This window comes from Mumia sp. Pv4-285, assembly GCF_041320275.1.
GTDB lineage: Bacteria > Actinomycetota > Actinomycetes > Propionibacteriales > Nocardioidaceae > Mumia > Mumia qirimensis.
The window spans coordinates 4,305,330-4,363,000 of record NZ_CP162023.1 but is presented as its reverse complement, the minus strand read 5'-3'; the positions used below and the strand labels follow the sequence as shown (position 1 = coordinate 4,363,000).

The 57,671-nt window shown below is 71.0% G+C and carries 42 protein-coding genes (2 of these 42 cut by a window edge); 24 read left to right on the top strand and 18 right to left on the bottom strand.

Annotation, left to right across the window (positions count from 1 at the left end; genetic code table 11):
- The 3 genes from mctP to AB3M34_RS20800 form a co-directional block, all read right to left on the bottom strand.
- A protein-coding gene (gene mctP, locus AB3M34_RS20810; RefSeq protein ID WP_370616767.1) for a monocarboxylate uptake permease MctP crosses the window boundary here: on the bottom strand, positions 1-329 show its 5' portion. The gene continues 1,381 nt to the left of window position 1, outside the view; the window shows 329 of its 1,710 coding nt (coding positions 1-329); the start codon lies at positions 327-329; the stop codon falls past the left edge of the window.
- A complete protein-coding gene (locus AB3M34_RS20805; protein ID WP_370616766.1) occupies positions 326-688 on the bottom strand; it encodes a DUF3311 domain-containing protein in 363 nt (120 codons plus the stop codon). Before AB3M34_RS20805 ends, mctP begins: the two co-directional genes overlap by 4 nt.
- A gap of 245 nt (positions 689-933) precedes the next feature.
- On the bottom strand, positions 934-1,746 hold the full coding sequence (locus AB3M34_RS20800; RefSeq protein ID WP_370616765.1) for an MOSC domain-containing protein: 813 nt from the start codon (positions 1,744-1,746) through the stop codon (positions 934-936).
- A gap of 117 nt (positions 1,747-1,863) precedes the next feature.
- On the opposite strand from AB3M34_RS20800, the gene AB3M34_RS20795 reads away from it, so the two are divergent.
- The 9 genes from AB3M34_RS20795 to AB3M34_RS20755 are packed head-to-tail and all read left to right on the top strand — an operon-like array spanning position 1,864 to position 13,179.
- Positions 1,864-2,463 carry a TetR/AcrR family transcriptional regulator gene (locus AB3M34_RS20795; protein WP_370616764.1) on the top strand — a complete coding sequence of 200 codons (600 nt, stop codon included), beginning with the start codon at positions 1,864-1,866 and terminating at the stop codon, positions 2,461-2,463.
- Positions 2,464-3,306 (top strand): TIGR03084 family metal-binding protein, encoded by an 843-nt coding sequence (locus AB3M34_RS20790; RefSeq protein WP_370616763.1) that lies wholly within the window; start codon positions 2,464-2,466, stop codon positions 3,304-3,306. It begins immediately after the preceding gene.
- A complete protein-coding gene (locus AB3M34_RS20785; RefSeq protein ID WP_370616762.1) occupies positions 3,303-5,099 on the top strand; it encodes an acyclic terpene utilization AtuA family protein in 1,797 nt (598 codons plus the stop codon). Before AB3M34_RS20790 ends, AB3M34_RS20785 begins: the two co-directional genes overlap by 4 nt.
- Positions 5,096-6,349: an acyl-CoA dehydrogenase family protein gene (locus AB3M34_RS20780; protein ID WP_370616761.1), complete on the top strand. Its 1,254-nt coding sequence runs from the start codon at positions 5,096-5,098 to the stop codon at positions 6,347-6,349. The genes AB3M34_RS20785 and AB3M34_RS20780 overlap by 4 nt, the downstream gene beginning before the upstream one ends.
- Complete coding sequence (locus AB3M34_RS20775) at positions 6,349-7,503, top strand: winged helix DNA-binding domain-containing protein (protein ID WP_370616760.1); 1,155 nt, start codon at positions 6,349-6,351, stop codon at positions 7,501-7,503. The genes AB3M34_RS20780 and AB3M34_RS20775 overlap by 1 nt, the downstream gene beginning before the upstream one ends.
- A complete protein-coding gene (locus AB3M34_RS20770) occupies positions 7,500-9,116 on the top strand; it encodes an acyl-CoA carboxylase subunit beta (RefSeq protein WP_370616759.1) in 1,617 nt (538 codons plus the stop codon). Before AB3M34_RS20775 ends, AB3M34_RS20770 begins: the two co-directional genes overlap by 4 nt.
- Before the next feature lie 23 nt (positions 9,117-9,139).
- Entirely contained in the window at positions 9,140-11,227 is a 2,088-nt protein-coding gene (locus AB3M34_RS20765) for a biotin carboxylase N-terminal domain-containing protein (RefSeq protein ID WP_370616758.1), read from the top strand.
- Entirely contained in the window at positions 11,224-12,390 is a 1,167-nt protein-coding gene (locus AB3M34_RS20760; protein ID WP_370616757.1) for an acyl-CoA dehydrogenase family protein, read from the top strand. Before AB3M34_RS20765 ends, AB3M34_RS20760 begins: the two co-directional genes overlap by 4 nt.
- Positions 12,391-12,429: 39 nt before the next feature.
- Positions 12,430-13,179 carry an enoyl-CoA hydratase-related protein gene (locus AB3M34_RS20755; RefSeq protein WP_370616756.1) on the top strand — a complete coding sequence of 250 codons (750 nt, stop codon included), beginning with the start codon at positions 12,430-12,432 and terminating at the stop codon, positions 13,177-13,179.
- A 98-nt stretch (positions 13,180-13,277) separates the two neighbouring features.
- Here the strand turns inward: AB3M34_RS20755 and AB3M34_RS20750 are convergent, their stop codons facing one another.
- The gene (locus tag AB3M34_RS20750) at positions 13,278-14,615 is read right to left on the bottom strand and encodes an HNH endonuclease signature motif containing protein (RefSeq protein ID WP_370616755.1); all 1,338 of its coding nucleotides are present in this window, start codon (positions 14,613-14,615) and stop codon (positions 13,278-13,280) included.
- Positions 14,616-14,700: 85 nt separating this feature from the next.
- Between AB3M34_RS20750 and AB3M34_RS20745 the strand changes: the two genes are divergently transcribed.
- Positions 14,701-15,651: a TAXI family TRAP transporter solute-binding subunit gene (locus AB3M34_RS20745; protein ID WP_370616754.1), complete on the top strand. Its 951-nt coding sequence runs from the start codon at positions 14,701-14,703 to the stop codon at positions 15,649-15,651.
- Here AB3M34_RS20745 and AB3M34_RS20740 read toward each other — a convergent pair.
- Positions 15,590-16,987, bottom strand: coding sequence for a sensor histidine kinase (locus tag AB3M34_RS20740; protein WP_370616753.1), 1,398 nt, complete (start codon positions 16,985-16,987; stop codon positions 15,590-15,592). The genes AB3M34_RS20745 and AB3M34_RS20740 overlap by 62 nt on opposite strands.
- A gap of 4 nt (positions 16,988-16,991) precedes the next feature.
- The gene (locus AB3M34_RS20735; RefSeq protein WP_370616752.1) at positions 16,992-17,654 is read right to left on the bottom strand and encodes a response regulator transcription factor; all 663 of its coding nucleotides are present in this window, start codon (positions 17,652-17,654) and stop codon (positions 16,992-16,994) included.
- 110 nt (positions 17,655-17,764) lie between these two features.
- Here AB3M34_RS20735 and AB3M34_RS20730 point away from each other — a divergent pair, with 110 nt between their 5' ends.
- Both AB3M34_RS20730 and AB3M34_RS20725 read left to right on the top strand, forming a co-directional pair.
- Positions 17,765-19,882, top strand: a complete 2,118-nt coding sequence (locus AB3M34_RS20730; RefSeq protein ID WP_370616751.1) for a TRAP transporter permease — start codon at positions 17,765-17,767, stop codon at positions 19,880-19,882.
- Between the two features lie 7 nt (positions 19,883-19,889).
- The gene (locus AB3M34_RS20725; RefSeq protein ID WP_370616750.1) at positions 19,890-20,876 is read left to right on the top strand and encodes a TAXI family TRAP transporter solute-binding subunit; all 987 of its coding nucleotides are present in this window, start codon (positions 19,890-19,892) and stop codon (positions 20,874-20,876) included.
- A gap of 57 nt (positions 20,877-20,933) precedes the next feature.
- On the opposite strand, the gene AB3M34_RS20720 is transcribed toward AB3M34_RS20725, so the two are convergent.
- The gene (locus AB3M34_RS20720; protein ID WP_370616749.1) at positions 20,934-21,272 is read right to left on the bottom strand and encodes a winged helix-turn-helix transcriptional regulator; all 339 of its coding nucleotides are present in this window, start codon (positions 21,270-21,272) and stop codon (positions 20,934-20,936) included.
- A 121-nt stretch (positions 21,273-21,393) separates the two neighbouring features.
- Between AB3M34_RS20720 and AB3M34_RS20715 the strand changes: the two genes are divergently transcribed.
- The 5 genes from AB3M34_RS20715 to AB3M34_RS20695 all read left to right on the top strand — a co-directional run bounded on the left by AB3M34_RS20715 (position 21,394) and on the right by AB3M34_RS20695 (position 26,773).
- Complete coding sequence (locus AB3M34_RS20715; RefSeq protein ID WP_370616748.1) at positions 21,394-23,181, top strand: NAD(P)-dependent oxidoreductase; 1,788 nt, start codon at positions 21,394-21,396, stop codon at positions 23,179-23,181.
- A gap of 22 nt (positions 23,182-23,203) precedes the next feature.
- Positions 23,204-23,947 carry a GNAT family N-acetyltransferase gene (locus tag AB3M34_RS20710; RefSeq protein ID WP_370616747.1) on the top strand — a complete coding sequence of 248 codons (744 nt, stop codon included), beginning with the start codon at positions 23,204-23,206 and terminating at the stop codon, positions 23,945-23,947.
- A 184-nt stretch (positions 23,948-24,131) separates the two neighbouring features.
- Complete coding sequence (locus AB3M34_RS20705; RefSeq protein WP_370616746.1) at positions 24,132-25,055, top strand: MetQ/NlpA family ABC transporter substrate-binding protein; 924 nt, start codon at positions 24,132-24,134, stop codon at positions 25,053-25,055.
- 3 nt (positions 25,056-25,058) lie between these two features.
- Positions 25,059-26,087: a methionine ABC transporter ATP-binding protein gene (locus AB3M34_RS20700; RefSeq protein WP_370616745.1), complete on the top strand. Its 1,029-nt coding sequence runs from the start codon at positions 25,059-25,061 to the stop codon at positions 26,085-26,087.
- 35 nt (positions 26,088-26,122) lie between these two features.
- Complete coding sequence (locus AB3M34_RS20695; RefSeq protein ID WP_370620085.1) at positions 26,123-26,773, top strand: methionine ABC transporter permease; 651 nt, start codon at positions 26,123-26,125, stop codon at positions 26,771-26,773.
- A 66-nt stretch (positions 26,774-26,839) separates the two neighbouring features.
- On the opposite strand, the gene AB3M34_RS20690 is transcribed toward AB3M34_RS20695, so the two are convergent.
- The 4 genes from AB3M34_RS20690 to AB3M34_RS20675 form a co-directional block, all read right to left on the bottom strand.
- Positions 26,840-27,067: a hypothetical protein gene (locus AB3M34_RS20690; RefSeq protein ID WP_370616744.1), complete on the bottom strand. Its 228-nt coding sequence runs from the start codon at positions 27,065-27,067 to the stop codon at positions 26,840-26,842.
- An 85-nt stretch (positions 27,068-27,152) separates the two neighbouring features.
- The gene (locus AB3M34_RS20685) at positions 27,153-28,379 is read right to left on the bottom strand and encodes a FlgD immunoglobulin-like domain containing protein (protein ID WP_370616743.1); all 1,227 of its coding nucleotides are present in this window, start codon (positions 28,377-28,379) and stop codon (positions 27,153-27,155) included.
- A gap of 160 nt (positions 28,380-28,539) precedes the next feature.
- Complete coding sequence (locus tag AB3M34_RS20680) at positions 28,540-32,238, bottom strand: Ig-like domain repeat protein (RefSeq protein ID WP_370616742.1); 3,699 nt, start codon at positions 32,236-32,238, stop codon at positions 28,540-28,542.
- 171 nt (positions 32,239-32,409) lie between these two features.
- A complete protein-coding gene (locus tag AB3M34_RS20675; protein WP_370616741.1) occupies positions 32,410-33,321 on the bottom strand; it encodes an ornithine cyclodeaminase family protein in 912 nt (303 codons plus the stop codon).
- A gap of 130 nt (positions 33,322-33,451) precedes the next feature.
- Here AB3M34_RS20675 and AB3M34_RS20670 point away from each other — a divergent pair, with 130 nt between their 5' ends.
- Positions 33,452-35,584 carry a HelD family protein gene (locus AB3M34_RS20670; RefSeq protein WP_370616740.1) on the top strand — a complete coding sequence of 711 codons (2,133 nt, stop codon included), beginning with the start codon at positions 33,452-33,454 and terminating at the stop codon, positions 35,582-35,584.
- Between the two features lie 58 nt (positions 35,585-35,642).
- Here the strand turns inward: AB3M34_RS20670 and AB3M34_RS20665 are convergent, their stop codons facing one another.
- Entirely contained in the window at positions 35,643-37,724 is a 2,082-nt protein-coding gene (locus AB3M34_RS20665) for a discoidin domain-containing protein (protein WP_370616739.1), read from the bottom strand.
- 130 nt (positions 37,725-37,854) lie between these two features.
- Here AB3M34_RS20665 and AB3M34_RS20660 point away from each other — a divergent pair, with 130 nt between their 5' ends.
- The 4 genes from AB3M34_RS20660 (at position 37,855) to AB3M34_RS20645 (ending at position 43,378) form a co-directional block, all read left to right on the top strand.
- On the top strand, positions 37,855-39,492 hold the full coding sequence (locus tag AB3M34_RS20660) for a metallophosphoesterase family protein (protein ID WP_370616738.1): 1,638 nt from the start codon (positions 37,855-37,857) through the stop codon (positions 39,490-39,492).
- A 67-nt stretch (positions 39,493-39,559) separates the two neighbouring features.
- Positions 39,560-40,204: a nicotinamide riboside transporter PnuC gene (gene pnuC / locus AB3M34_RS20655; RefSeq protein WP_370616737.1), complete on the top strand. Its 645-nt coding sequence runs from the start codon at positions 39,560-39,562 to the stop codon at positions 40,202-40,204.
- Positions 40,201-41,331, top strand: coding sequence for an AAA family ATPase (locus AB3M34_RS20650; protein WP_370616736.1), 1,131 nt, complete (start codon positions 40,201-40,203; stop codon positions 41,329-41,331). Before pnuC ends, AB3M34_RS20650 begins: the two co-directional genes overlap by 4 nt.
- A 154-nt stretch (positions 41,332-41,485) precedes the next feature.
- Positions 41,486-43,378: an anthranilate synthase family protein gene (locus AB3M34_RS20645; protein WP_370616735.1), complete on the top strand. Its 1,893-nt coding sequence runs from the start codon at positions 41,486-41,488 to the stop codon at positions 43,376-43,378.
- A gap of 28 nt (positions 43,379-43,406) precedes the next feature.
- Here the strand turns inward: AB3M34_RS20645 and AB3M34_RS20640 are convergent, their stop codons facing one another.
- The 4 genes from AB3M34_RS20640 to AB3M34_RS20625 form a co-directional block, all read right to left on the bottom strand.
- Positions 43,407-44,369, bottom strand: coding sequence for an endonuclease/exonuclease/phosphatase family protein (locus tag AB3M34_RS20640; protein ID WP_370616734.1), 963 nt, complete (start codon positions 44,367-44,369; stop codon positions 43,407-43,409).
- Between the two features lie 118 nt (positions 44,370-44,487).
- Complete coding sequence (locus AB3M34_RS20635; RefSeq protein ID WP_370616733.1) at positions 44,488-45,849, bottom strand: S1C family serine protease; 1,362 nt, start codon at positions 45,847-45,849, stop codon at positions 44,488-44,490.
- A 63-nt stretch (positions 45,850-45,912) separates the two neighbouring features.
- Positions 45,913-47,328 (bottom strand): sensor histidine kinase, encoded by a 1,416-nt coding sequence (locus tag AB3M34_RS20630; protein WP_370616732.1) that lies wholly within the window; start codon positions 47,326-47,328, stop codon positions 45,913-45,915.
- A 13-nt stretch (positions 47,329-47,341) separates the two neighbouring features.
- Positions 47,342-48,034 carry a response regulator transcription factor gene (locus tag AB3M34_RS20625; RefSeq protein WP_370616731.1) on the bottom strand — a complete coding sequence of 231 codons (693 nt, stop codon included), beginning with the start codon at positions 48,032-48,034 and terminating at the stop codon, positions 47,342-47,344.
- Between AB3M34_RS20625 and AB3M34_RS20620 the strand changes: the two genes are divergently transcribed.
- A complete protein-coding gene (locus AB3M34_RS20620) occupies positions 48,033-48,470 on the top strand; it encodes a VOC family protein (protein ID WP_370616730.1) in 438 nt (145 codons plus the stop codon). The two genes, AB3M34_RS20625 and AB3M34_RS20620, sit on opposite strands and share 2 nt — an antisense overlap.
- A gap of 21 nt (positions 48,471-48,491) precedes the next feature.
- Here AB3M34_RS20620 and AB3M34_RS20615 read toward each other — a convergent pair whose 3' ends face one another.
- Both AB3M34_RS20615 and AB3M34_RS20610 read right to left on the bottom strand, forming a co-directional pair.
- Positions 48,492-49,385, bottom strand: a complete 894-nt coding sequence (locus AB3M34_RS20615; RefSeq protein ID WP_370616729.1) for a fructosamine kinase family protein — start codon at positions 49,383-49,385, stop codon at positions 48,492-48,494.
- A gap of 58 nt (positions 49,386-49,443) precedes the next feature.
- Entirely contained in the window at positions 49,444-49,962 is a 519-nt protein-coding gene (locus AB3M34_RS20610; protein WP_370616728.1) for a low molecular weight protein-tyrosine-phosphatase, read from the bottom strand.
- A gap of 79 nt (positions 49,963-50,041) precedes the next feature.
- Here AB3M34_RS20610 and AB3M34_RS20605 point away from each other — a divergent pair, with 79 nt between their 5' ends.
- Positions 50,042-57,671, top strand: the 5' portion of a protein-coding gene (locus AB3M34_RS20605; RefSeq protein ID WP_370616727.1) for a DUF5979 domain-containing protein. Its footprint extends 767 nt past the window's final position; only the first 7,630 of its 8,397 coding nucleotides appear in the window; it begins with the start codon at positions 50,042-50,044; its stop codon lies beyond the right edge, outside the window.

Here is a 57,671-nt window from a genome sequence, read left to right as displayed (position 1 = left end):
ATGATCGGGTAGAGCACGATCGTGTACGGCACCGCGAAGAAGCCTGCGACCGCACCCGTCGCGAACATCGCGGCAGGGACGGCCACGAAGGTGTACGCGGTGTAGAGGTCGCCACCGAGCAGGAACCAGGTCACCCAGGTGCCGAACTTGCGGCCGCCGAGGCCCCACTCGTCGAGCGACTCCATCGACGGTGGGCGGCGCCAGCGTGAGGCGTAGAACCCCATCACCGTGACCAGCGCGAACAGCAGGATGAGGACGGTCACGCCGACCCCGTTGATCTGGTCTGAGGAGCCCGAGCTCGCAAGGGCGTCCCGAAGGGATTCGCTCATCGGTCGCCCTCCTCGGTGCCGCGGTGCCTCGCCTGTCCGTCCGGCCCCGGATCTTCGGCGTCCCAGGGGTCGCCGTCGAAGAGGTCGGCGTCCTGCACGTCACCGATGTGCTGACCCGGAGCGTTGGTCATCGGACGGTGCGGGCGGGCGACGAGAACGATCCGGTACGAGGTGTACGTCAGCGCGGCGGTGATGAATACCCACAGGAACTGGTACCAGAAGAAGAACGGCCACGGTCCGAGCTTCGGGTCCTCACGGGCGTACGAGTCGACCCACAGCAGCGCGATCACCGGGATCGCGAGGAGGACCGAGGCGAGCGCCAGCAGCGGCTTGTTCGCCGGTGGCGGTGTCTCGTGCACGGTCGGATCCTCGACCGTGGGAGGAGGTTCAGAGGTCATCTGACTGCCTTTCGGTCTCGGCCCTCGCGGGGGCGCGCGGCGTGCGGTCGCACGCGACGCACCAGACCCGTACCCGTGTGACTGCGGTCACACACGCTGCCAGCGCGCGTCGTCGTGGGTCCACGACGACACCGGGCGTGTCGACGAACGGTCGCGGGGACGCGACAGACGGTCGCCTCCGTCGCCAGGCGGTGCGGAAGGTGACGTCAGGACGTCGCGACGACCTCGACCGGATCGCCGACGCGGAGCGTGCCGCGTCCGATCGGGAGCAGGCGGACGCCGAACCACGTCTGGCCGTCCCACCTGCGGTGCGCGGCGAGGGTGCGGACCGGCTCCTTGCCGCGCCGCAGCGTCTGCATGTCGATCGTCGTGATCGCGCACCGGTCACAGAGCTCGGTGAACCGGAGCTCGACCTCGCCCAGCCGGACCGAACGCCACCGGTCCTCGACGAACGGCGCGAGGTCGCCGTCGACGACCACGTTCGGACGGAAGCGGTCCATCGGCAGCGGCGTGGGCTCGGGCCCGTCCGCGATGAGCGCGTTGAGGCGGTCGAGCGACGACGTGGTCGTCAGCAGGATCGGGGCCGCGTCGGCCAACGAGAGAACGTCACCAGGTGCGCCGCCGTGCTTGCTGGAGACGCTGCGTGCGCGCGGGTCGTCCTGCCACGCGAGGCGGAGGTCGGCGCCGACGACCGCGGAGAGCCAGGTCGCCGCCGTCGGGCCGGCGTACCGGAGCTCGGACTGGCGTGAGAGCCCGATCCGGATGCGGGGGCCGGTCACGGGTGCTTCGACATCGAGGTCGGGGTGGCCGGAGGAGGACAGGCGGAGACCGCCGTCGATCGGCGTCGGGCGCACGGTGAGGATCCGCGGGTGCCGGAGGGGGTCGACCTTGTTGCCGAGCGGGTCGACGACCAGCCAGCGGCGGTCGCCGGCCAGGCCCCACGGCTCCATGGACGCCTCCGCGACGTCCAGGACGGCCGCGGACTTGACGGGGTAGAGGTGCAACGACGTGATGCGCACCGGCACAGCGTAGGGGCGCCGAGCGGGCGGCGGCGAACCGATTCGGGGGCGTGGCACGAGTGCTCGGACAAAAAGACAGGGTTGACTGTTTGTTAGTTGCGGGGTGATGATTCAGGGGTGACCTCGACCATCCGCACCCCCCAGGGGGAACGCAGCAGGCTGATGCGCCAGCGCCTGCTGGAAGCCACCGTCGACTCGCTGGTCGAGCTCGGCTGGTCCGGCACCAGCACCACCGTCGTCTCGCACCGCGCCGGCGTCTCGCGTGGCGCGCAGCTGCACCACTTCCCGAGCAAGCAGGCGCTCGTGATCGCCGCCGTCGAGCACCTCACCGAGCTCCGTCGCGACGAGATGGCGCAGTCGGTCGCCAACCTCCCGGAGGAGGGACGCACCCGCGCCGTCCTCGAGGCGCTGACCGCCCAGTTCGTCTCCCCGGTGTTCTTCGCCGCGCTCGAGCTGTGGGTCGCCGCCCGCACCGACGACGAGCTCCGCGAGGCCGTCGCGCCGCTCGAGCGACGGATCGGGCGCGAGACGCACGCCTATGCGGTCGAGCTCTTGGGCATCGACGACTCCCGCGGCCGCAACCGGCAGCTCGTCCAAGCCACGCTCGACCTCGCCCGAGGCCTCGGTCTCGCGGCGTCCCTCACCGACGACACCGCACGTCGGGCCTCGATCCTCGACACCTGGGCCGACACCCTCGACACCGAGCTGGAGCGCTGAATGACCACCGCATCACCCGACCCCACGTCCGACCGCAACGCGGTGCTCGAGTCGGTCCTCGCCGACCTCGCCGCGGAGTCGGCCCAGCTCGACGCGCTCGTCGCCGCCCTCGACGAGGCTGGCTGGGCGCGCCCGACGCCGGCCGAGGGGTGGACGATCGCGCACCAGGTCGCGCACCTGCACTGGACCGACGACGCGTCGCTCGCCGCCATCGAGGGCGGGGAGGCGTTCGGACAGCTGATGAAGAACGCCGCCGCCAACCCGACCGGCTTCGTCGACGCCGAGGCCGAGCGCCTCGCCGCGCTCGGGCCCGTCGTTCTGCTCGCGGCCTGGCGCGACGGACGTACGCGTCTGGCCGACGCGCTCCGAGCCGTGCCCCGCGGCGAGAAGATCGCCTGGTTCGGGCCGCCGATGAGTCCGGCATCGATGGCTACCGCCCGCCTGATGGAGACGTGGGCGCACAGCCGCGACGTCGCCGAGGCGCTCGGGACCGACCTCCCGAGGGACGCGCGCGCGAAGCACGTCGCCAACCTCGGATACCGCACGCGCGGGTTCGCGTACCTCGTCCGTGGGCGCGACGTCCCGACGACGCCGATCCGCGTCGAGCTGCTCGGGCCCGACGGTGACGTGTGGGCCTTCGGCCCGGAGGACGCGGCCGACAAGGTGACCGGCGACGGCTACGACTTCGCGCTCCTCGCGACCCGCCGCCGGGTCCGTGCCGACGTCGACGTGACGGCGCACGGCGCCGCCGCCGACGAGTACCTCGACCTCGTTCAGGCCTTCGCCGGTCTGCCCGGCCCAGACCCCAAGCCGGTCGCGTCCCGACAGGGCGGTGCCGCATGATCCGCATCGGCAACTGCTCCGGGTTCTACGGCGACCGTCTCGCCGCCATGCGCGAGATGCTGGCCGAAGGAGACCTCGACTACCTCACGGGCGACTACCTCGCCGAGCTCACGATGCTGATCCTCGGGCGTGACCGGATGAAGGACCCGTCGCTCGGCTATGCGAAGACGTTCGTCAAGCAGATGACCGAGTGCATGGGATTCGCCAAGGAGCGCGGAGTCCGCATCGTCACCAACGCGGGCGGCCTCAACCCCGCAGGTCTCGCGGCGAAGCTCCGCGAGATCGCCGCCGAGCAGGGCGTGGACGTCGTGGTCGCCCACGTGGAGGGGGACGACCTCCGTCCGCGCGCCGCGGAGCTCGGTCTGGTCGGTCACGCCGGTCAGCAGCCCCTGACCGCCAACGCGTACCTCGGGGCGTTCGGCATCGCCGCCGCCCTGGACGCCGGTGCCGACATCGTCGTCACCGGGCGCGTCACCGATGCGTCCGTCGTGGTCGGTCCCGCGATCCACGCCTACGGATGGGGGCGCGAGGACTTCGACCAGCTGGCCGGCGCCGTCGTCGCCGGGCACGTGATCGAGTGCGGGACGCAAGCCACCGGTGGCAACTTCGCCGGCTTCGCCGAGATCGACCCCAAGGTGATGCTGCACCCCGGCTTCCCGATCGCGGAGGTCGGCGCGGACGGCGGCAGCGTCATCACCAAGCACGACGGCACCGGCGGCGTGGTCACGGTCGACACCGTCACCGCCCAGCTCGTCTACGAGATCGCCGGACCTGCGTACGCCGGGCCCGACGTCGTCGCACACCTCGACTCGGTAGCCCTCGAGCAGGTCGGACCCGACCGCGTGGCCGTCTCCGGGGTCCGCGGGTCCGCCCCGCCGGCGACCACCAAGGTCGCGCTCAACGCGTTCGGAGGCTTCCGCAACAGCGTCGAGCTCGTCCTCACCGGTCTCGACATCGAGGCGAAGGCAGCGCTCGTACGCGCCCAGGTCGAGGACGCCCTCGCCGACTCGCCCGCCGGGGTGCCGGCCGAGGTGGAGTGGCAGCTCGACCGCACCGACGTGCCCGACCCTGACACGCAGGGCCGCGCGACCGCCCTGCTGCGGTGCCACGTCAAGGACCCGTCGCCCGATCCCGTCGGGCGCTCGTTCTCGTCGGCGGCGATCGAGCTTGCGCTTGCCTCGTACCCGGGCTTCACCGTCACCCGACCGCCGGCGGCCGGCACGCCGTACGGGGTCTACACGCCGGGATACGTCGCGCAGGAGCTGGTGCCGCACACCGTCGTCCTCGCCGACGGCACGCGCACCGAGATCGCACCCCCTCCCACGCTCGCGAGCCACTCTGCGGGCGTTCGCGAGCCGGTTCGCGCGGGTGCGCGAGACGCATCGGCACAGGAAATGGCTCGCGAGCCCTCAGAAAGTGGCGCGCGAAGGGTTCCGATCGGGCGGCTCGTGCACGCCCGCAGCGGCGACAAGGGTGGTGACGCGAACGTCGGCGTGTGGGTGCGCAGCGACGCGGCCGATCCCGGCGCCGCCTACGCGTGGCTGGTCGACCTCCTCGACGACGCCGGCGTACGCACGCTGCTGCCCGAGGCCGCCGACCTGGACCTCGAGATCCATCCGCTGCCGAACCTCCGCGCGGTCAACGTCGTGCTGCACGGGTTCCTCGGCGACGGCGTGGCCGCGTCGACCCGGTTCGACCCGCAGGCGAAGGCGCTCGGCGAGTGGCTCCGCGCACGCGTCGCCGACGTCCCCGCGGCGATCGTTCCGGCTGAGCTGGTCGAGGAGTCGCGATGACGGCACCGTACGACGCGTGGTCGACCCCGGAGCGTACGGCGCTGCGCGAGTCCGTGACGCGCTTCGTCCGCACGGAGGTCCTCGACAACCTCCCGCGCTGGGAGGACGAGGGCGAGATCCCCCGCACGCTGCACAAGGCGGCGGCCGCGGCAGGACTGCTCGGGATCGGCTTCCCCGAGGACGTCGGCGGCGAGGGCGGTGACGTCGTCGACATCTCCGTCGTGACCGAGGCGATCATCGAGTCCGGCGGATCGTCGGGCCTCATCGCCGCCCTCTACACGCACGGCATCGCGCTGCCCCACATCGTGGCGGCAGCCCGAAATGAGCAGAGCGTGGAGGCGCACGGCGCGAACCCCACCGAGCAGAGCGCGTCGTTGGTCGAGCGGTACGTCCGCCCGACCCTCGCCGGCGAGAAGATCGGCTCGCTCGGGGTCACCGAGCCCGGTGGCGGCTCCGACGTCGCGAACCTGCGGACCCGTGCGGTGCGCGACGGCGACACGTACGTCGTCAACGGCGCCAAGACCTTCATCACGTCCGGGGTGCGCGCCGACTTCGTGACGACGGCGGTGCGTACCGGCGGTGACGGCTACGGCGGGATCTCCCTCCTCGTCGTCGACAAGGGAACGCCCGGCTTCACCGTCGCGAGCCCGCTGCGCAAGATGGGCTGGCACTGCTCCGACACCGCCGAGCTGGCGTTCGACGACGCACGCGTGCCCGTCGCCAACCTCGTGGGCGAGGAGAACGGCGGCTTCGTCCTCGTCATGCAGCAGTTCGTCAACGAGCGCCTGAGCCTCGCGGTCCAGGCGTACGCGACGGCGCAGCGCTCGCTCGACCTCACGGTGGCGTACGCCCGGGAGCGGGAGACGTTCGGCCGGCCCCTCGCGGGACGTCAGGTCATCCGGCACAAGCTGGTGGAGATGCACCGCGCGACCGTGACGGCGCGGGCGTACACCCGCCAGGTTGTCGAGCGCGCCGCGCTCGCATCGGAACAAGCGCGCGCCGCCGCAGCCACCGCGGGGGAGAGCGGCATCGATCCGATGCGGCTCGCCGCCGACGCCGCGGTCGCGAAGAACGACGCCGTGGCTGCGTGCGACTTCGTCGTGGACGAGGCCGTGCAGATCCACGGCGGGATGGGCTACATGCGGGAGTCCGAGGTCGAGCGCCACTACCGCGACTCCCGCATCCTCGGCATCGGCGGCGGCGCCACCGAGGTCATGAACGATCTGATCGCGAAGATCCTGGGGTTCTGATGGTCGCGACCTACACCGAACCCTCCGACGGCGACTGGGCGCCGCTGCGCGTCGAGCGCATGAGACGGCAGCGCCTGGTCGGCGAGCCGTTCGCGAGCCCGGTCGACGTGGTCGCGAAGTTGGGCGCGGTGCAGGCGCAGGAGTACGTCGACGCCGGCTGGGCGCTCGCCCAGCGCTCCGCCGGGGAGGTCACGGCGGCCGACGTCGAGAGCCTCGTCGCGTCCGGCGAGATCCTTCGGACGCACGTCCTGCGTCCGACGTGGCACTTCGTCCGTCCCGCCGATGCGCGCTGGATGCTCGAGCTGACCGGGCCGCGGATCATCCGCACGATGGCGTCGGCGTGGCGTGCGACAGGGCTCGACGAGCCCGCGGAGCGTGCGCGGGTCAACGACGCGGTGGCGGAGGCGCTCGGTGACGGCGAGCACCTCACCCGCAAGGACCTCGCCGAGCGGCTGGAGCAGCGCGGGATCGACGCGGCAAAGCGGATCGGGTTCATCACCCTCAGCGCCGAGCTCGACCGGGTCGCGATCAGCGGAGCCCCGCAGGGCAAGCAGCAGACCTTCGCCGCGTTCGACGACCGCGTTCCCGCCTCGGACCCGCTGGACCACGACGAGGCCGTGGCGCGACTGGCTGAGCGCTATCTGCAGGGCCACGGTCCTGCGACGCCGCACGACCTCTCCTGGTGGGGCGGCATCACCGTCGGTGACGCCCGGAGGGGATACGAGGCGTGCGGTGCGGAGTCGTACGAGCGGGAAGGGCTGACGTACTGGGGGGTCTCGATCGACTCCGTCGCCTCGACCAGCGGGGGTGGGGCGGACGCCTCGACCAGCGGGGGGCTGGGCAGCCACCTGCTGCCGCCGTACGACGAGTACCTCATCGCCTACAAGAACCGCCAGGCCGTCGACGCCAGCGCCGAGTACGCCCGTGAACCCATCGAGGGCATCTTCTTCTGGGGCCTCGCCGTCGAGGACGGTCGCGTCGTCGGTGGGTGGAAGTGGCCGAAGCCCCAGCGCAGGGCCGACCCGGTCCGGCTCACCCTCACCATGCTCGTCCGCACACCGGCCGACGTACGCGACCGGTTCGCGTACGCGGCCGACCGATTCTCGCGCTACCTCGGCCGGCCGGTCGAGCTCACCTTGGAGGAACCCGCATGACCACGACCGCGGCAGACGCCGCTCCGACCACCGGCGACGCACCGCCGACCAACCGGGAGGCGATGCTGGCGAAGATCGCCGACCTCGCCGAGCAGCACGCGAAGGCGCTGGCGGGCGGAGGGCAGCGCTACATCGATCGCCACCACGCCCGCGGCAAGCTGCTCGCGCGTGAGCGGATCGAGCTCCTGCTCGACGAGGGTGCACCGTTCCTCGAGCTCTCCACGCTCGCGGCGTGGGGGACCGACTTCCCCGTCGGCGGGTCGCTCGTCACCGGCATCGGCGTCGTCGAAGGCGTCGAGTGCATGATCATCGCCAACGACCCGACCGTGAAGGGCGGGTCGAGCAATCCCCTCACGGTGAAGAAGGGCCTGCGCGCGGCGCAGATCGCTGCCGAGAACCGGCTGCCCACGATCAACCTGGTCGAGTCCGGCGGCGCCGATCTCCCGACGCAGAAGGACATCTTCATCCCTGGCGGCGCGACGTTCCGCAACATCACGCGCTCGAGCGCGGCCCGCGTGCCGACGGTGGCGCTGGTGTTCGGCAACTCGACCGCCGGCGGTGCGTACGTGCCCGGCATGAGCGACTACGTCGTCATGGTGAAGGAAGGCGCGAAGGTCTTCCTCGGTGGTCCGCCGCTGGTGAAGATGGCGACCGGCGAGGAGTCCGACGACGAGTCGCTCGGCGGCGCCGAGATGCACGCCCGGACGTCGGGCCTCGCCGACTACCTCGCCGTCGACGAGTACGACGCGATCCGCCTCGGTCGCCAGATCGTGCGACGCCTCAACTGGCGTAAGCACGGTCCCGACGCGGCTGCCTCGTACGACGAGCCCGGCTTCGACGCCGACGAGCTGCTCGACCTGGTGCCGTCGGACCTCAAGGTCCCCTTCGACCCGCGGGAGGTGATCCTGCGCATCGTCGACGGCGGTCCGGACGGCACGTCGGGCTTCGACGAGTTCAAGCCGCTGTACGGCTCCTCGCTGGTCACCGGGTTCGCCTCGGTGCACGGCCGTCCGATCGGCATCCTCGCGAACGCGCAGGGCGTGCTGTTCAGTGAGGAGGCGCAGAAGGCGACCCAGTTCATCCAGCTCGCCAACCAGACGGACACGCCGCTGCTATTCCTGCACAACACGACCGGCTACATGGTCGGCGCGGAGTACGAGCAGGGCGGCATCATCAAGCACGGCGCGCAGATGATCAACGCGGTCTCCAACTCGACCGTGCCGCACATCTCCATCGTGATCGGCGCCTCGTACGGCGCCGGCCACTACGGCATGAGCGGCCGAGCGTACGACCCGCGCTTCATGTTCAGCTGGCCCAACGCGAAGTCGGCGGTGATGGGTCCGGCGCAGCTCGCGGGTGTCATCTCGATCGTCGCCCGCGGCGCCGCCGAGGCGAAGGGACAGCCGTACGACGAGGACGGCGACAAGCAGATGCGCGCGTTCATCGAGAAGCAGATCGAGGAGCAGTCGCTGGCGTACTTCACGTCCGGGCTGCTCTACGACGACGGTGTCATCGACCCGCGCGACACCCGCACCGTGCTCGGCATCTGCCTGAGCGCGATCGCGAACGCGCCCGTCGAGGGCGCCCGCGGCTACGGGGTGTTCCGACTGTGAGCGCGACGAGCGAAGGACGACAGATGATTCAGAAGGTGCTCGTGGCGAACCGGGGCGAGATCGCCCGGCGGGTGTTCGCCACCTGCCGCGCGCTCGGCATCGAGACGGTCGCGGTGCACTCCGACGCGGACGCGGACGCACCCTTCGTGCGCGACGCCGATGCCGCCGTACGCCTTCCCGGCAACGCGCCAGGCGAGACGTACCTGCGCGGTGACCTCGTCATCGCGGCGGCACAGGCGTCCGGCGCGGACGCGATCCACCCCGGGTACGGGTTCTTGTCGGAGAACGCGGAGTTCGCGGCGGCCGTACGCGACGCCGGGCTCGTCTGGATCGGGCCGGACCCGGAGGCGATCTCCGCGATGGGGTCGAAGGTGCGTTCCAAGGAGCTGATGGCCTCAGCCGGTGGTCCGGTCGCCGGACTCCTGGAGCCGGAGGCCATGACGACGTCGGACCTCCCGCTCGTCGTGAAGGCGTCCTCGGGCGGTGGTGGTCGCGGCATGCGGGTCGTGCGCGATCTCGCCGCGCTCCCGGCGGCGCTGGAGCAGGCAGCCGCCGAGGCCGGGTCGGCGTTCGGCGACACGACGGTGTTCGTGGAGCACTACCTCGAGCACGCGCGGCACGTCGAGGTGCAGGTGATGGCCGACGCGCACGGCACGTGCTGGGTGCTCGGAGACCGCGACTGCTCCCTCCAGCGGCGTCACCAGAAGGTGGTCGAGGAGGCCCCCGCACCGGGGTTGTCGGACGCGACCCGTACGGCGCTGCACGACGCGGCACGCTCGCTCGTGAAGCAGGTCGGCTACACCGGCGCGGGGACGGTGGAGTTCCTCGTCGAGGAACGAGACGAGCATGGGCGCAGCGTCGAGGAACGAGACGAGCATGGGCGCAGCGTCGAGGAACGAGACGAGCGACCCGCGCTCATCTCCTTCCTCGAGATGAACACGCGGCTCCAGGTCGAGCACCCGGTCACCGAGGCCGTCACCGGCCTCGACCTGGTCGCACTCCAGCTGGCCGTTGCGGAGGGCCGGTCGCTCCAGGAGGTGACCGGCCTGTCCGAGCCGCCTGCACCCCGGGGCCACGCGATCGAGGTCCGTCTGTACGCCGAGGACGCCGCGGACGACTTCTCGCCGCAGACCGGCACCGTGCGCGCCTTCGACCTGCCCGGGTCGGTCGCGCAGTTCACCGGGCCGACGTCGTACGGCCTGCGTCTGGACTCCGGCGTCGAGGCGGGCAGCGAGGTCGGGATCCACTACGACGCGATGCTCGCCAAGGTGATCGCGTACGGGCCCGACCGCGCGTCGGCGATCCGGACGCTGAGGGGTGCGCTCGGCCGGACGCGGTTCCACGGCGTCACCACGAACCTCGACCTCCTGCACGGCATCCTCGGCGCACCGGAGTTCGTGGCCGGCGAGCTCAGCACCCTCCTGCTGGAGGAGCGGATCGACGCATGGTCCGCTCCTCGCGCGGGGACTGCCGCTGTGGCGGACTACGCGACCGCCGCGGCTCTCGCCTCGGCAACGGCGGCCTCGGAGTCGGCGAAGGTCCTGTCCCGGATCCCCGCGGGCTACCGCAACGTCGCGAGCCAACCGCACACGGTGACGTACGAGGTGCGAGGAGCGGAGGTCACGGCCGCGTACGCGTCGGTGGTCGGTCGGCTCACGCCGCAACCGCAGGCGGACGACGTCGCCGCCCCGGTCGCGACCTCGGTCGCGGCGGATCACGTCGTGCTGGAGCGTGACGGCGTCGCACGGGCGTACGCCGTGGCGGTGCACGGCGCGACCGTCGACGTCGACGGCCCCGAGGGACCGCTCGACCTCGCCGTGGTCCCGCGGTTCACCGACCCGGCCGACCAGGTCGTCGCGGGCTCCCTGCTCGCGCCGATGCCCGGATCGGTCGTCTCGGTGGGCGTGCATGCGGGTCAGTCCGTCTCGCAGGGCGACGTGGTCGTCGTCCTCGAGGCCATGAAGATGCAGCACACCATCACGGCGCCGACCGACGGCGTCGTCACCGAGCTCGCGGTCGCCGCAGGCTCCCAGGTGGAGTCCGGCGCGGTGCTCGCCGTGATCGAGGCCGGCACCGACGAAGATGGCACCGACGAAGGAGAGAACGCATGACCACCGCATTCGCCGAGACCGAGGAGCGTCGCGCCCTCCGCAAGGCGGTCGCCGACCTGGGCCGCAAGTACGGCCGGGACTACTTCAACGCGGCGTACCGCGAGGGTCGCAAGACGAGCGAGCTGTGGGAGGAGGCCGGCAAGCTCGGCTACCTCGGGGTCGCCGTGCCTGAGGAGTTCGGCGGCGGTGGCGGTGAGATCGGTGACCTCGCCGCGGTGTGCGAGGAGCTGGCCGCCGCAGGCTGCCCGCTGCTCCTGATGGTGGTCTCGCCGGCGATCGTCGGCACGATCATCGCCCAGTACGGCACTGCCGAGCAGAAGCAGCGCTGGCTGCCCGGCCTCGCCGACGGCACGAGTACGTTCGCGTTCTCCATCACCGAGCCCGACGCCGGATCCAACTCGCACAAGATCATCACGACGGCGTACCGCCAGGAGGACGGCGGCTGGCGCCTCTCCGGCGGCAAGACCTACATCTCGGGGGTCGACGAGGCCAGCCACGTCCTGGTGGTCGCGCGCACCGAGGACCACAAGACCGGCAATCTCAAGCCCGCGCTCTTCCTGGTCCCGACCGACACCCCCGGGTTCACCTGGCAGGAGATCCCGATGGGGATCGTCAGCCCCGAGAAGCAGTTCACGCTGTTCTTCGACGACGTCGCGCTCCCGTCCGATGCGCTGATCGGGAGCGAGGACGCCGGGATCGAGCAGCTCTTCGCAGGGCTCAACCCCGAGCGGATCATGGCGGCGTCGTTCGCGACGGGCACGGCACGTCTCGCCCTGGAGCTCGCCACCGAGTACGCGAAGACGCGCCAGGTGTGGAAGGCGCCGATCGGCGCCCACCAGGCCGTCGCCCACCCGTTGGCGCAGACGCACATCGAGATCGAGCTCGCGCGGCTGATGACGCAGAAGGCCGCGGCGCTGTATGCGGCCGGCGACCACATGGCTGCCGGGGAGGCGGCGAACATGGCGAAGTACGCCGCAGGCGAGGTCGTCTGCACGGCCGTCGACCGGGCGATCCAGACCCACGGCGGCAACGGGCTCGCCGAGGAGTACGGGCTGGTGCAGATGCTGGCAGGCTCGCGCCTGTCGCGCATCGCACCGGTGAGCCGCGAGATGGTGCTCAACTTCATCGCGCAGTTCTCGCTCGGCCTCCCGAAGTCGTACTGACCGTCCGCCCTCCCGTCGCTTCACGAAGGAGCAGCATCCATGACAGAGCTCGTCCACCTCGACGTCGTCGACCAGGTCGCGACGATCACCCTGGACAGCCAGCACAACCGCAACGCGCTGTCGAAGCAGCTCGTGACCGAGCTCTCCGGGCACCTGGAGACCGCGGCGGCCGACCCTGATGTGCTCGCCGTCGTCATCGCCGGCGCAGGCACGGTGTTCTGCTCGGGCGCCGACCTCTCGGAGGCTGCAGGCGGCGGGATGGTCGAGGGCGCCAAGGGCCTGGTCGACCTGCAGCGTCTCATCGCGACTCTGCCGAAGCCGGTCGTCGTACGTCTTCACGGCCCAGTCCGTGCCGGCGGGCTCGGAATCGTCGGCGCCGCGGACGTCGTCGTCTGCGCAGAGGAGGTGACGTTCGCGTTCACCGAGGTGCGTCTCGCACTCGCGCCGGCAGTCATCTCGCTGACCACCTTGGCCCGGATGACCCCACGCGCCGCGTCGCGGACCTTCCTGACCGGGGAGACGTTCGCAGCGGCGGAAGCGGCGGCGTACGGGCTGGTGACCGAGGTCGTGCCGGCGGCCGAGCTCGATGCCGCGGTCGAGCGCGTGCTCGTGGGGCTGCGCAAGGCGTACCCGCAGGGCCTGCGCGAGACGAAGGCTCTGCTCAATGCCGACCTCGTGGCGCGGATCGATGCGCTCGGCGACGAGGTGGCCGATCAGTCCGGGCGGTTGTTCGGCTCGGACGAGGCGCGCACCGCAATGCTCGCGTTCCTCAACCGCAAGAAGGGCTGACGGGCCGCCAGTCAGGTCGCCGGCCAGCCGAAAAGACTCAGGTGTGGGCACGACCGGTCCCCCGATCCGGTCGTGCCCACCTCTGCCCCACCCATGCGTCACGCCGCTGAGGCAGCGCGTTCTCGCTCCGCCTGATCGTGCACCATGCGGCGAATCTCGCGGAGTCGTCGTTTGGCGAGTAGCCGGCGGAAGCCGCGTTCTCTCTCGTCGCTCGCGGTGAGCCGCCGCCCACGTTGCGTCGTGATGACGACCTCGCCCGTGGTGGGCTCACGCGAGACCTCGAGAAGCCCGGCATGCAGCAGGTGGTGGCATCTCGGACACAGGCCGAGCAGGTCGGCGAGGTCCGTGCGTCCGAAGTCGCGCGCCCACCAGTCGATGTGGTGCATCTCGAGATGGGTGTTGTGGCATCCCGGGTTCGCGCAGACGTCGTGTTGCCGATGCTTCACGGCGATGCGTTGTCGCTGGGTCGCCAGCCGCTCGGTGCGGCCGACGTTGAGGACGTCGGCGGTGCGTCGGGCGGCGTGGAGATCACCGGTGGCGAGTTCTTGGCCGTCGGTGAGTACCGGTGTGATGTCGGCGTCGCAGAGCAGCTCGCCGAGCAGCAGGTCGGGGATCGCGCCCCACCCGTGCAGTCGACCCGGCGCGGCGCTCAGGTCGCCTTGGAGACGCTCGAGGTCGACCGTCACGTGGATCTGTGGTCGGAACCCCTTGCGGGTCGGGAGGCCGTGCTCGAGCACGTGCGTCAGCAGGCGGTCGAGGTTGCCGACGCGCCGCTGCGAAGGCGACCGGGTGTCGTGGCGGTCGTCGGGTGCTCCGAGGTGGTCGACGACTGCCTTGAGCTTGGATCCAGTGGCGATGTCGAGGAACCCGGTGACCGCGTAGCCTTCTCCGACCTTCGAGACCTGGATGTCGCGGCGGTCCATGCCGCGGATGTAGGCGGCGTCGAGCTCATCGGGATGGATTGCTTCGACGAACTCGCGGATCTCGGCCCTCAGAGCGGCAGGCTCGCTCCGCTCGGCGACGTCGAGCAGGTAGTCCTCGGCCGCCGTCACGACGAGCGGGTCAGTCTTCTTGAGCCCGGCGCTGAACTCGTGCACGTGGGCGAGACGGATCCGGCCGGCGTACAGCGACTCGGCCACCCGCGGCAGCGCCCTCATGGTGCGACCGGCGGTGAGGAGCCGCCCGGCCTCCGAGGCGTCGAGCCGCAGGTCACGTCGCGCCCACGCCTTGACGTTCGGCGCTCCGGCCTCCTCGGGACCACCGGCCTCGGCGAACGCTGAGAGCCCGCGCGCGAGCACTCCGTCGAGCAAGGCGCGGGCAGCAGCAGCCGTCGTCAACAGGTCTGCCTGCTGCTCGGTGGCCGCGAGCTCCCACGGCACATCGGCAGCCGCCTGCACCGAGCGGCGCAGGTCGTCGACGAGGGCTCGGGCGTCCATGAACACAGTCTATTCGTACAGATGTTCGAGACGCAAGAGCTTGCGGCCCTTGCTGTGTGGCGCCTCCGAGCGCGAGGATCGACCGGTGCCCGACCTTCCCCGCCGTCGCGCGCTGGCGCTGCTCGCACTGCCGCTGCTCGCCGGCGTGGCCGGCTGTGTCGGTCGGGGGTGGACCTCCTTCGACCGCACGACCCTACGGATCGCGACCGGCAACCCGGGCGGTGTCTTCGTGCGCTACGGGCGCGCGCTCACGACCGTGCTCGAAGCCAGGCTCGACGGGGTGGACGCGCGGGCGCGTGGCACCGACGCCTCGCTCGAGAACCTCCGGCTCGTCGCCGAAGGGGAGTGCGACGTCGGGTTCTCCCTCGGCGACGCGGCCGCCGATGCCGTCACGTCCGACGACCGAGACCTCGTCGCCCTGACGCGGATGTACGACAGCTTCGTCCACCTCGTCGTACGCGAGGACTCGCCGTTCCGGCGGGTCGGCGACCTGCGCACGGCGCGCATCGGCGTCGGCGCGCCGGGGTCCGGCACGCGGGTCATCGCCGGGCGCGTCCTCGACGTCCACGGTGTGCGCGAGCCGACCGCACGCTACGCCGACTCCTCGCTGCAGGACTCGGCCGACGACCTGCGCTCGGGGCGCCTCGATGCCTTCTTCTTCGTCAGCGGGCTGCCCAACCAGGCCATCGCGCTGCTCGCCGACCAGGTGCCGATCCGCCTGCTCGACCTCGGTGGAGTGGTCGAGCCGATGGTCGCGGCGTACGGACCGCAGTACGTGCGAGCGCCGATCCCGCCGAGCGCGTACGGCCTGCCGGACGCCGTCAGCACGCTCAGCGTCAAGAACTACCTCGTCGCGAACCCGTCCCTCGGCGACGACGTCGCCTACGCGGTCACGCGCCTCGTCTTCGAGGCCCAGGACGAGATCGAGCGGCTGGAGCCCGGGGTGAGCCAGCCGACGCTGGGTGCGGCGATCTTCACGTCGCCGCTCGCGCTGCATCCCGGCGCGCTGCGCTACTACCGCGAGCGGGGCGCCTGAGGATCACCCGTACCTCGAGGCCGTCGCCCGCGGGTCGGCGTACGACCAGGTCGCCGCCGGCCTTGACCACGTGCGCGCGGACGATCGCCAGGCCAAGGCCGGTCCCGTGCACGTTCTGGTGCCGCGCTCCGCGGAAGAACCGGGCGCCCACCTTCGGCAGGTCGTCCTCAGGGATGCCGGGACCGTGGTCGCGCACCACCAGGTCGACGGTCTCAGGCCCTTCGAGGACGCTCACCTCGACCGGGGCGCCGGCGGCGAACTTCGTCGCGTTGTCGAGCACCGCGTCGAGGACCACGTCGACGACGTCGGCGGTCGCGAGCGCCGTGGCGCTCGACGGAGCATCGACCCGGAGGTCGGCGATCGCCGGCTCCCAGACGTGGCACCGTGTCCGCACGGCGGCGGCGACGTCCACCGGCACCAGCGGAGCGCGCTCCGCCTCGACCTGGCCGAGGTCGAGGAGCGAGTCGACGATGCGTGTGAGGCGGTCGGTCTCGCGGAGCACGAGGTCGAGCTCGGCGGCGACCTCGTCATCGGCGCCGGCGCTCAACGTCTCGACGCGGAGCCGGAGCGCGGTCAGGGGGTTGCCGAGCTGGTGAGACGCGTCGGCCACCAGCTCCGCCTGCTGCTGCTGGGAGAGCTCGACGTGATCCGCCATGTCGTTGAACGAGGACGCGAGACGACGCAGCTCGGGCGGGCCGTCGTCGGCCGGCACCCGTGTCGAGAGGTCGCCGTGCGCCATCCGTCGCGTGGCGTCGTCGAGCTCGTCGACGGGGCGAAGGATCCACCGGACGAGCGGGACAGCGACGCCCACGGCGGCGAGGAGCAGGACGCCGAGGCCGGCGGCGAGCAGCAGGGCGAGTCGTGTCGCGACGTCGTCGCGCACGGGGCCGGTCGGGATATCCATCACCACAGCGCCGAACACCTCGGCGTCTCGTCCGATCGGCGCGGCGACGACGTACGTCTCCGCCGACCACGGCCAGAACGGCTGAGGCTCCTCGGCGCTGTTGCCGGCGAGCGCCCGAGAGACCGCACGGGGAACGGCTGCGGGGTCCAGCTCGCCCGGCGACGCGGCCACCGTGCGGCGGTCGGCGTCGACGACGACGAGGCGGGCGCCGTACACCTCCTCGTACCGAGCGAGCTCCGAGCGCAGGGACGCGACCGAGCCTGTCTCCAGGGCGGTGCCGGCGACGACGGTGAGCCGGTTCAGGTCGGCCTGCCGGGTGACGAAGAGGTCCTGCGTGCGGTCGGAGGCGTACGTACCGATCAGCGGCACGATCAGCGCGACGAGGAGGACCGACAGAGCGACGGTCGAGAGGACGAGCAGGCGGCGGCGCACCGGCTCACCCCGCTGCCGGCATGCGGTAGCCCTTGCCGCGCACCGTCTCGATCAGCTCCGGGCGGCCGAGCTTGGCGCGCAGGGTGGCGACGTGGACGTCGAGCGTCCGGGAACCGCCGACCCAGGTGGTGTGCCAGATGCGTTCCATGAGGGTCGTCCGGTCGACGACGTGGCCCGCGTTCTGGGCGAGCACCAGGAGCAGCGCGAACTCCTTGGGCGCCAGGTCGAGCTCGAAGCCGTCGAGCGCGGCGCGCTGGTCGTCGGCGTCGAGCCGGAGGTCGCCGACCCGGAGCGTGGAGGCGGCCGGCGCGTGGCCGTACCTCCGCATGACGGCGTCGATGCGGGCGAGGAGAACCTGCGTGCTGTACGGCTTCGTGACGTAGTCGTCGACGCCCGACTGCAGCGCGGCGACGACCGAGGCCTCGGACCGCCGGGCGGTGACGGCGATGATCGGAACCTCGCTCTGCGCGGCCCGGATCCGTCGGCAGAGCGCCAGCCCGTCGGAGTCCGGCAGTCCCATGTCGAGCAGGACCAGTGACGCGTCACCGTGCTTCTGCCAGCCCTCCTTCGCGTCGGCGGCGCGGTCGACGGCCAGGCCGACGCGCTGGAGGGCGGCGCCGAGCGCGCTGGCGACGGCGTCGTCGTCCTCGACGAGAAGGACTCGCACGGCGGGCCTCCTGGGGGTGTCTCGATGGCGTCGGGCGCGACGTCAAGACTGTGTAAAGGCTGGCGCTCGGACCGGTCTCTGTGACGTGGATCACGCATACGTTACCGGTCATGCCCACCGCCGAGCGCGAAACCCCGGTCGACAAGGAAGACCTCGACCGTCTGGCCTCCGAGTACGACGAGGAACGCCCGTCGCGCCGGCTCTCGCCGCGGTGGGACCAGGCGATGACGCTGTGGTGCTTCGCGGTGGCGGCGTTCGTCCTGTGGCAGGTCTTCTTCCCCCTGCGGCAGGGCAACCAGTTCTACCTGATCGTCTTCCTCGGCGTCACGCTCCCGCTGGCGTTCCTGCTCTACCGCGGGCGTGCCCGACGCCGTCCCGAGGGTCGTGACGACCCCGGCCCGGTCGACTGGCTGCTCGCTCTGGCTGCCCTCGTCGTCGGGCTCTACCCGGTCCTTCCCCTCCCCGAGTGGAGCACCGGCGGCGGGGGCTTCTCGGCGTTCCTCGACCGTCAAGGGGCGCTCGAACCCGTCGACGTCGCGGCCGGCCTCGTCCTCCTGCTGCTCGTGCTCGAGGCGACGCGCCGTACGACGGGCTGGGTGCTCCCGATCGTGTGCGCGGCCTTCCTCGCGTACGCCTACTACGGCGGGTTCCTCCCCATCGAGTGGGTGATCTCGCACCGCGGCGAGGACATCGACCAGATCGTCAACGCGCTCTACAACGAGGCCAGCGGGTTCTTCGGGGTGCCGCTCGACGTCGCGGCGTCGTACATCGTGCTCTTCACGATCTACGGCGCGGTGCTCGACCGCATGGGCGCGGGGCGGTTCTTCGTGGAGTTCAGCTTCTCGCTGTTCCGGAAGTCGGGCACCGCCCCCGGTCGTACGGTCGCCACCTCGGGCTTCCTGCTCGGCACGGTGTCCGGCTCGGGGACGGCGACCGCGGTCACCCTCGGGTCGTTCGCGTGGCCGATCCTCAAGCGCGCCGGCTACCCGAAGGAGGCCGCGGGCGGCATGCTCGCGGCGTCCGGCATCGGCGCGATCCTGTCGCCGCCGACCCTCGGCGCGGCGGCGTTCATCATCGCGGAGTACCTCGGCGTCTCGTACCTCCAGGTGCTCGGCTGGGCGCTGGTCCCGACGCTGCTCTACTACCTCGGCATCTTCCTCGCGGTCGAGATCGATGCGCGGCGCTTCGGGGCGCGCCGGGTCGACGTCGACGTCAACAGCCCGTGGGCGCTGCTCGGCCGGTTCGGCTACCACTTCGTGAGCCTCGGCGTGATCATCGTGTTCCTCGCGATGGACGTCCCGCCGTTCAAGGCGGTCGTCTACGCGACCGCGGTGGCCGCGTTCTTCGGGCTGCTGGAGGCGGTGCTGTCGCGCCGGCGGTTCGTCGGCGGCATCGAGGAGGACCAGGCGACGGCCGAGACGCTGCCGCTGGGCGACTCGGTGCGCGACTACGTCCTGCGTCTGTACGTCGCGCTCGCGACCGGCATCCGTGCCGCCGTTCCAGTCATCGCCGTATGCGCCGCGGCCGGCGTCATCACCTCGACGATCGCGAAGACCGGGTTGGGGCAGGTGCTGTCGGACCTGCTCGTCGACGCCGCCGACGCACTCGCACCCAACCACGCGACGCTGGTCGTCCTGAGCGCGCTGTTCTCTGCCGTCGCGATCATCGTGCTCGGCCTCGCCGTCCCGGTCACCGCGTCGTTCATCCTCAGCTGGATCGTCATCGGGCCGGCACTCATCAGCCTCGGCGCGGACGGTCCCGAGGTCGCGATGTTCATCTTCTACTACGCGGTCCTCTCGGAGGTGTCGCCGCCGACCGCCCTGGCGGCCGTGGCGTCCGCCGCGATCACCGGCGGCAAGGTCATCGCCACGATGTGGCAGGCCTGCAAGTACACGTTGCCGGCGTTCCTCGCCCCGATGGCGTTCATCATGACCGACAATGGCGCCGCTCTTCTCGGTCGAGCACCGTTCGTCGACGTCGTCTGGACGACCCTCGTCGTCGCGTGCGCTGTGGCCGCGCTCGCCGTCGCGACGTCGGGCTGGATGTTCGGTCCGACCCGGCGCCTCGAGCGGCTGCTCTGCATCCCAGCCGCGCTCCTCCTGCTCTACCTCGTCCCGGTGTCGATCGCCGTCGGTCTCGCGCTGCTCGCCGCAGCCGTGGTCGTCCACGTGGTCGGACGCCGGGGAGACCATCCGACGTCCACCGCCACACCCATCACCCAGGAGTGAAGAAGCCATGAGACGAACCCGTACGCTCATCGCCACCGGAGCCCTCACCGCCTCCCTCGCGCTCGCGGCCTGCGGCGGCCAGCAGGACAACGACCAGGCGGGCGGTGACGAGGACAGCTGCGACGCCGGCTCCGGCCGGATCGGCATCGCGACCGGCAACTCGACCGGCGTCTACTACGTCGTCGGTGGTGGTCTCGCGCAGCTGATCAACGACGAGACCGACCTCAAGGCGACCGCCGCGGAGACGGGCGCGTCGGTGCAGAACGTGCAGCAGCTCGTCGCCGGCGACTACGACATCGCGTTCTCGCTCGCCGACACCGCGGCCGACGCGGTCGAGGGCACCGGGTCGTTCACGGAGAAGCAGGAGGTCTCCTCGATCGGCCGCATCTATCCGAACTACACGCAGGTCGTCGTCCGCAAGGACGCCGACATCGCGTCCATCGAGGACTTCAAGGGCAAGCGGATCTCGACCGGGTCTCCGAAGTCGGGGACGGAGGTCATCGCGCAGCGGCTGATCGAGGCGGCCGGTCTCGCGCAGAGCGACGTCTCCGCGCAGCGCCTCGACCTGACCAAGACCGTCGACGGGATGAAGGACGGCTCGATCGACGGCCTGGTCTGGTCCGGCGGACTGCCGACGCCGGCGATCACGGACCTCTTCACCTCGATCGGCGACGACGTCGAGTTCATCGACATCACGCCGCAGCTGGAGACCCTCCAGGAGGTCAACCCCGTGTACGAGGAGGCGGCGATCCCCGCGGCCACCTACGAGCTCGACGCCGACGTGCCGACGATCGCCGTTCCGAACGTTCTCCTCGCCCGCAACGACATGCCCGACAACGTCGCGTGCGCGCTGACGACGCTCGTGTACGAGGACACCGACGCGCTGGTCGCGGTGCACCCGGCGGCCAAGGACATCACGATCGACGACGCCGCGAAGTCCGAGCCGATCCCGGTCCACCCCGGGTCGCAGCGGGCGATCGACGACCTGCAGTAGCCCCGCGCCCACGGGGCGGAGGTGTGGAGTACGGGAGGGGCCGGGCCCTTCCCGCACTCAGCGCGTCAGGATCTGCTCCCGGTGCTCCTCGGCCCAGTCGCCGAGCGGGTCGAGGGCGTCGAGCAGTGCCTTGCCTGACGGCGTCATCGAGTACTCCACGCGGGGCGGGACCTCGTGGTAGGACTCGCGGTGCACCACGCCGTACGCCTGGAGCTCCTTGAGCTGTTGGATCAGCATCTTCTCGCTGATCGCCCCGACCTCTCGCCTCAGAGCGCCGAACCGCAGCGGTCGGTCACGGAGCGCCCAGAGGATGAGGGCCTTCCACTTGCCTCCGACGACCGTCATGCCGGCGTCGAGAGCGCAGGTGTACGGGCCGAAGCCGCCGTCATCGCTCATTTCTTACCTCCGGGTGAGTACCAAACAAATAAGTAGGTACTTGTCGATCGTACTGCGCGGGTCCGACGCTGGTCACGGCGAGCGAGATCACCAGGGTCTCCCGACAGTGAGCAGAGGCGACATGACCGACGACCTGACCACCCGCTCCACCACCCCGCCGACCGTGTCCGTGATCGGCCTCGGCGCGATGGGCTCCGCGCTCGCTGCGGCGTTCGTCGACGCGGGGTTCGTCACCACGGTGTGGAACCGCACCGCGGGAAGGGCTGACGCGCTCGTCGTCCGTGGCGCGCGAGCAGCCGACGACCTCACAGCGGCCTTCGCGGCGAGCGATCTCGTCGTGGTCTGCGTGGTGAACCAGGACGCTGCCCGTGCGGTCCTGGACGCGGCGCCGGCGTCGGACGGCCGCATCGTCGCGAACCTCACGAACGGGACGCCGCAGGAGGCGGCATCCTTCGCCGCCGCGGCTCGGGACCGAGGTCACACGACCCTGAACGGCGGCATCATGGCGGTGCCCGAGCTGATCGGCGGGCCGCAGGCCTCGGTGCTCTACAGCGGGTCGCGGGAGGCGTACGAGTCCACGCGCGACGTCCTCGCCGTGCTCGGCCGGCCCGTCCACGTGAGCGAGGACGACGGAGCCGCGGCGTTGTACGACCTCTCCCTGCTCGCGGGCATGTATGGCATGCTCGGCGGGTTCTTCCACGCCGCCGCGCTGGTCCGCTCGGCAGGGCACGGGGTCGAGTCCTTCACCGAGGACCTGCTCGTGCCCTGGCTCTCCGCGATGCTGGGGACGCTCCCCGGCTCCGCGCGGAGCATCGACCGCGGCGACTACTCCCAGACGGGCTCCCCGCTGGCGATGCAGGTCGCGAACGACTCGATCGGCGAGGCGAGCATCGCCCAGGGAGTGAGCGCGGAGCTGTACGCACCCCTGCACGACCTGATGCAGCGTCGCGTCGACGACGGGCACGGCTCCGAGGACATGGCCGGTGTCGTCGAGCTGCTCCACCCCCTCGGTCGTACGGCGGGTGCCACGAGTCGGCCGGCGACTTCGGTGTCGGTGCTCGGGATGGGGCCCATGGGCCGGGCGCTCGCCGGTGCGCTCCTTGCCGCCGGTCACGAGGTCACCGTGTGGAACCGGACGCCGGGTCGCGCCGAGGAGCTCGTCCGCGACGGTGCGCGCGAGGCGATCTCGGTCGCGGAGGCGGTGACCGCCAGCGACCTGACGATCGTCTCGGTGATCGACGACGCCGCCGCGCGAGAGATCCTCGAGGCGGCCGGGTCCGCGCTGGCGGCGGCGACGGTCGTCAACCTCACGGCCGACACACCTCACCGGGCCCGGGCGATGGCGGACTGGGTGTCCGAGAGCGAGGTGGCGTACCTCGACGGCGCGGTGATGACACCGACCACGACGATCGGCAGACCTGCGGCGCTCGTCCTCGTGAGCGGACCGCGCGACGTGTACGCGCGCGTCGCCGACGTGCTCGCCGCGCTCGCCGGCACGGTGACCTGGCTGGGCGAGGACCCCGGTCGCGCGTCCGCCTACGACCTCGCGCTGCTCGACCTGTTCTGGACGACCGTCAGCGGGTACGCCCACGCGCTCGCGCTGGCGCGCGCCGAAGGGGTCGCCCCGTCGGACCTCGCGCCGTACGCCTCGGGGATCGTGGCCATCATGGACGCCGTCGTTCCCGAGATGGCGGCCGAGCTCGAGGCTGGGTCGTACCCCGGCGACGAGGCGTCGGTCGCGTCGGCCGCCGCGACGATGGCGCACGTGGTCGAGGTGTCGCGCGAGCACCGCATCGACGGGTCGGTGATCGAGGCTGCTGCCACGCTCGCCGCCAAGGTCGTCGCGGACGGGCACGGTGACGAGGGGATCGCGCGCCTGGCTGTGGCGCTCGAGCCGGGGCGGGGATGAGCGGGCGCGCCAGACTGGACGCATGCAGCTCCGTGAGGCCGGGCCCGATGACGCCGACGCGCTGACCGCGTGCGAGGAGGCGGCGTACGTCACGGGGTTGGCGCACGTCTTCGGCGACCTGACGTGGCCGGAGGCCGCGATCCGGCGCCGATGGGTCGACGAGCTCGACGAGCCCGGTGTCACGACGCTCGTCGCCGACGCGGACGGTGGTGGTGTCCTCGGGTTCGCGGCGTACGACGCTCAGGTGCTGCGACACCTCGGGATCGTCCCCGGTGCCTGGGGGAGCGGCCTCGCGGTCGGTCTTCACGACGAGGCGCTGCGGCGGCACGGGGATCGCCCGATCCGACTGTGGGTGATCGAGGAGAACGCGCGTGCGCGCCGCTTCTACGAGCGCCTCGGCTGGGTGCTCGACGGGCGACGCACGGCGAGCGAGTGGCCTCCGCACCCGGTGCAGGTCGGGTACAGCCTCGGTGGGTTCACGGCCCGGGTCGACCACAGCCACCTCTTCAGGGGTGCGGTGGTCGTGGTCGACGTCGGGCCGGCCGTCGAGACGACCGACCTCGACCCGATCGGGATCACGTTCGCCGACGGGTCGTACGCCCGCGCGTCCGTGCTGCAGGACGGGCGCCGCGCTCTGGTGCTCGCGGTCGACGCGTACGCCACGGCTGCCGGCACGACGCTCGGTCCCCGGATGTGGGTGGTGCGCGGGATCGAGGAGGGCGAGAACGTGCGCCGACTGAGGACGGGTTCTCCTCTCGGCGGGTGAAACAGCGTGGCGTCTGTCACGCGCTCCCGCGACGATCCCTGTGTTTCCAGGGCATTTCGTGGATGGCCAGAATCTCGCATGGTGAGATCCCTGGCCAGGATGCGGAACCGCGACGCAGTCTCGAAGGGTACGGGGCAAACATCCCCGTACCCGTTACCGAGACCACCGCATCGAGGAGCACACGATGTCCGACCAGACCCCGCAGATCGCACCGCCGAAGTCACGCAAGGGGGTGTGGATCGTCGCTGCGGTCGTCGCGCTCGCGGTCGTCGTCGGCGTCTTCTTCGCCGTCCGCGGTGGAGGCGACGACGCTGCCGCCGGCACCACGAAGGTCAAGCTCGGTGTCGTCGGCGCGAGCGACCCGTACTGGAAGACGTTCGAGGACGAGGCCGCCAAGGAGGACATCGACCTCGAGGTCGTCGACTTCGCCGACTACGCACAGCCGAACCCGTCGGTCAGCGAGGGCGAGATCGACATCAACCAGTTCCAGCACATCATCTATCTCGCCGACTACAACGTGAAGAACGACGACGACCTCTACCCGATCGGGTCGACGGCGATCTACCCGCTCGGCCTCTACTCGGAGAAGGTCGACTCGCCGGACCAGATCGAGGACGGCGACACCGTCGTCGTGCCGGACGACGACACGAACCAGGCACGGGCGCTGCTGCTGCTCCAGTCGGCCGGCCTCATCACGTTGAAGGACGGCGGCAGCCCGTTCTCGACGCTCAACGACGTCGAGGACTCCTCGCGCGTGAAGGTCCAGGCGATCAAGGCCGACCTCACTCCGACCTCGCTGCCGGACGTCGCGGCCGCGGTCATCAACAACGACTTCGTCGAGAAGGCCGGCCTGAAGTTCTCCGACGCCATCGTCACCGACGACGCGAGCGACCCGAGCGCCCAGCCGTACGTGAACATCTTCGCCGTGCGCGCCGAGGACAAGGACAACGCGACCTACCGCAAGCTGGTCGAGATCTACCAGAACAGCCAGCCGGTCATCGACGGCGTCCAGGAGGTCTCGGGCAACACGGCGGAGATCGTGAAGATCCCCGGCACGGAGCTCGAGGGCACCCTGCAGGACGTCCAGTCGCAGATCGAGGCGCAGTAGTCGATGGCTCTCGTCGAGATGCGTGGCGTCTCGAAGGTGTTCCCGGCAGCGTCGCGCAACGGCACCGCCGTACGCGCGATCGATGACGTCGACCTCGACGTCGAGGCCGGGGACATCTACGGGATAGTCGGCTACTCCGGCGCCGGCAAGTCCACCCTGATCCGCCTGGTCAACGCGCTGGAGAGCGCGACGTCCGGGTCGATCCGGGTGGACGGCACGGAGATCACCGGCCTGCGCGAACGGCAGCTTCAGAGGGTCCGGCTGGGGATCGGGATGATCTTCCAGCAGTTCAACCTTCTCCGGTCGCGCACGGTCTACGGCAACGTCGCCTACCCGCTCCAGGTCGCCGGAGTCGGCAAGGCCGAGGCGCACGAGCGCGTCGCCGAGCTGCTCCAGTTCGTCGGTCTCGCGGAGAAGGCGCACACGTACACCGACCAGCTCTCGGGTGGCCAGAAGCAGCGCGTCGGCATCGCCCGGGCGCTGGCGATCTCACCGAAGCTGCTGCTCGCGGACGAGTCCACCAGCGCGCTCGACCCCGAGACCACGCAGGAGGTGCTCGGGCTGCTGCGCCGCGTCAACGCAGAGCTGGGCATCACGATCATGGTCATCACCCACGAGATGGAGGTCGTGAAGTCGATCGCCCACAAGGTGGCCGTGATGGAGGACGGACGCATCGTCGAGCGCGGGCCCGTGTTCGACGTCTTCTCTGAGCCGCAGCAGCCCGTGACGCGCAGGTTCGTGTCGACGATCATCGACGACGTACCCGACCGGGACGCGTTGGCCGCGCTGCACGCCCGTCACCCTGGCCGGTTCGTCCGCATCGCCTTCCGCGACGAGAGCGTCCCGCAGGCCGAGGTGTTCGCCGAGCTGATCCGGCGTGACGTGACCTTCGAGCTGGTCCACGGCGGCATGGAGGACGTCGGCGGCCGTACGTTCGGCAACCTCACGCTGTCCCTGCGAGGCACCGACCCCGACGTCGATGCCGCGCTCGCCGCGATCGGCTCCCGCGTCGAGACGAGGGAGCTGCGATGAGCGCGCACGCACTGGTCGGCACCGTCGACACGAACATGAGCGACCTCTGGCCGCTGTTCTGGGAGTCGACCTGGCAGACGCTCTACATCGTCGTCATCGCGCTCGTCCTCGGTGGCATCGTCGGGATGGTCCTCGGCATGGCTTTGTACGTCACGCGCCCTTCGGGTCTCTATCCGAACCGAGCGGTGAGCGTCGTCCTCAACGTGTTCGTCAACTTCTTCCGTCCGATCCCGTTCGTCATCCTCATCGCGGCCCTGCAGCCGTTGGCGCGGCTGGTGGTCGGCATCGGGATCGGCAACCGGGCGATCATCTTCGCCATGACGTTCGCGGCGGCCTTCGGGATCTCGCGCATCGTCGAGCAGAACCTCGTCACGGTCGACCCGGGGGTCATCGAGGCGGCGCGGTCGATGGGGGCGAGCCGGCTGCGGATCATCCGCACCGTGCTGGTTCCCGAGGCGCTCGGCCCGCTGATCCTCGGCTACACCTTCGCGTTCGTCGCCATCGTCGACATGTCGGCGATCGCGGGCGTGATCGGCGGCGGCGGGCTCGGCAACTTCGCCCTGCAGTACGGCTACCGGCAGTTCGACACCGTCGTCACCTGGACCGCGGTGATCATGATCGTGCTCATCGTGCAGGTGGTGCAGTTCGGCGGCAACTTCCTCGCCCGTCGCGTGCTGCGCCGCTGAGCATCGGCTGCTCCTGGTACGACGAAGGGCCCGGCACGTTCGCGACGTGCCGGGCCCTTCGTACGGTCACTTGCTGGGCTCGATGTTGCAGTCGATCTTCGGGTTGGCGCCCACGTAGTTGAGCGGGCCGGCAATGATCGTCACGGCGATCGTGCTGACCTTCGCGCAGTTGGCGTCGGTGCCGCGGAAGTATCCGCGCTGCGCCGCCGCCAGCGCTCCGATCACGAGCCACACGACGACGATGACGGTGACGATCTGTCGGGTGGACGCTTTCCTTGACGTTCTGGTGGACATGGGTCCTCCTGGGGGATGTCCGCCGCGGGGTCGGTGGACGATGCGCCACATTAGCGAGGCTGGTGGGCCGCCGCAGATTGCCAGCTCAGCCGTGGGCCTGGAAGCCCGCGGTCGGGGCGACGCGCGCGCGGCGGGCGGTCGGGTCGACGAGGACGCGGTACGCGGTGCGGATGCGGAACGCCTTCACGTCGTAGCGACCGGTGTACGCCGTGCCGATGGTCCAGGTGATCCATCCCTCGCGGTCCACGTAGCGACGCAACGCGGAACCCGACGCCGAGAAGACGGTGCGCGTGCCGAACTTCGGCGACAGCCGGCGCGTCTTGCTGATGTCGTCCCACGCTGCGGTGACCCCGAACCCGAGCGCGGAGTTCTTGCGCGCCTTGGTGTGGCCGCCGCCGACTGCCTTGACCGTGAACGAGCGGTAGTCGTGGACGCCGGTTCCGCGACCGGCGAAGTAGGCCTCCGTGATCGAGCGCCTCCCCTTGCTCGTGCAGCGGTGGTTGCTCGACACCGCGAGCGACCGGCGCCACGCCTTGCCCTTGCGGGCGGGCTTCACGATCTTGCCGCACTTGCCGACGTACGAGCGCCACAGGAACGCATGCGGCGACACGGTGACGTTCTCCGTGACCGTCACGAGTCGCTTCGCGGACACGGCGACGTTCCGCGCCGGGCTGTAGCCGACGAGGCCGTCGGTGTCGACGAAGCGCGAGCGCGCGCGGTACGTGCCCTTCGGCAGGATGGCTCCGGCGGTGGTGCGCCCGGTCCAGCGCGCGCTGCGCGCGGCGCTGGACCACACGACGGCGCCGGCACCGTTGAGAACCTGCAGCGAGGAGGTCGACGTGACCTCGCTCGTCGGGGCGGGGCCGGTGAGCGTGACGGCATCGCCGTAGCCGTCGACGTACGGGAAGACCGTGCCGGCGGACGCACTCGGCGCCGCGGCCGCACGCGGTGCGACGAAGTTGGCGCGGACGGTGGCGGAGTCGACGGGGGCCGATCCGTCGACGGCGGCGCGGATGCTGGCGGTGTAGGCGCCGTCGGCGACCAGGGCGCCGCCGGTGGCGCGGCCGTCCCAGACCGCGCTCACGTCACCGGCCGGAAGGTCGATCAGCGGCAGCGACACGACCACCTCGGACCTGCCCGCCGGGCGGACCTCGACCACACCCGAGGGGATGGCGTCGGGAAGCGTGAAGGTGAGGGTCGCCGACCCGCCGGGTTTGACGACGTTCGGGCTCGCCGTGCCGGCCTCGGCGGGCGAGACCGCCCCGAACGGCAGCAGGGCAACGGCGAGGGCAGGGACAAGGGCGCGACGCATGGGTACCTCGGCAGGGTCGTGCTCGCCGGGGTTGGCGTGCGGAGCGAGCGTACGACGAGGCAAGGCGCTCCGGAACGGAGTTCTCCGAACCGTGACCTGACGAGGGGCGGCGACCTGCCCGAGCAGGTCGCCGCCCCTCAGTGGAGCGAACGGCGAGGGGTCAGCGCTTGACGGTCACCACCTTCACCGCGGAGGTGCTCGCGCCGTACCGGGTGTCACCGCTGTAGACGACCTTCACACGCAGCCTCTTCGCGGTCGGTGCCTTGTAGGCGACCTTGACGGTGCCCTTCTTCGAGACGGTCAGGCGTACGGTCTTGACGACCTTGTACGCTCCGCCGCCGCTCTTGACGTACACCTTCACCGTGCCGGTCGGCTGGGCCCCGGCGACAGCGCCACGCACCTTCGCGGTGACCGTCAGCCTCTTGCCGCGCTTGACCGACGCCTTCGAGGAGACGGTCGCCGTGGTCGACTTCTTCGCCACCCGCAGCGACGCCTTCGCCGTGGAGCTGGCGTCGACCTCGTCGGTGCCGAGGAACGTCGCCGTGATCGCGTACGAGCCGGGGGAGAGCGTCGCCGGCAGGGCGAAGCTCGCACGGCCGTCGGTCAGGCGCACGCTCCGCCTCGCGGACCCGTACCCGATCTGCACCGTGCCGTCAGGGGAGCCCGCGACCGCGACCTGTCCGCGCACCGCGGTCCCGAACGTGCTGGTGCTCCCGGAGAGGACGAGCGCGATCGTCGACCTCCCCTTCTCGAGCGTCAGCGAGATCGGGTCCGAGGTCGAGGCGTCGGCGCTCGCCGTGGCGGCGAACGATGCCGCGAGGGTGTGCGTGCCGGCCTTCAGGCCGGTCGCCTCGAACGTCGCGGTGCCGTCGACGACCTCGGCGGTCCCGAGGGTCGTGGCGCCGTCGGTGAACGTCACCGTGCCGTCCGACGCCCCGGTGACCGTCGCCGTCATGGTGACCGGCTCGTTGATCACCGGCAGCGCCGGGTCGATCGCGAGCGTGGTCGTCGTGGTGGTGAGCACCGTGAGGTCAGCCGCGGCCACGCGCAGCGAACCCGCGCCGGAGGCTGTCACCGCGAGCGGTCCGGTCGGCGTCCCCTCCGGCACCGCGAGGTCGTACGACACCTCACCCGCCGCGTCGGCCGTCGCCGATCCCGCCGGCGCGCCGCCGAGCGTGAACGCCACCGACTCGCCTGCACGGAATCCGGTCCCCGCGACCGTCGTGGTCTCCTCCGCCGCGGGAGTCGGATCGCTCACGGTGAGCGCGTGCGCGGTGTCGCGGGCAGCGAGCTCGGCGCAGGCGTCACCCGGCGTCCCGACCGCCGGCAGAGGCGACGCCGTACCGGTCAGGCCGTCGTCCTCGCGGACGGTCAGCCAGTCGAGCGCCCCGGTGCCCATCACTCCGCCACCGGTGTTGGTGACCGTGACCCGGAAGTCGACGTTCGCGGCTGCGGACGGGTCGGCATCGCCGTAGGTGGGACCGGAGACGACCTTGCACACCTCACCTGGAGCGAAGACGACCTTCTGCATCGCGCGGCCGACCTTCGACGTGGCGCTGGCCGTGCCGAGCACCGAGGCGTAGGCCACCACCGGCTCGTCCGACGGACGGTCGAGCGCGACAGCGACGTCGACCGTGCCCGGTCCGCGGCCTTCGTCGACGCGCTGGGCGCCGACGTTCACCGAGGACCGCGTCCTCGACTCGGGGTTGCCGAGCGAGGTCGACTCGAGCGCGAGGTCCGACAGGAGCACCGCACCGGCCGCTTCCGTACCGGCGCCGAGCCGGACCTCACGCAGGTCGGCGACGTCGATGCCGAGGCCGCCCAGCGGCAGGTTCACCTGCTGGAGCACGATCTTGCCGAGCATGGCCGCGCCGGTTCCCGTGCTGATCGGCAGACGCTGGAGCGCGAGCGGGTTGAGCTCCGACACCTTCGTGGTCACCGTGGCACCCGAACCGTCGACCAGGGTGATCGCCAGGTCGGTCGCAGCCGCGACGGACTCGTCCGCGGCGACCTTCAGCGAGAGCCGGTCGTACGACGAGGCGTCACGCGCGCCCTTCGGGACCGTGATGCGCACCTCGCCGGTGGCGCTGGTCCACGCGAACCTGCCCATCGGTGACGCCGGGACGTCCTCGCTCCACCGCATCGCGGCCCAGTGCGGGACCTGCGCGCTGGCGAGCGCGGTGGTCGCGCAGCCCGGCAGCGGCTGCGACACCGGGCGTCCCGACTGGCTGGCGCAGACCGCGATCGAGCCGGTGCCGTACGGGCGCAGGGTGTTGCCGGCCTCGGTGAACGTCTCGATGTCCGTGCGCGCGGACGGTGCCTGGACGGCGGTCGTACGCACGTCCTTGCCGACGAGGTCGCCGGCGACCGCACCCGTACCGTCGAAGATCGGCAGGAGCTGCTCCTCCTCGCCCAGCGTCAGACGGAAGAAGCCGGCGACGAGCGCGGTGCCGACGTCGTACTGGTCGGACGGCGTCATCCGGATGCTCGTACCGGCGACGGCCTCGGCAGTGCCGCAGACCGGGTCGGTGGAGCGGCTCCAGTCGTCCGAGACCGAGTACGGGTAGACGCCGGGGGTCCAGACGGTGTTGAAGAAGTTGTGGTTCGCGCCCATCACCCACATCGCCGAGCGGAGCACGTCGTCGTCGAACGCGTAGCGCGAGTCGTCGAACATGTGCTGGCCCTGCTGGTTGGAGACGTCGCCGTCGCAGTACGGCAGCAGGGTCATCATCGTGACGTCGGGGATCGTGAACCGGTTGAAGTCGACCGGTGCGAGCGGCAGGACGGACCTGATCGCCCACGGCTCGTCGAGAGCGGCGTTGAGCACCGCAGCCGACGCCACGCCCTCGCCTCCGCGCGAGTGACCCATGAGGCCGATGTTGGAGAAGTCGAAGCGGCCGACGAGGTCACCGGCGGTCAGCGACGCCTCGTGGGCGGAGTCGAGCATCTCGTCGTCGGTGTCGGCGAGCGCCTGGTCGAGGGTGACGTCACGGTCGAGCGCGTCGTCGTGCAGCGAGATCGCCTTGCCCGCGTCGGCGTCCTTCAGCAGCGAGAGGGTGTCGAGCGTCAGCTGGCCGCGGGTCAGCTGGCCGTAGTCGATCGACAGCTGGTTGTCGTTGGCGTTGATCGCGTTGGCCGAGATCGACACCACCGCGTAGCCGTGGCTGGCGAGGGCCCGCGCGGCGCCGTCGTACCCCTGGTAGCTGGGGATCCGGACCTGGTCCGGGCCGCACGGCCAGCGGTTCGGGTTGGGGGTGCCCTGCGAGCAGGAGCTGTGGCGGCCGTGCATGAAGATGACGACGGGGCGCGCTCCGCCGGTGCGGGGGAGATAGACCTTGCCGCGCACCTCGCCACGGATCCCGCCGATCGAGGCCAGGTCGAGGGCCTGGTCGCCGAAGTCGTAGATGTCCTCGTCCCACGCGTACGAGCCGAGCGCGGCCGGGTCGTCCGTGATCTTGGTCTGCGCCTCGGAGACGTCCGGCGCATCGACGACGGCCTGACGGCCGGCCGCGGCGTCCTCGAGGTCGACACTCTCGACGCTCGACCAGCCGGGTTCGAGCGTCGTCGCGCTCAGCACGGACGCGTCGGAGGTGATGGCCGTGAGGCTGCTGCCGTCGGCGGACTCCGCCGCGAGCCCCACGGCGTGACCGTCGGCCTCGATGGTGGGCGCGTCCGACCTGATCGGGAGCGGCTCGTCGAGCTCGACCGTGACCTCGTAGGCCCCGCCGAGGTCGGTGACGGTCCAGCCGTCGCCCGAGCGCAGGGGTGCGTCCTCGGCTGCGGCAGCCAGCGGGACGGCGACGACGGCGCTCATGGCGAGTCCTGCCGCCACCAGGCCGTGCACGAGGCTCCGGCCCATCGTGTTTCGTCTCAAGGTGACTCCAGTTCGGCGTCTGGAAGGGCAGACGCTGACCGCGAGGAGCGCTGGTTCGGCTCCCCGCGTGAACGCTAAAAGTCCGCAATGCGTGAATTGAGACGACGGTGTGTCAGGAACGTTAAACCGATGGCCGGTTCCGGTCAGTCCGGCCGATCAGTCCAGCCCGGTGAGCTTCGCCAGCAGGTACGGCTCGGTGCCTGCGAGCCCCACCGAGTAGAAGAGGCAGAGCTGGTCCTGCGACGTCCTCCCGGCCGCCGCTCCGTCGAGGACGGCGCCGAGCTCCTGGAGGTGGTGCTCGACGCGGGTCCCGACCACCGTGCTCGGCGGGTCGTACCCGAGCGCCTGGGCGCGCGAGTCGGTGACGACCACGTCGGCGGCGTCGAGGAGGTCAGTCCCGATCTCGTGCCGGTCCCTCTGCTTCGGCCCGAGGGTGGCGACGTACGCCCCGGGCGCGAGCCAGTCGAGCGCCACGACCGGGCTCGCGCTCGGGGTGGCGCAGACCACCATGTCGGCCCCGTCGACCGCGTCGCGCGCAGACGTGACGGCGGTGCACGGGACGCGGAAGTGCTCCTCGGCCCGGCGCGCGAATCCGGCTCGGTGGCCTTGGTCGCGGGCGAACACCCGCACCTCGGCGAGCTCGCGCACGGCGGCGATCGCCCAGAGCTGTGTCCATGCCTGCGTGCCTGCTCCGATCAGCGCGAGCCGGCTGGCCCCCGGGTTCGCGAGAACGTCGGCGGCGGCGCCCCCGAGGGCACCCGTACGGCGCGGGCCGAGCTCGGCCCCGATCGCGAGCGCGTGGACGCGGCCGGCCTCGGCGTCGTGGACCACGACGACCTGCTCGCCCGCGACGAGCCCAAGGGTGTCGTACGCGCGGTAGCCGTACCAGGACCCGTCGAGGTGCCCGGCCGTCACGACCAGCGCGCCCGCACCGATGTCGGCGGCGACGCGAGCGGGCGCGTGGAGGTCGCCGCGGTGCGCGGCGACGGCGGCCTCCTTCATCCAGCGCACCGCGTCCGGCGCCCTCAGGGTCGCGAGAACGGCGGTGTCGGTCAGCAGCTCGGCCATGGTCCCAATGTCTCAGAGCGTGGGCCAGGTCACGGGGCTGCGCTACCGGTGCGCCGGTACTGCGGTGGGAATGAGGATGCCCCAGATAGACTTGAGAGTTCTGTCAATGGTGTCGTTTCCGAGGAGCTCCGTGTCGGACCCAGCTACCCCGCCGTCGGCCGAGCAGCGAGAGATCGCTGACGAGCAGGCGTACGTCGACGTCGTCTACGGTCGGCTCGAGGCGTCGACGAAGGCTGCGCAGGCGCTCGCCCGTGAGGGCTACGCCCGCGGGCACGTCGGCCACGAGGGCGGACTCGTCGAGCGTGACGCGATGGTCTACCAGGCCTCCAAGCGGATCGCCGCCCTCAACGCCGCCCACGAGGGGCTCGTCTTCGGGCGCCTCGACCTCGTCGATGGCGACAAGCGCTACATCGGCCGGATCGGCGTCCGCGACGCCGAGCGCGAGGTGCTGCTCATCGACTGGCGTGCGCCGGCGGCGTCGGTCTTCTACCAGGCCACCGCGCAGGATCCCGCCGGAGTCGTGCGGCGTCGCGTCCTGCGCAGCCGCGGCGCGAGCGTCGTCGGCGTCGAGGACGAGCTTCTCGACGGCGACAACGCCCCGGCCGACATGGTCGTCGTCGGCGAGGGAGCGCTGCTCGCGAGCCTGAGCCGCGCCCGCGACGCGTCGATGCACTCCGTCGTCGCGACCATCCAGAAGGAGCAGGACGAGGCGATCCGTGCGCCCAGCCGCGGCGCCACGACGATCGGCGGCGGCCCGGGCACCGGCAAGACGGTCGTCGCGCTGCACCGCGCCGCGTACCTCCTCTACGTCGACCGACGCCGCTTCGAGTCCGGCGGCGTCCTCGTCGTCGGTCCGTCGGGCGTCTTCATGAACTACATCGAGCGCGTGCTGCCCAGCCTCGGTGAGACGTCGGTGACCCTGCGCTCGCTCGGCGAGGTCGTCGACGGTGTCTCCGGTCGCCGTCACGACGCCTCGGCGGTCGCGGCGATCAAGGGCTCGGCGCGGATGCTTCAGGTCCTCACCCGGGCCGCGCGCGCCGCACAGCCCGGAGAGCCGACGGCGTTCCGCTACTTCTACCGCGACGACGTGCTGCGGCTCGACGCTGCTGCCCTGCACCGGCTGCGGCTCCAGCTGCTGTCCGGGCAGCAGCGCAACCGTGCGTACGGCAGGGTCCAGAAGACGCTGCTCGACGCGCTGTGGTCGCAGGTGGAGGGCGAGCGGGCGCTGGAGAAGGAGCGCGACGAGTTCGACAAGGTCCTCACCTCCGACGACGCGTTCCTCGACTTCGCCGCGGCCTGGTGGCCCCCGCTCGACGCGGTCGACGTCTGGGAGTCGCTCGGTGACGCCGACACGCTGCGCCGCCACGCCGAGGGCGTCCTCAAGCGGACCGAGATCGACCTGCTCGCCTCCGCCTGGCGCAGCGCTGACGGCACTCCGTCCATCGAGGACGTGCCCCTGATCGACGAGCTCCGCTACCTCCTCGGCGAGGTGCCGCCGGAGGACGCCGACGACGACCCCTACGACGTGAAGCAGCTGATGTCGTTCGAGCGCGAGGAGTCCGCCGTCCGCAAGCAGCGGGCCACCCAGTCGATCGAGGACGACTCGTACGCCCACGTCCTCGTCGACGAGGCGCAGGACCTCTCGCCGATGCAGTGGCGGATGCTCGGACGCCGTGGCAAGTACGCGAGCTGGACGATCGTCGGTGACCCGGCGCAGTCGTCGTGGCCGTACCCGGACGAGGCAGCAGCAGCACGGGCCGCCGCGCTCGACGGCAAGGACGAGCACTACTTCCGGCTGTCGACGAACTACCGCAACTCCGCGGAGATCTACGACCTCGCCGCACAGGTCGCCCGGGTTGCGATCCCGGGTGCGGACACCCCCGACGCGGTCCGTCGTACGGGCGAGGACCCGCGCCACGAGCTCGTCGCGCGCGGCGACGTCTGGTCCGCGGTGCGCAGCGGTGTCCGCGACCTCGCCGCCCGGGTCGAGGGCACGATCGCCGTCGTCGTCCCGGCCGAGCGTCGTGACGAGGCGACGGCGGAGCTCGCCGAGGAGCTCGGCGACCTGGATCGGCTGCGGATCCTCGACGGGCTCGACACGAAGGGGCTGGAGTTCGACGCGGTGCTCGTCGTCGAGCCGGACGAGGTCGTCGCCGAGGGTGAGGCGGGGTGGCGCACGCTGTACGTCGTGCTCACCCGCGCGACCCAGCTCCTGCTCACAGTCGGCTCGACCCGCCGTTGGCTCGACCGCGTCGAAGGCTGACCGCGAGTCACCCCGGTCTGACCGCGAGTCACCTCGGCCGGGGCGCCGCAGCGACGCGTCAGCTGAAGACGCCCAGCTCGCGGATCGAGATGCCGTACTGCGTCGCGCGCTTCTCGCTCACCACCCGAACGTAGCGGGCCGACGTCGTCGGGACACGTACGACGTCGGTGCCGCCGTTCGACGCGGTGACCGTCGCATCGGTCGACCACGCGGAGCCGTCGAGCGACGTCTCGATGCGGTAGCGCGAGGCGTACGCGTCCTCCCAGTCGATCGTCACCCGCGAGACCTGGCGCGGCGTCGCGAGGTCCACGCGGAACCACTCGCTGTCGCGGCCCCAGGCGCTCGCCCAGCGCGTCGACAGTGAGCCGTCCACGGCCTGCGGCGGCTTGAGCCGTCCGAGCAGCGTCCACTCCGTCGAGCTGGCCGTTGCCGCGGCCCCGCGGGCCAGGTTGGTTCCCGGTGCCCATCCGGCCGACGCGTTCCAGGTGTCGAGGTACGACTGGGCTCCGGCCATCAGGTCGTCGGTGATCTCCGACCCCGCCGTACGCCGGAGGCTCTCGATCCAGTCCGGGACCATCCCGTAGTGGGCCACGCCCTCGACGTTGTAGTCCCACACGCGCTGGCCCGTACGCTGCCGGTCGAGCACCGCGCCGCCGTCGACGGACGTGAACGGGTACGTGATCCGCTGGGCGTCGTCCGCCGGAGGAGCGGGCGTCCCGCCGAAGCCGTTCATGTCCGTCCCGTAGCCGTAGCCCACGCCGTACTTCTCCCGCAGTGCGCGAGTGGCCTGCCAGTCGGCGACGTACTCGCCGACCGAGTGGCCGTACTGCGTCGCGAACCCGCCCAGCTGGTAGAGCCGCTCCGTCGACGTGCCCGCGAGCCAGCTGTGGCTCGACAGCGCGCCGGGATAGCCGGCAGCCTCCATCAGGTCGAACGCGCGGTCGGCCGCCTTCGCGCTCATGTGGTCGAGCTCGACCATCATGTTGCGCTGCATCATGCCCTTGAGCGCGTACTCGCCGAGGTCGGACAGGCCCCTCGGATTGCAGTGCGGCCCGGTGGGATAGAGCGGCAGGACGGCAGGGAGACCCGGGATGATCGCCAGCTCCTTGGGGATCACGCCGCCGATCACGGTGTTGTCGGGGGTCTGGCCGGGCTTGCACGGCTGCGGGTTCCACCAGGTGCCGGTGGTCAGGAACTGCCCGACGTTGACGATGAGGCCGGTCGTCCCCTCGTCGTAGCGGACGCCGCAGAGCGCGTTGTCGAACTTGTGGCAGAGGAACATGCTGCTGACGCCGAGACCCTTGAGCTCGTCGAGCCCCCGGTCGATGTCGCCCTTGCTGCACTGGGCGACGCCGAGAACCTGCTTGCAGCCGAACGGCTCCGACACCTCGACGCCGAGGACGACGGCCAGCTTGCCCTGCTCCACGACGCTGCGCGCCTGCTGCGGCGTGGTGACCACACGGAACCAGCCCTGGCCCGCGCCGCCGTACTGCGCATCGACGTACGCCTGCAGCTCGTACGTCTTGCGGGCCTCGCGGCGGACGGCGTCCATGTCGTTGCACGGGGCCTCGTTCGGGCCGGCGACGACTCCGAGGATCGTGCAGAGGCCGGTGTTGGAGACGAGGTCGTTGACCATGATCCGCTGGCCGCCGCGCCACGCCCGCTCGACCCACTTGTAGTACATCTGCTGGTGCGTGAACGACGAGTACGTCGGCCACTCCGGGAACGTCGGCCAGCCGGTCGTGTCGTGCGCGTCGAGGGGACCGGCGCCCTTCGCGGAGTTCGTGAGGTTCTCGAGCAGCGAGACCCGGTGGCCGTCGCAGTCCTTCAGGGCGTCGGCGATGCCGCCCGGGCTGAAGGTCGCGCCGCAGACCGCGTGCCCGCCGAAGCCTTCGTCGGAGAACATGTGCGTGTGGGCGTCGACGTAGCCGCGGACGTCGCCGTCCGGTGCGGTGCCCGTGAACGGAGCGCCGGTCACGTTGACCTCGGACTCGACCGCCGGCGGGTTCGTCGGCTCCCACCACTCGCTCTGCGCCTGTGCCGAGGACGTCGCGGCGAGGATGCCGACGACCACCGCCAGGGCGGCGCCCGTCGCCGTCGTCCGCCTGCCACGCCTGCGTCGATCTCCGCTGCTCCGCATGGCCCGTCCTCCGCTCGGAAGTGCATCTGGGTGCCCCGAATGTTAGATGCGTCACATCTTGGGCGCCAGTCCAAGTGGAGGACGTGCACGCCGAGCTCGCGTGTTTCGGGCGTGCGCCACACTAGGTGCGATGCCTTCGCCGAACGAGTCACTCGCATCCGATCCCGCGCCCGCCTCCGTACGCCCGCGCCGGCACCGCTGGGTGCTCGCCGTCGCCGTGGTGGCCGTGGGACTGGTCGTCGCGTTCGTCGTCGGCCTGACCACCTTCACGCACGCCCACCGCACCGTGCTGGTCGGCGCGCACAGCGGGACGGTCACGCCGACGTTCGACGGTCATGCGACGCTCGACTTCGGCTCGGTGCTGCCGCGCATCCGCATGGCCGTCGACCAGCCGTTCGACCTCGGCGTCTCGATCGATCTCGGTGAGACCGAGGCCGACAGCCTCAACGAGCTCGTCGCCCGCGACGCCGTCATCGCCTCTCAGCCGGAGGCCGAGATCGCGCAGATCGGTGCCGTGGTGCGCGACATCGCCATCGCCTCGGCGTTGCGTGGGCTCGGTGCCGGGCTCGCAGTGGCGATCCTGATGGTCGCGGTGTGGATGCTCGTCGGACGACGGCGACGGCGAGAGATCGGCGGACGCCTGCGTGACGCCGTCCGACAGCGGCACCTCCAGCACACCCCGTTGCGGGCGCTGGTCGCGCTCGCGCTGGCGCTCGTACTCGCCGGTGTGCTGCTGACCTGGCCGGAGCCCGCCGAGGAGACGGTCGCGGACGTGCGGTGGCGGCCGATCGCGGAGGTCTATCCGGAGATCGCCGCCGAGGTCGACGAGGGGGACCTGACCGGCGTCCAGGTCTCGTCCGGGAGCGCCACCGACGCGAGCCGTTCGATCGTGGAGTCCGCGATCAAGACGTACGACACGTCGGTGAAGTTCTACGGCGCTCTCGCCGAGCGCGTGCCCGAGGTCGCCGACCAGCTGCGTCAGCCGGAGGACGGCGAGACCGTCGCGGTGCTCGTCTCGGACCGGCACGACAACGTCGGCATGGACAAGGTCGTCAAGGCGGTCTCGGACGAGGTCGGCGCGTCGCTGCTCATCGATGCCGGCGACGACACGTCGACCGGTGGCTCGTGGGAGGGCTTCAGCATCCGCTCGCTGGCCGAGCAGTTCCGCGACATGCCGGTGGTGGCGGTCGCCGGCAACCACGACGAGGGTCCGTACGTCACCGAGCAGATGGAGAAGGCGGGTTTCACGGTGCTGGACGGCGAGCCCGTCGAGGTCGAGGGCATCCGCTTCATCGGCTTCAGCGATCCGCGGAGCTCGGGACTGACGGCGGGCTGGAGCCAGGGCGACACCTCCATCAAGCAGCAAGGTGAGGAGCTGGCGGAGACGTCGTGCGAGGACGGCGGTGTCAGCACGGTCGTGGTGCACAGCCCGACGACGGGGGAGGAGGTCGCCGACTCCGGCTGCGTCGACCTCGTCGTCTCCGGTCACCTGCACGTCCAGCGTGGGCCGACGGCGCTGATCTCGGAGGACGGACGACGCACCGTCACGTTCACGAACGCCAGCACCGGTGGCGCGGCGTTCGCGTTCGCGCTGGGCAGCAAGCTCCGTCGCCAGGCGCAGGCGACCCTCATCACCTACGCCGACGGTTCCCCGGTCGGCATCCAGCCGGTCAACTTCAACCCCGACGGCTCGATCGGCGTCGAGGAGTACGCGGCGTTCGACACGCTTCCGGTGCTGTCGGAGGAGACGACGACGGCGACCGACTGACCACCCTTTTATTGTCGAACTGACCAATATCGCGATATGGTCGTTCTGACAAGAAAGGATGGAGACGATGGAGCTCTTCTTCGAACCGGCCTTCACGGCGTGGGGCGAGCCGTTCTCGTGGGCCGAGGTGATCGGCGCGGTCACCGGTGTCCTCTGCGTGTGGTGGGTCTCGCGCGAGGTCATCTGGAACTTCCCGGTCGGCCTCGCCAACAACGTCTTCCTGCTCGTGGTGTTCATGGACGCCAAGCTGTACGCCGACGGTGTGCTGCAGATCGTCTTCTTCGCTCTCGGGGTCTACGGCTGGACGGTCTGGGCCCGCGGCACCGGCGGAGGGCGCGACGGGGACCAGGAGCCCGTCCGCCGGACGACCCGGCGCGAGTGGGTCGGGCTCGCCGTCGCGGGCGTCCTCCTCCTGGGCGCGAGCTTCGCCTGGCTCCGGCACTTCACCGACTCGCCGGTGCCGTTCTGGGACAGCCTGGCGCTGGCCCTCAGCCTCGTCGCGACGTACGGGCAGGCCAGGAAGCTTGTCGAGTCGTGGTGGGTGTGGATCGCGGTCGACGTCGTCTCGGTGCCGCTGTTCCTCAGCCGCGGCCTCCCGCTGATCGCGCTGCTGTACCTCGTGTACGGGATCATCTGCATCCGCGGCCTGATCGCCTGGCGTCGCGCGCTCGTGCGGCAGGAGGCTCCGGTGGCCGAGGTGGTGGCCGCATGAACGTGCGCACGCCGCACGGCCTCATCATCGGCAAGTTCTACCCGCCGCACGCGGGCCACCACCTGCTGATCCGCACCGCCGCCGCCGTCTCGCACCGGGTGACGGTGCTGGTGCTCGACCATCCTGCCGAGTCGATCCCGGTCGCCGACCGCGTGGCTTGGTTGCGCGAGGTGCACCGTGACGACGAGGGCGTCGCGATCGTCGGTGCGACCGATCCGCACCCCGTCGACTACGAGGACCCGGACGTCTGGGACCTGCACGTCGGCCTGTTCCGCGACCTAGCGGCGACGGTGACCCCCGAGCCGGTCACCGCGGTCTTCAGCTCGGAGCCGTACGGAGAGGAGCTCGCACGTCGACTCGGCGCCCGCCCGGTCGCGGTCGACCCCGACCGCGTGCTGGCTCCCATCAGTGCGACCGCGGTCCGTCAGGACCCGGTCACACACTGGGAGTCGCTGGCGGAGCCGGTCCGCGGCGCATTGGCCTGCCGTGTCGTGGTCGTCGGTGCGGAGTCGACGGGCACGACCACGGTCGCCCTCGCGCTGCGCGACGCCCTCCGCGCCCGCGGTGGGAGCCACGGCCTGACGCGATGGGTGCCCGAGCACGGTCGCGACGCCACCGTCGAGAAGCTCGCGACCGCGCGTGCGCAGGCGGGGGTCGACGGCATCGCGGCCCCGCCCACGATGGACGAGCTGGTGTGGCGCAGCGACGAGTTCGTCACGATCGCCCGCACGCAGAACGCGCTCGAGGACGCTGCCGCGCGGCTCGGTGGCCCGGTCCTGGTCTGCGACACCGACGCCTTCGCGACCGGCATCTGGCACGAGCGGTACGAGGGGACCCGGTCGGCGGCGGTGGAGGATCTTGCCCGCCACCACCCGCTCTACCTCCTCACCGACCCCGAGGGCGTCCCTTTCGTGCAGGACGGCCTGCGCGACGGCGAAGGGATCCGTGACTGGATGACAGGCCGGTTCGTCGAGGCCCTGGAAGCCAGCGGACGACCGACGGTCGTGCTCAAGGGGTCGCTCGAGCAGCGCGTCGCGGACGGGCTCGCGGCGATCGACGCGCTGCTCGCCGCGCATTGGCGCTTCGCGGCGCCCGTCACCCCGGTGAACGGTGCCGCGTCGCTGTGAGCGCGCGTGCGCTACAGTCGCGCCCATGACCGCACGGACCACGCTTGGTTGGTGGCGCCACCTCTAGGTGGCGTCTCGTGCTGTTTCCCAGACCCCGCCTCCTCGGCCGCGTCTGGAGATCGCGTCGGCCGACGAACCCGTACGAGGACCGACGATGAACGCTCTCGAGCATCTGCTCACCCTTCCCGCGTACGCGATCATCCGCGTGCGCGACTCCGACCGTGTGCTTCTCCTCGGCGGCACCCGCACCGACGTGGACTCGCTGCTCGACGTGCCTCTCGCCCCAGCCGTGGCTCCGCCGGCGGGAGCGAAGGCCTCCCCTTCGTACGACAACCTCGTCCTCGTCCCGTACCGCCAGGTGCGCGAGCGCGGCTTCGACGCCCACGACGACGGCACGCCGCTGTCGGTGATCGCTGCGGAGACGTCGGTCGAGGTCGGGCTGGACGAGCTGCTCGCCGCGCTGCCCGACGGAGAGGTCGCGCTCGACGACCGTGGCGGGTTCGAGACCGACGACGAGACGTACGCGGCGATGGTCCGCACCGTGATCGACTCCGAGATCGGCCAGGGCGAGGGTGCGAACCTCGTGATCGGCCGTCACTACCGGGCGCGGCTGGCGGACTGGGGGCCGACCGGAGCCCTGACGGTGCTGCGCCGGCTGCTCGAGCGCGAGCGCGGTGCGCACTGGACGTTCCTGATCTTCACCGGCGAGCGCTACCTGATCGGTGCGAGCCCCGAGCGGCACGTGAGCGTCGACGCGGGCCAGGTCCGGATGAACCCGATCTCCGGCACCTTCCGGCTCCGCGGGCTCGAGACCCAGGCCGACCGCAAGCGCGAGCTGCTGCGCTTCCTCGACGACGAGAAGGAGATCTACGAGCTCTTCATGGTCGTCGACGAGGAGCTCAAGATGATGTGCGACATCTGCAGCGAGGGCGGCATGGTTCTCGGGCCGTACCTCAAGCCGATGACGCACCTCGTCCACACCGAGTACCTCCTCGCCGGCCGGACGCACCGTGACGTGCGCGAGGTGCTGCGCGACTCGATGTTCGCGGCCACCGTCACGGGAAGCCCGGTGGAGAACGCCTGCCGGCTGATCAAGAAGTACGAGGCCGAGGGGCGCGGCTACTACTCGGCGGCGGCGGCACTCATCGGCCGGGACGCCGACGGCGAGCCGACGGCCGACTCGCCGATCCTGATCCGGACCGCCGACGTCGACCTCGACGGCAACCTGAAGGTGACGGCGGGGGCGACCCTGGTGCGCGACTCCGACCCGCACCACGAGACGGCGGAGACGCACGCGAAGGCGGCGGGGGTGCTGAGCGCGTTCGGACTGGTCCCCGCCGCACCGGCACCGACCGCAGGGTTCGACGCGTTCGCGCACGACGACGAGGTGCTCATCGCACTCGGGTCGCGCAACCAGCGTCTGAGCCAGTTCTGGCTGTCGGACCAGGCGGGTACGGCGCCGGCGGCCTCGCTCGCGGGCAAGCGCGCGCTGATCCTCGACAACGAGGACGACTTCGTCAACATGCTGTCGCACGTGCTCGGAGTGCTCGGGATCAGTGCCGACGTCGTACGCCACGAGGCCTACGCCGGCCCCGAGACGTACGCCGGATACGACCTGGTCGTGGTCGGACCCGGTCCGGGAGACCCGCGCGAGCTCGACGACCCGAAGATCGCTGCCGTACGCCGTGCCGTCGACGACCTCCGCGGCTCGCGTACGCCGTTCCTCGCCGTCTGTCTCGGTCACCAGGTCCTGTGCGGTGCGCTCGGGCTCGACCTCGTCTACAAGGACATCGTGTTCCAGGGGACGCAGTCGGTGCTCCCGCTGCGCGGGCGGACGGAGACGGTCGGCTTCTACAACACCTTCGTGGCGCGCGAGCCGTCGGCGGGGCTTCCCGAGGGCGTGAGCATCGAGACCGACGCCGCGTCGGGAGACGTGCACACGGTGGCCGGGCCGGGCTACCGCGGGATCCAGTTCCACGCCGAGTCGATCCTGACCCAGCACGGCGACCGCCTGATCGGCGAGATGGTGGCCGAGCTCCTGGCGTGACTCGCGGTCGGGCCGGGGCGACTCGCGGTCAGGGCACGCGCAGCCGGGCGATCACGCCGGCGTGGTCGGTGCCGTCGATCGTGAAGGTGTCGGCGGTGTACGGAAGCGCCCCGCGGCTGAGGACGTGGTCGAGAGCGACGAACGGGGGCACCCACGTCGTCCCGCGGGGCCAGGTCGGCGCCAGCCGCGGCCCGGCCGCGTCCACGGCGTCGACGAAGCCGTCCGCGAGCCTCCGGAACACCGGGTGGTCCGACGACGCGTTGAAGTCGCCGGCGAGGACGACGGGGATCCCGTCGGGCTGCGCCCCCGCCCAGATCCGCAGGTTGTCGAGCTGCCGCCGCCACGCGCTCGCGCCGCCACCGATCGGCGGCCACGGGTGGACGGCCCGGATGCGGACGATCCTGCTGCTCACGACGAGGTCTGCCGCAGGCTGCTCGAACTCGTACGCCCCCGGCTCGGCGGGTTGGATGACCGGGGAGAGAGGATGGCTGGCCAGGATCATCGAGCCGGCCACGGGATTGTCCCTGGCCGCGTGCATCCGGAACGGCATGAGATCGCCCATCCCGGCGGCGTCGAGCGCGCCGAGGTACGCGGCGTCGGCCTCGAGCAGGACGAGGACGTCGACGTGCCGCTCGCTGACGAGCGCGACCACCTCGGTCGGGTTCGCCTCGCCGTAGTCCGCGTTCAGCGACGCCAGCACGAAGTCGCGACCCGGCGTGCGTGCGTCGACCGCGCCACCGTCGTGCGTCAACGCCGTCGCGGCGACGTACGCCGCAAGGACGAGCGCGGGTGCGTACCAGGCCAGCAGCCGCCACCTGCGCAGCACCAGCACCCCGAGAACGGTGAGCGCCGTGAGCACGACCCACAGCGGTGCGAGCGCCTGGACCGCGGGGACGGTGCCGCGCGCCGTCACGTCGAGCCAGCGGGACGCCAGCGCGACGGCGAGCCCCACCGGCACCAGGCGGCCGAGGACCCGCAGGAGGGAGTGCACGGGGCCAGTCTGCCGTGCGGCGCGCCGTGCTGGACACGGAAACGGCGGGCGGGCGGGCACAAAAGAGAGGGCCGTACGCACGTCGTTGTGCGTACGGCCCTCTCCGGAGGGGACTGGGTCAGGAACCCAGGGAACCACCGTCGGAGTCCAGCGTGACGTCGGCCGTCTTCTGCTCGCCGCCGCGCATGTAGGTCACCTTGACCTTGTCGCCGGGCTGGTAGCCGCGGACGGTGGCGACGAGAGCGTCGGAGGAGGCGATCGCCTGGTCGTCGATCCGGACGATCACGTCGCCGGTCTCCATCCCGGCCTTCGCGGCAGCGCTGTCGTCGCTGACCGACTTGACCTCGGCGCCGATCGTCGTCATGCCGTCCGACTCGACGGCGTCCGAGACGGTGACGCCGATCCGGGCGTGCTCGACGGTCTTGCCGTCGACGAGCTGTGCCGCGACGTTCTTGGCGAGGTCGATCGGGATCGCGAAGCCGAGGCCGATCGAGCCCGAGTCGCTGCCACCGCTGGTGCGGATGGCGCTGTTGATGCCGATGACGGCACCGTCGGCGTCGACCAGCGGCCCGCCCGAGTTGCCCGGGTTGATCGCGGCGTCGGTCTGGATCGCCGGGAAGACGTTGCTGGTCTCGGCCGACTCGCCGGCCTGGACCGGGCGGTTGAGGGCCGACACGATGCCGGTCGTCACGGTGCTCTCGAGACCGAACGGCGAGCCGATCGCGACGACCTGCTGGCCGACGCGGAGGTCGGCGGAGCTGCCGAGCTTCGCCGGCGTGAGGCCGGTCTTGTCGGCGGCCTTGACGACCGCGAGGTCGGTCACCGGGTCGCGTCCGACGATCTCGGCGCGAGCGATCGAGCCGTCGTTGAACGACACCGTGATCTCACCACCGTCCGCAGCCGCCTCGACCACGTGGTTGTTCGTGAGGATCTCGCCGTCGCTGCTGATGACGATGCCGGTGCCGCTGCCGCTCTCCTGGCTGCCGCGCACGTTGAGCTGCACGGTCGACGGAAGCACGGACTGCGCGACCTTCTCGATCTGCGTCTCGGGGATGGCGCTGTTCGACACGTTGGACGCATCGAGCGAGGAGGTCTGCGTGCCGGTGCTCGCGTCGTCGTTGAGCGCGTTGTAGCCGGCGGCTCCACCGAGTCCACCCACGAGGCCGGCGACGAGGGCACCCGCGACCACGGCGGCGGCGAGGCCACCGCTGCGGGTCTTCGGCTTCGACGGCGGCGGCGTCGGCGTGTTGGGGGTGAACCCGAACGGGTACGGCTGGGTGTGCTCGGCCGCACGCTCCTGTGTGCCGGTGGCGCCGTAGCGGTGGGTGTACTCCGCGCCGGCCGGGGCGCCCGAGGTGCTCGGGTACCCCGTGCTGCTCGGGTATCCCGTGCTGCTCGGAGCCGCGTAGGAGGGAGTGGGCTGCGGCGCCGGCTGCGGTGCCGGACCCGTGGGGTCTGACGGGCGGGATTCTTCGTTCATGGCTTCAGCATGGCGCGCGCTTCTTAGAGGTACCTGAGACGTCCCTAGGAGCACGAGAAGACCTCAGGGGGCTGGTGCGGGACGCGGCGGGTCGTCTCCGACCGCTCCCTGTCCCGGGATCCGCAACGTCATCAGCGCGCCGCCGTTCGGGCCCCGGGAGGCCGTGACCGTGCCGCCGTGGCGCTGCGCCGCCTGCGCGACGATGGCGAGACCGAGCCCGGAACCGGGCAGGCGGCGCGCGTCGCGCGAGCGGTAGAAGCGGTCGAAGACGTGCGGGAGGTCCTCGTCGTTGATCCCGGGTCCGGCGTCGGCGACCGTGAGCACGCCGTCGCGCAGGCGTACCTCGATCTCGCCCAGCGGCGGGCTCCACTTGGCGGCGTTGTCGAGCAGGTTCGTGACCGCACGCTCGAGCGCACGGGACTCGCCGACGACGATCCACGGCTCGAGCTGCACGTTCATCGAGATGCCAGGAGCTCGCCGCTGGACCCGCTCGACCGCGGTCTCGACGACGTCGACGAGGTCGATCGGCTCGGGGTCGGGGGCGCCCGCATCCCGCGCGAGCTCGACGAGGTCGCCGACCAGCGTCGCCAGCTCGTCGAGCTGGGCATGGACGTCCCCGATGAGCTCGCGCCGGGCGGCCGCGGACATCCCGCCGCGCGCCTCGGCCTGGCCTAGAAGCTCGATGTTGGTCTTCATCGAGGTGAGCGGCGTACGGAGCTCGTGACCGGCGTCAGCGACCAGCTGCCGCTGGCGCTGCTGCGACGCGTCGAGCGCCACCATCATCTGGTTGTACGCGACGGTGAGGCGGGCGAGGTCGTCGCGCCCGTGGACCGCGATCGGCTGCAGCTCCTCGGTCCGCGCGACCTTCTCGACGGCGGTCGTGAGCCGGCGGACCGGGCGCAGTCCGCTGGTCGCGACGACCGACCCGAGCAGTCCGGCGACGAGCACGCCGAAGGCGCCGACGGTCCACAGCACGACGCGCAGGCGTTCGAGCGCGGCATCCATGTTCGCGAGGGACTGGCCGAGGACGAGCGCGCGGCCCGGTCCGGCGTTGACGGCGACGATGCGATAGCTGGTGCCGCCGATCTTGGAGGTCCGCAGCGAGGTCGACTGTCGACCCGCCGCCACGGCGAGCTCGTCTCGTCCGACGAAGCTCTCGAGCCCGGTGTAGTCCTTGTCGGCCTCGATGACGGCCATGTGGACGTCTGCGGCGAGGAGCGCAGCCTCGGGCAGGCCTTGGATGTCGGCCTCGGTGACGACTCCCGCGCGCACGGCGGCCGTCGCACGCGAGACGAGGTTCTCGTCGACCGACGAGGTGAACTCCGACTTGACGCTCACGTAGATGATCGCGCTGAGACAGGCGAGGGTGATCCCGACGGCGGCTGTCGTCAGGATCGAGATGCGGGCGGCCAGCGAGACGTGCTGGGTGTGGTCGTGCAGCCAGCGACGCCACGAGCGGGTGCGAGCGGGATCGGTCACGTCGGGCGACCCGTCACGGTGCGGTCTCCCGCAGGACGTAACCCACCCCACGCATGGTGTGGAGCAGACGCGGCTCGCCGTCGGCCTCCAGCTTGCGCCGGACGTAGCCGACGTAGACCTCCAGGGAGTTGGCGGTCGTCGGGAAGTCGAAACCCCAGACCTCCTCGAGGATGAACGAGCGCTCGAGGACACGCTTCGGGCGCTCCATGAACAGCTCGAGCAGCGCGAACTCCGTGCGTGTGAGCGAGATCGATCGGTCTCCGCGCTGGACCTCACGCGTGGCGGTGTTCATCGTCAGGTCGGCGAACTCGAGGACGACCTCCTCGTCGTCGCCCTCGGGCGGGCGGGTCGCTCGGCGCAGCAATGCGCGGAGTCGGGCGAGGAGCTCGGCGAGCGCGAACGGCTTCGTGAGGTAGTCGTCCGCCCCGGCATCGAGACCGTCGACGCGTTCGTCGACCGCGTCCTTCGCCGTGAGCACGAGGATCGGGACGTCGTTGCCGGCCGCTCGCAGGGCGCGTGTCGCGTCGAGGCCGTCGAGCCGCGGCATCATCACGTCCATCACGATCGCGTCGGGATTGATCATCGGGACGCGTGCGAGCGCCTCGGCGCCGTCCGACGCGACGTCGACGGCGTACCCGTTGAACTCCAAGGAGCGGCGCAGGGAGTCACGGACCGCCCTGTCGTCGTCGACCACGAGGATGCGCATGCATGCCAGGGTGCCAGGTTCGGCTGAGGGAGACCTGAACGGCGCCGAAGAAGCGGACGGCTCGCCTTCTGCGTCGTACGTGTCCGAGTTCTACCGTGAGCTCCTCGGTCTTCGCTACCGGCCGGGCGACGAGCCCGGCTCATCGGCGACCGACGACCCCCCGGGCTGGCTGGCGCTGGTGGACGGGGACGACAAGCGCATGCTGGCGTTCCAGAAGGTGGAGCGGCTCGAGCGGACGACCTGGCCGAGCCCGGACGTCCCGATGCAGCTGCACATCGACTTCACCGTGACGGACCTCGCCGAGCTCTGCCGCCATCGCGAGCGCGCGGAGGCCCTCGGTGCCGAGCTGCTCCTCGACCGCAGCGACGACGCCGAAGAACCTCTCTTCGTCCTCGCGGACCCGTCGGGCCATCCGTTCTGCATCTTCGTCGCCTGACGGCGCCGTCCGGTCGCGCTGCTAGCCCGCCGGGTCGGGTCGTGGCAGCTCGCCGGCGAGCACGTACGAGGCAGCAGCCACGGCGCGCTCTCCGTAGCCGCCGCCGAACAGCGCGGCGTGCACGAGCAGCGGGTGGAGCTGGTGCAGCGGCACGCGAGACTGCCAGCCCTCGGCGAGCGGCGACACCTCGTCGTACGCGTCGATGATGCGCTGGAGGTGCTGGATGCCGAACAGCGCGAGCATGGCGAGGTCGGTCTCGCGGTGGCCGCCGTGCGCCGCCGGATCGATGAGGTAGGCACGGTCCTCGGTCGACCAGACGACGTTGCCGGACCAGAGGTCGCCGTGGATGCGCGCCGGGGGCTCGGAGGGTCCGGCGAGCTCGTCGAGTCGTCGGACCACCTCCTCCACGGGGGCCGCCTCCTCGGTGGTCATCGCGCCGCGGTCGACGGCGACCTTGAGGTAGGGGAGGACGCGGCGCGTCGCGTAGAACTCGGTCCACGTGGTGGCGGGCTTGTTCGGTAGCGGGGCGAGGCCGATGTAGCCGTCGCGGGCATAGCCGAACTCGTCCGCACCGGCCGCGTGGGTGGTCGCGAGTCCGCGGCCGAACGACTCGGCCGCGTCGGTCGTCGCCTTGCCCGGCTCTATCCAGGAGATGACCAGGCAGTCCTCGGCGACACCGAGCACGTCGGGGACGAGCGCACCGCCGGCCTCGCCGAGCCACTGCAGCCCCTCGGCCTCGGACGTGTAGAAGTCGTGCGGAGCCTGGGGTCGCGTCTTCATCACGGCGCTGCGACCGTCGGTCAGACGCAGCCGGGTGGCGGTGTTGGTGTCGCCGCCGGCCACCGAGGTCGTCGCGACGACCGTGACCCCCAGCAGTGCCTCCGCCTTCGCTGCGATGCCCCCCATGCGCGCCATGAGCAGACGGTACACAGGAGCGGGCCGCACTGCCCCTCGTCGTGCAACGACGCTCGGCCTAGCGAGAGACCTCCTCGGTCAGGCCCGGCGCTGCTGCCACGATGGCGTCCGCCGTGCGCTCGACCATCCGGAGCACGGTGACGAAGCCGTCGGGCCCGCCGTACCAGGGGTCGGGGACCTCGTCGTCGCCCAGCGACGCGGCAGGGTCGTACGAGCGGAACTTCCGGACCTTCTCCCGCTCTTGCGGCGTACGGGCGAGAGCGGCCACGTCGTCGAAGTTGGCGTCGTCCATCGTGAGGATCAGGTCGTGGTCGTCGAACCAGTCGGCCGTGACCTGCCGCGCGCGATGGCGCGACGGGTCGTACCCGTGCTCGGTGAGGACGGCAGCCGCGCGGGGATCCATCGGCTCCCCGCGGTGCCAGTCACCGGTCCCTGCGGAGTCGACGTGGACGGTGTCCGCGAGCCCGGCCTCGTCCAGCTTGTGCTCCAGCACGACGTCGGCCATGGGGGACCGGCAGATGTTGCCGAGGCAGACGACCGCGACGCGGAGCTGGGGCCCGCCACAGGTGGAGGTCATGGCGTCACGGTAGGACCTTGACCCTGCCCCACGCCGCTCGCGGTCGCGGATTCGTCCGGTTCGCACTAGTTTGCGGTGCATGGGTATCCTCCCCGGACCGAGTACCCCTGCGCGCCACAGGAGCGCCGCGCGACCGCCGCGGCGCCGGTTCCGCTGGCCCGCGGCGCTGATCGCCATGATGGCGGCCCTGCTGCTCGGTGGCCTCCTCTCGCCGGGCCCGGCGGTCGCCGACGGTGTCGGCGTCTTCACCCTCGAGAAGACCGCCAGCGATCCAGGCCCGTACGCGCCGGGTGACACGTTCTCCTACACGATCGACATCTCGTGCTCGAACACCACAGGCGAGGGGTGTGACGGGGCGGTCCTCACCGACGAGCTGCCCCCACCGCTCGTCCTCGACCCGGCCAGCGCGCAGCCGGTCACCGTCATCGGATCGTCCACGTCGACCGTCGAGACGACCGAGGACAGCTTCGCGATCACCTTCACCGACGACCTCGAGCGCGACCTGATCGGTCTCGAGGCCAACTCCCAGATGACGATCACCGTCGACGTGCTGGTGCCCGAGGACGCGTCGGCTGACGATGCCGGGACGCTCACCAACACCGCGACCGCGACCGCCGACAACGCGGCGACCGCCAACGCGACCGCCGACGTGATCCTCGAGGTCGACACGATCCTCGACTCGACGGTCACCAAGGAGATCACCGCTCCAGGCGGAGAGCCGGTCGTCGGTGTCCCGGGCGAGGAGGTCGACTTCTCGATCACCGGCGGCAACGCGTCCAACGCGACCGTGGACTCGCTGGTGATCCAGGACCCGGCCGACGGCGCGGACGATCCTTTCGAGTACCTGGAGCTCACCGGCATCGCGAGCATCACCCCGCCCGATGGCGCCGACACCGTCCAGGTGGACTGGCAGAGCGAGGACGGGACCTGGACCGAGGGGACGCCGGTCTCGCCGATCCCGGACGACCCGAACGAGCTGCTCGCCGGGGTCGACCTCGCGGACGTCCACGGGCTGCGCTTCACGTTCACCGGCCCCGACGGCGTACCGATCACGCCCGAGGACGGCCAGGCCGTGATCGAGCTCGAGACCGAGACCCGCGACAACGTCGAGGACATCGAGCCGGGTGAGACGGTGACCGTCGACAACACGGCGTCGTCGCTGGTCAACCTGGACGACGCCTCATCGGACCCGGTGACCGACGACGACACCGTGCCGATCGTCCGGAACCCCCCGACCGTCGACGTCGACAAGAGCTATGCGCTCGACACGCTTCCTGCCGGCGACTCGACCACCGCGTCGATCGTCGCCACGAACGGGACCACCCCGGTCGACACCATGGTGATCACCGAGCCTTCGCCGGGCACGCCCGACCTCGTCGATCAAGGCCTGACGTTCGACGGCTTCGACGACGACGCGATCGAGTGGCCCGTCGCCGCCACCGGCGTGTCGATCCAGTACACCTACGACGACGGCTTCGTCGAGGACCCGAAGACGTCGACGACGGTCGACACGATCCCGGCTCCGACCGCGGGCCACCGCGTCAGCGGGTTCACGATCACCTTCACCGGTCCCATCGCGGCCGAGTCCTACGCGACGCTGCCGTTCGACGTCACGGCGGACCCGGTCGAGGGGATCCTCAACGTCGACAGCACCAACACCGTCGACGCCCAGGTCAGCGGTGAGACCGGCGAGAGCGACGTCGCACAGGACAGCGCCGACCTGACACGGCAGCCGATCCGGATCGCCACCGACGTCGACAAGGAGATCGTCCGCGGGCAGATCCCCGGGGCGACAGGGTCGGGCACGACGATCAGCCTCGACGGGAGCATCCCGAACGACCGGCTCACCGGCGCGACGATCGGAGTCGACTACCTCGTCGTGAGCGACCCCGCCAACCCGACCGGCTCTCCGTCGAACGACTTCTGGAACTGCTTCCAGCTGACGTCGGTCGGACCCGTCGACGTTCCCGCGAACGCCGACCTGGAGGTCGAGTACTGGGACGGTGACTCGTGGGAGCCGGTGCCCGGCGGGACGATCGAGGGACCGGGCACGTTCACCTACTCGCCGACCGCAGCGGAGAGTGCCGCGGCCCAGGGCGTCCGGTTCACGTTCACCCCCAAGGACGGCGCGCTGCTTCCGCCCGGGTTCAACGTGCTCGCCTACTACAACGTCGAGCTGCGTGACGAGTGCATCGACGGCACGGACGTGACGCCGTGGGAAGGCGACCCGCTGACCCTGACCAACGACGCGGGCAGTGAGGCCGGCAACGACGACGCGGTCAACCCCGTCGTCGTCGACGACGACAGCGACAGCATCATCATCACCCCCGTCGACGCCGGCGACATCGACTCCATCGACAAGACCTGGCTGATGGACGGAGCACCGACGGACAATGCCACGGTCACGGCGCTCACCGACGACCAGCGGACCGCGCGGATCTCGTGGAGCACCCAGGGGTTCCCGGCCGACTCGTACGAGGTGACCGACCCCGCGACCGACCCCCAGGACGTGGTCACGTCGGTCTTCGACGCGTTCGACCTCGTCAGCATCCAGCCGATCACCCCGGCCACCGACCCCCACATCACCTTCGACGCCGTCGACTCCGTCGAGCTCTACCAGGACGGCACCGGCTGGGTCGACATCACCGCGCAGGCCTGCGCCAACGGCTGCGACGGCCAGTTCGGCGGGTACACGCTGACCGCCGAACAGCAGGCCTCCACGCTGGGCGTGCGGATGGAGTTCGTGGAGAGCCCCACGCGCGCCGACCGGATCACGGCACCGACCGACCCGCAGGTGGGGACCGGCGTCGCGGTGTCGGAGGGCAACGACCGGCCCATCGACCTCGTCTTCCAGCTGCGGCAGCAGCTGAGGTCCGACCCCACGCAGGCGGTGCTCGGCACCGAGCACGACTACACCTACAACACCGGCGACGCCGGCGTCGTCGACAACACCGTCCAGGGTGTCGGCATTCTCGACGGCGTGCCCAGCACGGCCACCGATGACGCGCAGATCACCATCCTCGACCGGCCCGTGAACGTCTCTCTGACGAAAGCCTTCGACCAGGACGTGCTCGGGGTGCCGCCTGAGGGCACACCCCAGGAGCTCTACCCGTTGATCACAGGGACGCTGGTCGCGACGAACGAGAGTCCGTCCAAGCTCCGCATGCTCACCGTGCTCGACCCCGATGTGAGTCCCGCGCTCCGGCCGGAGCCGTTCCGGACGACGAACCTGTACGAGATCGCGGGGATCTCGGTGCCCGCCGGAGCCACCGGGACCGTCGTCAACCTCAACCGCGACTGGGGCCCCGTCCCCACGCCGTACACGCTCGAGGAGGCGCTCGCGCTCACGCCAGGCGACCTCGCCGACGTGACGTCCATCGAGGTCGTGCACACCGGATTCATCGAGTCCCAGGCGTCGACCGAGATCGAGCTCGTCTTCCAGCTCCGGCAGACCGACCGGGCGACCGGCGATCCGGTCGCCGCGCCGTACACGGTCGACAACGAGGCTCGCGCGACGGCGAGCAACCCTGAGGACACGGTCGACACGACCGCGTCCGACTCGTTCGGCCTCACCGAGCCGACGTACGGCGTCGAGGCGGGCAAGGAGATCACCCCCGCCGAGCGGTACGAGAACGAGACGAACGACTACACCGTGGTGCTCCACGGCCAGCCGACCGGCACCGTGCGTACGACGACGCTCACGATGACGGACACGACCGCGACGTTCTGGAACGCGTTCGACTTCGTGGAGTTCGACCCGGTGACGCTCTCCGCACCGATCCGCCAGGTCAAGGTCGACGCGCTCGTCGGGGTCACGTACGACCTCCAGGGTGGCGAGCTGCTCGTGCTCTGCAACGGGAGCGAGACGCTCGACGACTGCTGGGTCGAGGGCGACTATGTGGCATCCGACGCGAGCGGCGCGATCACGCCGGTGCTGCCGGCGGGCGTGGCGGCCGGCGACGTCGAGGGCCTCAGGATCTCGGCACAGAACGAGGACGGGACACAGTGGGAGCGCCCGAGCAACCCGTCGTTCGACATCCCGTTCTCGGCCGTCCAGCGTGACACCCTCCGCTACGGCATCGACGGGGCGACGGATACACCGGTGCCGTCGACGCTGCCCGGGCTCGAGGCGGCACCCGGCGAGACGGTGCAGGGCCAGACCACCGACACCGTCGACGTGAACGCTGAGGGCCTGTGGGGCGTCCCCGGCTCCGGCACGCCGTGGGAGGCCGACGCGTCCGCGACCGACACCACGCTGCTGCGCCACCTCTCCAACGGCATCAGTGTGACGAAGACCCCCGGCAACCCCGACGCGCCGCCGGAGTTCTCGCCCGGCCAGCCGATCCCGTACCAGGTGTCGTTCACCAACACGGGGCAGTGGCCGATCACGGGGCTCGAGCTGACTGACCAGATCCAGACCGACGCGGACGGCTCGTTGCTCGTCGAGCCGCGTGACAGCGACGGGAGCCCGGCCCCTGAGTACGTCTTCACGCTCACCGACGCGGAGGGGAACCCTCAACCGACCGACGGCTTCTCGGCCAGTCTCGACGAGACCACCGGGCTGATGACGATCACGGTGCCCGACGGCTTCGTGCTCGAGCCCGGATGGACGCTGACGCTCAGCGCGCCGCTGGAGTTCCGGGCGGGAGTCTCACCCGGCACCGTGGTCGAGAACACGGTCAGTGCGAGCAGCGACCGGCCGTTCGACACCTGTGAGTACACCACCGACGCGACCGTGACCGACACCTCGCAGATCGTCGACGACTGCTCGGCGACCACGCACGTCACTCCGCGTGCGGCGGCCCCGGTGGCGGTGCAGAAGTCGGTGAAGGGCAACGCTGCCGGAGTCGAAGGGGCCTCGCCAGGCGACCAGAACTACGACGACCTCGGACGCCTGGTGACCGACGCGGGCGAACCGGTGTCCGCCTGCGACGAGCCGAACGCACCGAACGGCTTCTACCGGACCCCGTGCGTGCCGATCACCCGGCCGGGCGGCATCGAGACCTGGCAGCTGCAGATCACCAACAACGGCAACATCCCCGCGCCCGTCCTCGCGGGCATCGACACGAAGCCCCAGTTCGGCGACGTCGGCGTGATCACCGGGACGCCGCGCGGGTCGGAGTGGGCGGTGGAGTTCATCGGCAACGTCACCAACAACCTCGACGACCTCCCCGGAGACGGTGAGATCCAGTGGTACTACATCGACTCCACCCCGGGATCGGACTGCAACCGGCAGGACATCCTCAACGAGACCGAGCCGGACGGGCTGGACCCGGCCGACGAGTGCTACGACGAGGTGACGTCGCGCGACTGGGTGCCGTTCGACGCGTCGACCCCGACGTCGGACCTCCTCGACGCCCAAGCGCTCAAGTTCGTCATCACCTGGGACGGCGCGGGCGAGGGCCTCCAGCCGGGAGACTCGGTCTTCCTGACCGCGGACACCCGTACGGCGTGGGCGGTGCCCAACGGCGTGACGAGCGAGTACCCGATCTCGTGGAACTCGATCGCGGCGGGGTCGCGCGGTGAGTTCGACGGAGAGTCCTTCGTGAGCCAGGTGATCGAGCCGACGCGTGTCGGAGTCTCGACGGCGACGGGCAAGCTGGAGCTGCAGAAGGTGGTCGACGCGCCCGAGATCCCGGGCGTCGTCTTCCCCACCCAGTACACGGTGCGGGTGACGTGCACGTCCGGCCCGGAGCCGGTCTTCCTGGCGACCTCTGAGCCCCAGGGCTCGGACGCCAGCCTGGTCCAGCTCCCAGCGGACGGGACAGTGATCACGTTCAACGCGAGTGACACCTACAACGTGCCGTTGTACGCCGACTGCTCGATCGCCGAGGAGCCGCCGGCCCAGGGCGCGGAGGTCACGTACGACCCGGCCGGCGACGATCCCGGGACCTCGGGCGACGTCGTGGCTTACGACGACCAGTCCGACCGGACCGACATCGCCGAGCCGGCCTTCCCCGACCCGATCGAGCTCGAGCAGATCACGGTGACCAACACGTACGCCCTCGCGGGGTTCCTCGTCGAGAAGACCGTCGACAACGGTGGCGCCGTCGACGAGGACGGCAACCCGATCGTCTACGACGAGACGTACGACTTCAACGCCACCTGCACGTTCCAGGGCCAGACGGTCCTCGACGAGGACTTCACCCTCGAAGACGGCGACGAACCGGAGGAGTTCAGACCGCTGCCCGCGGGAGCCGAGTGCACGGTCGAGGAGACAGACGCCGGAGGATCGGCGTCGACGAGCATCGTCGTCACGCAGACCGGCGAGGAGGGTGAACCGGTCGACGGGACGAGTGTGACGTTCACTCTCGACCCGGACGCCGAGGAGGACGTCAGCGCGAATGCGGTGGACGTGACCAACACGTACACGGTCGGCTCGGCCGAGATCACGAAGGCTGTCGAGGGCAACGGCGCCGAGGCGTGGGGAGACGGCCCGTTCGAGGTGCGGCTGGTCTGCACGTACGACGGGGCCGATCCGGCCACGGTGTACGACGACACGCACACCCTCACACCGCCCGACGATCTCACCTGGACCGTGGACAACCTGCCGACCGGATCGGACTGCGTGGTCACCGAGACCGACGACGGCGGTGCGACCGGGGTCGAGATCGAGGGCGGTGAGTTCACCGTCGGCGACGACGCCGCCGACCCGTCGCTGGTCACCGTGACCAACACCTTCACGGTCGGAGGCGTCGAGCTCACGAAGGAGCTGCTCGGCACCGCGAACGACGTCGCGAACGTGCGGGACACCGGACACCTCGAGTTCGAGCTGACCTGCACGTACGAGGGGGAGCCGGTGGTGATCCCGGACGGAGCCGTGCGGGTGATCGACTACCCGTCCGGTGACCCCGACACGGTCAGCTGGGGCGGCATCCCCGTCGGGTCGGACTGCGTGGTCGAGGAGACCGTCGCGGTGCCGGAACCTGAGCTCGACTACATCCCGAACGCCAGCTTCACCATCGGGGAGGACGGGGAGGACCCGATCACCGTCGAGGCGATCAACATCTACACCCCAGGCTGGCTCGTGCTCGACAAGGTCGTCACCGGTGACGCTGCGCAGTTCGCGCCGGACGACTTCGAGATCCTTGTGCAGTGCGAGCGCAACGGCGCGCCAGAGACGCTGCCGAACGGCGGCGTCGTCACCCTGCCGGGCGACGGCACTCCCGTTTTCCTCGCGCCCGTGCCTGAGGGGTCGGAGTGCCACGTCGACAGCGAGACGGACGCCGGTGCGACGGACGTCGACCTCGGCGAGACCGTGACGATCCCGATCTTCGACCCCCAGGACCCGGAGCCGCCGCGCGCCGAGATCACGGTCACCAACACGTACGACGCCACCGGCTTCAGCGTCGAGAAGTCGGTCGAGGGTGCGACGGACGCCGACGGGAACCCGATCACGTACACCGCCGAGTTCCCGATGACGGCATCCTGCACCTTCCTCGACGAGGAGGTCGTGCCCGAGGGGGACCGGACCTTCACGCTCACCCAGGACGCGACGAAGGAGTTCGCGGGCCTGCCCGTCGGGGCCACCTGCGTGGTCGAGGAGACCGACGCCGCGGGCGCGACGTCCACCACGGTCGACGTGCTCCAGGACGGTGAGCCGGTCGTCCCCGACGACCAGACCGACACCTCCAGCGGAACGTTCACCCTCGTCGAGGGCGGCACGGAGGCGACGCTCGTCGGCATCACCAACACGCTCCCGCTCGGGT

Bases quoted from the DNA above. Each gene is read 5' to 3' on its own strand.
- AB3M34_RS20785 (WP_370616762.1), top strand. From the start codon at position 3,303: ATGATCCGCATCGGCAACTGCTCCGGGTTCTACGGCGACCGTCTCGCC.
- AB3M34_RS20695 (WP_370620085.1), top strand. From the start codon at position 26,123: ATGAGCGACCTCTGGCCGCTGTTCTGGGAGTCGACCTGGCAGACGCTC.
- AB3M34_RS20780 (WP_370616761.1), top strand. From the start codon at position 5,096: ATGACGGCACCGTACGACGCGTGGTCGACCCCGGAGCGTACGGCGCTG.
- AB3M34_RS20710 (WP_370616747.1), top strand. From the start codon at position 23,204: ATGCAGCTCCGTGAGGCCGGGCCCGATGACGCCGACGCGCTGACCGCG.
- AB3M34_RS20765 (WP_370616758.1), top strand. From the start codon at position 9,140: ATGATTCAGAAGGTGCTCGTGGCGAACCGGGGCGAGATCGCCCGGCGG.
- AB3M34_RS20715 (WP_370616748.1), top strand. From the start codon at position 21,394: ATGACCGACGACCTGACCACCCGCTCCACCACCCCGCCGACCGTGTCC.
- AB3M34_RS20760 (WP_370616757.1), top strand. From the start codon at position 11,224: ATGACCACCGCATTCGCCGAGACCGAGGAGCGTCGCGCCCTCCGCAAG.
- AB3M34_RS20690 (WP_370616744.1), bottom strand. From the start codon at position 27,067: ATGTCCACCAGAACGTCAAGGAAAGCGTCCACCCGACAGATCGTCACC.
- AB3M34_RS20790 (WP_370616763.1), top strand. From the start codon at position 2,464: ATGACCACCGCATCACCCGACCCCACGTCCGACCGCAACGCGGTGCTC.
- AB3M34_RS20615 (WP_370616729.1), bottom strand. From the start codon at position 49,385: ATGGCGCGCATGGGGGGCATCGCAGCGAAGGCGGAGGCACTGCTGGGG.
- AB3M34_RS20680 (WP_370616742.1), bottom strand. From the start codon at position 32,238: ATGGGCCGGAGCCTCGTGCACGGCCTGGTGGCGGCAGGACTCGCCATG.
- AB3M34_RS20685 (WP_370616743.1), bottom strand. From the start codon at position 28,379: ATGCGTCGCGCCCTTGTCCCTGCCCTCGCCGTTGCCCTGCTGCCGTTC.
- AB3M34_RS20635 (WP_370616733.1), bottom strand. From the start codon at position 45,849: ATGAACGAAGAATCCCGCCCGTCAGACCCCACGGGTCCGGCACCGCAG.
- AB3M34_RS20645 (WP_370616735.1), top strand. From the start codon at position 41,486: ATGAACGCTCTCGAGCATCTGCTCACCCTTCCCGCGTACGCGATCATC.
- AB3M34_RS20705 (WP_370616746.1), top strand. From the start codon at position 24,132: ATGTCCGACCAGACCCCGCAGATCGCACCGCCGAAGTCACGCAAGGGG.
- AB3M34_RS20720 (WP_370616749.1), bottom strand. From the start codon at position 21,272: ATGAGCGATGACGGCGGCTTCGGCCCGTACACCTGCGCTCTCGACGCC.
- AB3M34_RS20650 (WP_370616736.1), top strand. From the start codon at position 40,201: ATGAACGTGCGCACGCCGCACGGCCTCATCATCGGCAAGTTCTACCCG.
- pnuC (WP_370616737.1), top strand. From the start codon at position 39,560: ATGGAGCTCTTCTTCGAACCGGCCTTCACGGCGTGGGGCGAGCCGTTC.
- AB3M34_RS20775 (WP_370616760.1), top strand. From the start codon at position 6,349: ATGGTCGCGACCTACACCGAACCCTCCGACGGCGACTGGGCGCCGCTG.
- AB3M34_RS20725 (WP_370616750.1), top strand. From the start codon at position 19,890: ATGAGACGAACCCGTACGCTCATCGCCACCGGAGCCCTCACCGCCTCC.
- AB3M34_RS20750 (WP_370616755.1), bottom strand. From the start codon at position 14,615: ATGGACGCCCGAGCCCTCGTCGACGACCTGCGCCGCTCGGTGCAGGCG.
- AB3M34_RS20730 (WP_370616751.1), top strand. From the start codon at position 17,765: ATGCCCACCGCCGAGCGCGAAACCCCGGTCGACAAGGAAGACCTCGAC.
- AB3M34_RS20755 (WP_370616756.1), top strand. From the start codon at position 12,430: ATGACAGAGCTCGTCCACCTCGACGTCGTCGACCAGGTCGCGACGATC.
- AB3M34_RS20700 (WP_370616745.1), top strand. From the start codon at position 25,059: ATGGCTCTCGTCGAGATGCGTGGCGTCTCGAAGGTGTTCCCGGCAGCG.
- AB3M34_RS20620 (WP_370616730.1), top strand. From the start codon at position 48,033: ATGCATGCCAGGGTGCCAGGTTCGGCTGAGGGAGACCTGAACGGCGCC.
- AB3M34_RS20610 (WP_370616728.1), bottom strand. From the start codon at position 49,962: ATGACCTCCACCTGTGGCGGGCCCCAGCTCCGCGTCGCGGTCGTCTGC.
- AB3M34_RS20665 (WP_370616739.1), bottom strand. From the start codon at position 37,724: ATGCGGAGCAGCGGAGATCGACGCAGGCGTGGCAGGCGGACGACGGCG.
- AB3M34_RS20625 (WP_370616731.1), bottom strand. From the start codon at position 48,034: ATGCGCATCCTCGTGGTCGACGACGACAGGGCGGTCCGTGACTCCCTG.
- AB3M34_RS20660 (WP_370616738.1), top strand. From the start codon at position 37,855: ATGCCTTCGCCGAACGAGTCACTCGCATCCGATCCCGCGCCCGCCTCC.
- AB3M34_RS20675 (WP_370616741.1), bottom strand. From the start codon at position 33,321: ATGGCCGAGCTGCTGACCGACACCGCCGTTCTCGCGACCCTGAGGGCG.
- AB3M34_RS20770 (WP_370616759.1), top strand. From the start codon at position 7,500: ATGACCACGACCGCGGCAGACGCCGCTCCGACCACCGGCGACGCACCG.